59 protein-coding genes, 1 tRNA gene and 1 riboswitch (2 of these 61 running past the window's edge) are annotated in these 57,671 nt (G+C 41.7%); of the genes, 43 read left to right on the top strand and 17 right to left on the bottom strand.

The features are described from left to right. Together ANCC_RS14130 and thiC are read right to left on the bottom strand one after the other, a co-directional pair. Positions 1-832: the 5' portion of a sodium-dependent transporter gene (locus tag ANCC_RS14130; protein WP_006566164.1), read on the bottom strand. The gene continues 524 nt to the left of window position 1, outside the view; only the first 832 of its 1,356 coding nucleotides appear in the window; the start codon lies at positions 830-832; its stop codon lies beyond the left edge, outside the window. 24 nt (positions 833-856) lie between these two features. Continuing rightward, a complete protein-coding gene (gene thiC / locus ANCC_RS14125; RefSeq protein WP_006566163.1) occupies positions 857-2,158 on the bottom strand; it encodes a phosphomethylpyrimidine synthase ThiC in 1,302 nt (433 codons plus the stop codon). A gap of 92 nt (positions 2,159-2,250) precedes the next feature. Then, positions 2,251-2,354: riboswitch (TPP riboswitch) on the bottom strand. 202 nt (positions 2,355-2,556) lie between these two features. Here thiC and ANCC_RS14120 point away from each other — a divergent pair. From ANCC_RS14120 to ANCC_RS14100, 5 genes are read left to right on the top strand one after another with little or no spacing between them, the layout of a single operon-like run. Beyond that, positions 2,557-3,387 carry a patatin-like phospholipase family protein gene (locus ANCC_RS14120; protein WP_006566162.1) on the top strand — a complete coding sequence of 277 codons (831 nt, stop codon included), beginning with the start codon at positions 2,557-2,559 and terminating at the stop codon, positions 3,385-3,387. A gap of 30 nt (positions 3,388-3,417) precedes the next feature. Next, complete coding sequence (locus tag ANCC_RS14115) at positions 3,418-4,446, top strand: hypothetical protein (RefSeq protein ID WP_006566161.1); 1,029 nt, start codon at positions 3,418-3,420, stop codon at positions 4,444-4,446. 9 nt (positions 4,447-4,455) lie between these two features. Next, positions 4,456-5,157 (top strand): VanR-ABDEGLN family response regulator transcription factor, encoded by a 702-nt coding sequence (gene vanR, locus ANCC_RS14110; protein WP_006566160.1) that lies wholly within the window; start codon positions 4,456-4,458, stop codon positions 5,155-5,157. Beyond that, positions 5,147-6,292: a sensor histidine kinase gene (locus ANCC_RS14105; protein WP_009290981.1), complete on the top strand. Its 1,146-nt coding sequence runs from the start codon at positions 5,147-5,149 to the stop codon at positions 6,290-6,292. Before vanR ends, ANCC_RS14105 begins: the two co-directional genes overlap by 11 nt. Beyond that, positions 6,289-7,923: a putative manganese-dependent inorganic diphosphatase gene (locus ANCC_RS14100; RefSeq protein ID WP_006566158.1), complete on the top strand. Its 1,635-nt coding sequence runs from the start codon at positions 6,289-6,291 to the stop codon at positions 7,921-7,923. Before ANCC_RS14105 ends, ANCC_RS14100 begins: the two co-directional genes overlap by 4 nt. Here ANCC_RS14100 and ANCC_RS14095 read toward each other — a convergent pair. Genes ANCC_RS14095 through ANCC_RS14085 form a run of 3 tightly spaced genes read right to left on the bottom strand, consistent with a single transcriptional unit; the run spans position 7,888 to position 10,176 of the window. Further along, the gene (locus ANCC_RS14095; protein ID WP_006566157.1) at positions 7,888-8,484 is read right to left on the bottom strand and encodes an NUDIX hydrolase; all 597 of its coding nucleotides are present in this window, start codon (positions 8,482-8,484) and stop codon (positions 7,888-7,890) included. The genes ANCC_RS14100 and ANCC_RS14095 overlap by 36 nt on opposite strands. Before the next feature lie 9 nt (positions 8,485-8,493). After that, positions 8,494-9,912, bottom strand: a complete 1,419-nt coding sequence (gene hydG, locus ANCC_RS14090; RefSeq protein ID WP_006566156.1) for a [FeFe] hydrogenase H-cluster radical SAM maturase HydG — start codon at positions 9,910-9,912, stop codon at positions 8,494-8,496. Positions 9,913-9,924: 12 nt separating this feature from the next. Continuing rightward, a complete protein-coding gene (locus tag ANCC_RS14085) occupies positions 9,925-10,176 on the bottom strand; it encodes a TM1266 family iron-only hydrogenase system putative regulator (protein ID WP_009290985.1) in 252 nt (83 codons plus the stop codon). 331 nt (positions 10,177-10,507) lie between these two features. Between ANCC_RS14085 and ANCC_RS14080 the strand changes: the two genes are divergently transcribed. Beyond that, a complete protein-coding gene (locus tag ANCC_RS14080; protein WP_006566154.1) occupies positions 10,508-11,653 on the top strand; it encodes a hypothetical protein in 1,146 nt (381 codons plus the stop codon). 47 nt (positions 11,654-11,700) lie between these two features. Here ANCC_RS14080 and ANCC_RS14075 read toward each other — a convergent pair whose 3' ends face one another. Together ANCC_RS14075 and ANCC_RS14070 are read right to left on the bottom strand one after the other, a co-directional pair. Further along, positions 11,701-13,680, bottom strand: a complete 1,980-nt coding sequence (locus ANCC_RS14075; protein WP_006566153.1) for a sensor histidine kinase — start codon at positions 13,678-13,680, stop codon at positions 11,701-11,703. Between the two features lie 23 nt (positions 13,681-13,703). Continuing rightward, positions 13,704-14,369: a response regulator transcription factor gene (locus tag ANCC_RS14070; protein ID WP_039946315.1), complete on the bottom strand. Its 666-nt coding sequence runs from the start codon at positions 14,367-14,369 to the stop codon at positions 13,704-13,706. A 197-nt stretch (positions 14,370-14,566) separates the two neighbouring features. On the opposite strand from ANCC_RS14070, the gene ANCC_RS14065 reads away from it, so the two are divergent. From ANCC_RS14065 to ANCC_RS14010, 12 genes are all read left to right on the top strand, one after another. Then, complete coding sequence (locus ANCC_RS14065) at positions 14,567-16,399, top strand: hypothetical protein (RefSeq protein ID WP_006566151.1); 1,833 nt, start codon at positions 14,567-14,569, stop codon at positions 16,397-16,399. 106 nt (positions 16,400-16,505) lie between these two features. Continuing rightward, on the top strand, positions 16,506-17,003 hold the full coding sequence (queF, locus tag ANCC_RS14060; RefSeq protein ID WP_006566150.1) for a preQ(1) synthase: 498 nt from the start codon (positions 16,506-16,508) through the stop codon (positions 17,001-17,003). A gap of 109 nt (positions 17,004-17,112) precedes the next feature. Further along, positions 17,113-18,366: a hypothetical protein gene (locus ANCC_RS14055; protein WP_009290992.1), complete on the top strand. Its 1,254-nt coding sequence runs from the start codon at positions 17,113-17,115 to the stop codon at positions 18,364-18,366. A gap of 91 nt (positions 18,367-18,457) precedes the next feature. Continuing rightward, the gene (locus tag ANCC_RS14050; protein ID WP_006566147.1) at positions 18,458-19,132 is read left to right on the top strand and encodes a DUF5105 domain-containing protein; all 675 of its coding nucleotides are present in this window, start codon (positions 18,458-18,460) and stop codon (positions 19,130-19,132) included. A gap of 340 nt (positions 19,133-19,472) precedes the next feature. Further along, the gene (uvrC, locus tag ANCC_RS14045) at positions 19,473-21,356 is read left to right on the top strand and encodes an excinuclease ABC subunit UvrC (protein WP_006566145.1); all 1,884 of its coding nucleotides are present in this window, start codon (positions 19,473-19,475) and stop codon (positions 21,354-21,356) included. A 29-nt stretch (positions 21,357-21,385) separates the two neighbouring features. Then, positions 21,386-22,321, top strand: coding sequence for an HPr(Ser) kinase/phosphatase (gene hprK / locus ANCC_RS14040; RefSeq protein ID WP_006566144.1), 936 nt, complete (start codon positions 21,386-21,388; stop codon positions 22,319-22,321). A gap of 5 nt (positions 22,322-22,326) precedes the next feature. After that, positions 22,327-23,265, top strand: a complete 939-nt coding sequence (locus tag ANCC_RS14035; RefSeq protein WP_006566143.1) for an ROK family glucokinase — start codon at positions 22,327-22,329, stop codon at positions 23,263-23,265. Position 23,266: 1 nt separating this feature from the next. Beyond that, complete coding sequence (murB, locus tag ANCC_RS14030) at positions 23,267-24,175, top strand: UDP-N-acetylmuramate dehydrogenase (RefSeq protein ID WP_006566142.1); 909 nt, start codon at positions 23,267-23,269, stop codon at positions 24,173-24,175. 12 nt (positions 24,176-24,187) lie between these two features. Further along, the gene (rapZ, locus tag ANCC_RS14025; RefSeq protein WP_006566141.1) at positions 24,188-25,042 is read left to right on the top strand and encodes an RNase adapter RapZ; all 855 of its coding nucleotides are present in this window, start codon (positions 24,188-24,190) and stop codon (positions 25,040-25,042) included. A gap of 3 nt (positions 25,043-25,045) precedes the next feature. Beyond that, positions 25,046-25,972, top strand: a complete 927-nt coding sequence (whiA, locus tag ANCC_RS14020) for a DNA-binding protein WhiA (protein ID WP_006566140.1) — start codon at positions 25,046-25,048, stop codon at positions 25,970-25,972. Further along, complete coding sequence (locus tag ANCC_RS14015; protein WP_006566139.1) at positions 25,969-26,226, top strand: HPr family phosphocarrier protein; 258 nt, start codon at positions 25,969-25,971, stop codon at positions 26,224-26,226. The genes whiA and ANCC_RS14015 overlap by 4 nt, the downstream gene beginning before the upstream one ends. A gap of 14 nt (positions 26,227-26,240) precedes the next feature. Beyond that, a tRNA-Thr gene (locus ANCC_RS14010) sits at positions 26,241-26,313 on the top strand. Between the two features lie 362 nt (positions 26,314-26,675). On the opposite strand, the gene ANCC_RS14005 is transcribed toward ANCC_RS14010, so the two are convergent. The 4 genes from ANCC_RS14005 to ANCC_RS17720 form a co-directional block, all read right to left on the bottom strand. Continuing rightward, positions 26,676-27,251 carry a hypothetical protein gene (locus ANCC_RS14005; protein ID WP_006566136.1) on the bottom strand — a complete coding sequence of 192 codons (576 nt, stop codon included), beginning with the start codon at positions 27,249-27,251 and terminating at the stop codon, positions 26,676-26,678. 126 nt (positions 27,252-27,377) lie between these two features. Beyond that, on the bottom strand, positions 27,378-27,698 hold the full coding sequence (locus tag ANCC_RS14000; RefSeq protein WP_006566135.1) for a pirin family protein: 321 nt from the start codon (positions 27,696-27,698) through the stop codon (positions 27,378-27,380). After that, positions 27,676-27,894, bottom strand: coding sequence for a MarR family winged helix-turn-helix transcriptional regulator (locus ANCC_RS17725; protein ID WP_006566134.1), 219 nt, complete (start codon positions 27,892-27,894; stop codon positions 27,676-27,678). Before ANCC_RS17725 ends, ANCC_RS14000 begins: the two co-directional genes overlap by 23 nt. Further along, a complete protein-coding gene (locus ANCC_RS17720) occupies positions 27,891-28,115 on the bottom strand; it encodes a MarR family transcriptional regulator (protein WP_233458292.1) in 225 nt (74 codons plus the stop codon). The genes ANCC_RS17725 and ANCC_RS17720 overlap by 4 nt, the downstream gene beginning before the upstream one ends. A 1,236-nt stretch (positions 28,116-29,351) precedes the next feature. Between ANCC_RS17720 and ANCC_RS13990 the strand changes: the two genes are divergently transcribed. The 3 genes from ANCC_RS13990 (at position 29,352) to ANCC_RS13980 (ending at position 34,297) form a co-directional block, all read left to right on the top strand. Continuing rightward, positions 29,352-30,548, top strand: coding sequence for a YSIRK-targeted surface antigen transcriptional regulator (locus ANCC_RS13990; RefSeq protein WP_009291002.1), 1,197 nt, complete (start codon positions 29,352-29,354; stop codon positions 30,546-30,548). 107 nt (positions 30,549-30,655) lie between these two features. After that, positions 30,656-33,148 (top strand): SHIRT domain-containing protein, encoded by a 2,493-nt coding sequence (locus ANCC_RS13985; RefSeq protein ID WP_006566129.1) that lies wholly within the window; start codon positions 30,656-30,658, stop codon positions 33,146-33,148. 108 nt (positions 33,149-33,256) lie between these two features. Next, a complete protein-coding gene (locus ANCC_RS13980; RefSeq protein ID WP_006566128.1) occupies positions 33,257-34,297 on the top strand; it encodes an Ig-like domain-containing protein in 1,041 nt (346 codons plus the stop codon). A 97-nt stretch (positions 34,298-34,394) separates the two neighbouring features. Here the strand turns inward: ANCC_RS13980 and ANCC_RS13975 are convergent, their stop codons facing one another. Further along, entirely contained in the window at positions 34,395-35,114 is a 720-nt protein-coding gene (locus ANCC_RS13975; protein ID WP_006566127.1) for an ImmA/IrrE family metallo-endopeptidase, read from the bottom strand. Positions 35,115-35,121: 7 nt separating this feature from the next. After that, a complete protein-coding gene (locus ANCC_RS13970) occupies positions 35,122-35,445 on the bottom strand; it encodes a helix-turn-helix transcriptional regulator (RefSeq protein WP_006566126.1) in 324 nt (107 codons plus the stop codon). A gap of 157 nt (positions 35,446-35,602) precedes the next feature. On the opposite strand from ANCC_RS13970, the gene ANCC_RS13965 reads away from it, so the two are divergent. The 21 genes from ANCC_RS13965 (at position 35,603) to ANCC_RS13870 (ending at position 50,415) form a co-directional block, all read left to right on the top strand. Then, positions 35,603-35,815, top strand: a complete 213-nt coding sequence (locus ANCC_RS13965; protein ID WP_039946309.1) for a hypothetical protein — start codon at positions 35,603-35,605, stop codon at positions 35,813-35,815. 86 nt (positions 35,816-35,901) lie between these two features. Further along, the gene (locus ANCC_RS13960; RefSeq protein WP_022260713.1) at positions 35,902-36,174 is read left to right on the top strand and encodes a hypothetical protein; all 273 of its coding nucleotides are present in this window, start codon (positions 35,902-35,904) and stop codon (positions 36,172-36,174) included. Then, on the top strand, positions 36,156-36,587 hold the full coding sequence (locus tag ANCC_RS13955) for a DUF1492 domain-containing protein (protein WP_006566123.1): 432 nt from the start codon (positions 36,156-36,158) through the stop codon (positions 36,585-36,587). Before ANCC_RS13960 ends, ANCC_RS13955 begins: the two co-directional genes overlap by 19 nt. A gap of 27 nt (positions 36,588-36,614) precedes the next feature. Then, positions 36,615-36,737: a hypothetical protein gene (locus ANCC_RS17850; RefSeq protein WP_006566122.1), complete on the top strand. Its 123-nt coding sequence runs from the start codon at positions 36,615-36,617 to the stop codon at positions 36,735-36,737. A gap of 418 nt (positions 36,738-37,155) precedes the next feature. Beyond that, positions 37,156-37,833 (top strand): hypothetical protein, encoded by a 678-nt coding sequence (locus ANCC_RS13950; RefSeq protein WP_039946306.1) that lies wholly within the window; start codon positions 37,156-37,158, stop codon positions 37,831-37,833. Position 37,834: 1 nt separating this feature from the next. Beyond that, entirely contained in the window at positions 37,835-38,008 is a 174-nt protein-coding gene (locus ANCC_RS13945) for a YqzN/YkzM domain-containing protein (protein WP_006566120.1), read from the top strand. 3 nt (positions 38,009-38,011) lie between these two features. Then, complete coding sequence (locus ANCC_RS13940; RefSeq protein WP_006566119.1) at positions 38,012-39,427, top strand: phage tail sheath subtilisin-like domain-containing protein; 1,416 nt, start codon at positions 38,012-38,014, stop codon at positions 39,425-39,427. 12 nt (positions 39,428-39,439) lie between these two features. Next, entirely contained in the window at positions 39,440-39,907 is a 468-nt protein-coding gene (locus ANCC_RS13935; RefSeq protein ID WP_006566118.1) for a phage tail tube protein, read from the top strand. A 14-nt stretch (positions 39,908-39,921) separates the two neighbouring features. Beyond that, positions 39,922-40,428: a phage tail assembly chaperone gene (locus ANCC_RS13930; protein WP_006566117.1), complete on the top strand. Its 507-nt coding sequence runs from the start codon at positions 39,922-39,924 to the stop codon at positions 40,426-40,428. 355 nt (positions 40,429-40,783) lie between these two features. Further along, positions 40,784-42,898: a hypothetical protein gene (locus tag ANCC_RS17715; RefSeq protein ID WP_006566115.1), complete on the top strand. Its 2,115-nt coding sequence runs from the start codon at positions 40,784-40,786 to the stop codon at positions 42,896-42,898. 15 nt (positions 42,899-42,913) lie between these two features. Further along, entirely contained in the window at positions 42,914-43,882 is a 969-nt protein-coding gene (locus ANCC_RS13920; RefSeq protein ID WP_006566114.1) for a PGRP and LysM peptidoglycan-binding domain-containing protein, read from the top strand. Between the two features lie 10 nt (positions 43,883-43,892). After that, positions 43,893-44,897, top strand: a complete 1,005-nt coding sequence (locus tag ANCC_RS13915; RefSeq protein WP_006566113.1) for an XkdQ/YqbQ family protein — start codon at positions 43,893-43,895, stop codon at positions 44,895-44,897. Next, positions 44,897-45,184: a hypothetical protein gene (locus tag ANCC_RS13910; protein WP_006566112.1), complete on the top strand. Its 288-nt coding sequence runs from the start codon at positions 44,897-44,899 to the stop codon at positions 45,182-45,184. The genes ANCC_RS13915 and ANCC_RS13910 overlap by 1 nt, the downstream gene beginning before the upstream one ends. 17 nt (positions 45,185-45,201) lie before the next feature. Further along, complete coding sequence (locus ANCC_RS13905) at positions 45,202-45,672, top strand: DUF2634 domain-containing protein (RefSeq protein WP_006566111.1); 471 nt, start codon at positions 45,202-45,204, stop codon at positions 45,670-45,672. A gap of 14 nt (positions 45,673-45,686) precedes the next feature. After that, the gene (locus ANCC_RS13900) at positions 45,687-46,850 is read left to right on the top strand and encodes a baseplate J/gp47 family protein (RefSeq protein WP_006566110.1); all 1,164 of its coding nucleotides are present in this window, start codon (positions 45,687-45,689) and stop codon (positions 46,848-46,850) included. Between the two features lie 9 nt (positions 46,851-46,859). Continuing rightward, positions 46,860-47,426 (top strand): putative phage tail protein, encoded by a 567-nt coding sequence (locus ANCC_RS13895; protein WP_006566109.1) that lies wholly within the window; start codon positions 46,860-46,862, stop codon positions 47,424-47,426. 1 nt (position 47,427) lies between these two features. Continuing rightward, positions 47,428-48,558 carry a phage baseplate protein gene (locus ANCC_RS13890; protein ID WP_050754276.1) on the top strand — a complete coding sequence of 377 codons (1,131 nt, stop codon included), beginning with the start codon at positions 47,428-47,430 and terminating at the stop codon, positions 48,556-48,558. Beyond that, positions 48,555-48,851: a hypothetical protein gene (locus tag ANCC_RS13885; RefSeq protein ID WP_006566107.1), complete on the top strand. Its 297-nt coding sequence runs from the start codon at positions 48,555-48,557 to the stop codon at positions 48,849-48,851. The genes ANCC_RS13890 and ANCC_RS13885 overlap by 4 nt, the downstream gene beginning before the upstream one ends. A 16-nt stretch (positions 48,852-48,867) precedes the next feature. Continuing rightward, positions 48,868-49,125 carry a phage holin family protein gene (locus tag ANCC_RS13880; protein WP_039946399.1) on the top strand — a complete coding sequence of 86 codons (258 nt, stop codon included), beginning with the start codon at positions 48,868-48,870 and terminating at the stop codon, positions 49,123-49,125. A 1-nt stretch (position 49,126) separates the two neighbouring features. Then, complete coding sequence (locus ANCC_RS13875; protein ID WP_006566105.1) at positions 49,127-49,927, top strand: N-acetylmuramoyl-L-alanine amidase; 801 nt, start codon at positions 49,127-49,129, stop codon at positions 49,925-49,927. 53 nt (positions 49,928-49,980) lie between these two features. Beyond that, the gene (locus ANCC_RS13870) at positions 49,981-50,415 is read left to right on the top strand and encodes a zinc ribbon domain-containing protein (protein WP_006566104.1); all 435 of its coding nucleotides are present in this window, start codon (positions 49,981-49,983) and stop codon (positions 50,413-50,415) included. 54 nt (positions 50,416-50,469) lie between these two features. On the opposite strand, the gene ANCC_RS13865 is transcribed toward ANCC_RS13870, so the two are convergent. From ANCC_RS13865 to ANCC_RS13850, 4 genes are all read right to left on the bottom strand, one after another. Next, on the bottom strand, positions 50,470-50,643 hold the full coding sequence (locus tag ANCC_RS13865) for a YdeI/OmpD-associated family protein (RefSeq protein WP_022261054.1): 174 nt from the start codon (positions 50,641-50,643) through the stop codon (positions 50,470-50,472). Positions 50,644-50,714: 71 nt separating this feature from the next. Then, positions 50,715-51,389, bottom strand: a complete 675-nt coding sequence (locus tag ANCC_RS13860; protein ID WP_009290575.1) for an Ig-like domain-containing protein — start codon at positions 51,387-51,389, stop codon at positions 50,715-50,717. A gap of 19 nt (positions 51,390-51,408) precedes the next feature. After that, complete coding sequence (locus ANCC_RS13855; RefSeq protein WP_129699958.1) at positions 51,409-52,059, bottom strand: Ig-like domain-containing protein; 651 nt, start codon at positions 52,057-52,059, stop codon at positions 51,409-51,411. A 107-nt stretch (positions 52,060-52,166) separates the two neighbouring features. Next, entirely contained in the window at positions 52,167-52,643 is a 477-nt protein-coding gene (locus tag ANCC_RS13850; RefSeq protein ID WP_006566100.1) for a hypothetical protein, read from the bottom strand. Positions 52,644-52,898: 255 nt separating this feature from the next. On the opposite strand from ANCC_RS13850, the gene ANCC_RS13845 reads away from it, so the two are divergent. Further along, a protein-coding gene (locus ANCC_RS13845) for a GLUG motif-containing protein (protein WP_167319330.1) crosses the window boundary here: on the top strand, positions 52,899-57,671 show its 5' portion. Its footprint extends 603 nt past the window's final position; only the first 4,773 of its 5,376 coding nucleotides appear in the window; the start codon lies at positions 52,899-52,901; its stop codon lies off the right edge, out of view.

Raw genomic sequence — 57,671 nt, 5'->3', positions numbered from 1 at the left:
TATCCGCATTTCCTCCGGAAAATACAAAGACTGCAGGAACAATCATAAGCCCGGACAGGAATGCAACACCCGTATCAAATATCTCTACCTGTGAAACAGACTTCTCAAGGTTAGACTTCTTCGGCATATAGGAACCAAATGTGATCATGATTCCCATAGCAAGGGACATGGAGTAGAACAGCTGTCCCAGAGCAGCCAGGAATGTGGTAGGTGTCAGATCCTTGAGATTTGGCTTGATGTAATACAGTACACCTTCCATGGCTCCCTTTCTGGTAATGCAGTAAACGGAGATTCCGATCAGCAATACAATTAAGACTGGCATCAGGATCGTACTGACTTTCTCAATACCGCCTTCAACCCCGAGAGCTACGACGATCAGTACAAGTCCTGCAAAGATCAGAAGCCATATCATAGGGCTTACAGACTGGCTGATAAAGCCTTCGAAGAATGTATCTCCAGCCGCCTGGCTGATATTTCCGCTTATTGAGACAAACAGATATTTTGTAACCCAACCTCCGATGACGCAGTAATAAGGGAAAATAATAAACGGTATGATACTGGTCAGATAACCGATAAACTTATATTTTTTATTAAAATAGGAAAATGCATGTATGGCACTTTTTCCGGTTCTCCGGCCAATAGCAATCTCGGTGATCATCAGTGTAAACCCAAAGGTCACTGCAAGGATCAGATAAATCAAAAGGAAGCTGCCGCCTCCGTATTTAGCTGCCAAATATGGAAATCTCCATATGTTTCCTAATCCTACCGCTGATCCTGCAGTCGCAAGCACAAAGCCAATTCTGCTGGAAAAGCCGCCTCTTTCTTCATTCATAAATCTGTAAAATCCTCCTTTAGTTTATACTACGTCGACATCTTCACCTGCCAACACAGCATTCATATTTCGAACGGAACACATTTTTCCGCACATGGTACATGTATCTTCTCTTTCAGGTTTTGATTCAGCGCGGTACCTCCTGGCCTTTTCAGGATCCAGGGCAAGATTAAACTGTGCTTCCCAGTCAAGCTTCTGTCTTGCTGCGGCCATCTGATTGTCCCAGTCGGCAGCTCCTTTGATACCTTTGGCGATATCCGCTGCGTGGGCTGCGATCTTAGAAGCCATGATGCCTTCCTTTACGTCATCTACATTTGGAAGACGGAGATGTTCGGCCGGTGTGACATAGCACAGGAAGCTTGCACCGGATGCCGCTGCAATGGCACCTCCGATCGCTGAAGTGATATGGTCATATCCAGGGGCGATATCGGTAACCAGCGGTCCTAATACATAAAAAGGCGCGCCTTTGCATATCGTCTGCTGAATTTTCATATTTGCCTGTATCTGGTCCATTGGCATATGTCCGGGTCCTTCAATCATTACCTGAACATCCTTTTTCCAGGCCCGGGCCGTCAATTCTCCCAAAGTTACCAACTCCTCGATCTGAGAAATATCGCTGGCGTCTTTCAGGCACCCCGGACGGCAGGCATCCCCGAGGCTTAGAGTAACGTCATATTCATTACAAATGTCCAAAATCTCATCATAGTATTCAAAGAACGGATTTTCACAGCCGGTAGCTTCCATCCAGGCAAAGATCAATGATCCGCCGCGGGAAACAATGTTCATCTGTCTCTTCATAGCCTTAAAACGGTCTGCGGTACTGCGGTTAATCCCGCAGTGAATGGTCATGAAGTCGACTCCGTCCTCTGCATGCATTTTAAATATGTCGATCCATTCTCTGGATGTGATATCCTTGAGAGCCTTGTTGTAGTATACAATGGCATCGTAAATCGGAACAGTGCCCAGAATGGCCGGGCATTCAGCCACAAGCTTTCTTCTGAAGGTCTGTGTGTCCCCGAAAGAAGAAAGATCCATGATCGCTTCCGCACCCATGGAGACAGCCTGATTTACTTTCTTCATTTCTACATCCAAATTCAGACAGTCTCTGGATGTTCCAAGGTTGACGTTGATCTTTGTTTTCAGGGAATTGCCGATGCCGAACGGCTTTAAGCATTTATGATTTTTGTTGGCCGGTATGACGATTGTGCCGGCGGCGACTTCTCTCATAAGCTTCTGAAGATCCATGCCTTCATAGGCAGCGACAGTTTCCATTTCCTTGGTTGCGATGCCGGCTCTGGCGGCATTCATCTGTGTTGTGTAAGTCATCTTACAACCTCCTCGTTTCAATCAGTCGGGAGGGAATCTAAAATGCAGTATTTAGTTTTCGGAACATTACTATTTAATATACATGCTTCCGTTACAATAAGCATCTAAATCCCTACGTTGGCATTACCCAAATCAGGTATGATGGTCGAAGGTTTATCCTTCCTCTCAGCCCGTAAAAGCTCCCATTTTAGTTTCAAAAACGACCTTAAAGGTCATCTTTCGTATTGTATCATTGTTTATTAGAAAGTGCAATGGTTTGAAAACTGCAATACTGGTCAATATAGACCATCCGGTGATAAAAACTCATACAATAAGTTTCCAGTTTTTGTGCTATAATAAAGAAGAAGCATTTCCGCGGATTCCGGGGAGTGCCCAAATGCAGTTAGGAGTGAGAGAAAATGGCAAGTTTAATATTAGAGGGCGGGACATTCCGGCCTATTTTCAGTGCAGGGGTGATGGATGCCCTGTTGGATAACGACATTATGTTTCCATATGTGATTGGAGTGTCAGCCGGCATTTGTGACGGTTTTTCTTACGTATCCAGGCAGAGGGAGAGAAATCTTCAGATCCTTATGAATCATAGAAATGACCCCAGATATATAGGAAGGCAGAATCTGATTAAAGAAAAAAGTCTGTTCGGGCTGAATTTTGTTTACAATGTGATTCCAAACAAATTATATCCTTTTGACTGGGACACCTTTTACAAATACGACGGAAAAATTCTGGTGGGAGTTACCAATGCCCTGACCGGAGAAATCGAGTATAAAGATGGAAAAGACTTGGATGAGGAGTGCATGATGCTGCGGGCAACCTGCGCACTGCCGCTTGTTTTCCCGGCGATCAATCTGGACGGTATTCCCTATTTTGATGGAGGAATTGCAGATCCGATTCCGGTCCGCAAGGCAATACGGGACGGCAATGACAAGCATTTGATCGTACTCACAAGACCAAAGGGATATCAAAAGGAACTCAGCAAAAGCCATAAGGTTACATCCAGGCTGCTGAAAAGGAAGTATCCGAAACTTCCGGATCTTCTTCTGAACCGTCATGTTGAGTACAACCGCACCGTGAGGTACTGCGAGAGACTGGAGAGAGAAGGAAAGGCTGTGATTCTCAGGCCGGATCATCCCATTGACAGTTTTGAAAAGGATATCGATGTGCTCAGGGAGACGTATCAGATGGGATACGATATGGCAATAGAAAGAATAGAAGAAATCAAAAAACTGTGATACAATAAATTAGAAAAAGAGGTGGTCAGGATGGCAAGAATATTGTATTCAGAGCGGCCGTATGTAGAAGAACTATCTACCAATAAAACAAGAAATTTAATCGTAATCTGTGAACGCCTCTTTCTGCCGGTGCAGGCAGATGCAGCCAAGCTTGAACTGGCCGGGGAGATCGCCGGCAGACTTATCGATGAGCCCCAGGTTCTTCTCTGGATGCTTCAGTCGGAGGCGATTGACCTTTTGTTTGAACTTTGGGAACAGAAGGATGGGCAGTTTGCACTGGAGCCCAATTTTAACGATCTTCAGCAGCTCAGGTATCTGGGATTCATTCATGTAGAAGAGGACCAGGTGGCTGTTAATATAGAAGCAAAGGATCTGTTTTATTTTACTTTAAAGAGCCACAAGTCCGGAAGGATCATGGAACGGCATACAAGATGGGAGCAGGTTATTTTCGGGATGCTGTTTACTTACGGAATTCTGGATGTATATTACTGCTATGATATTTTTGTGCAGGTGACAGGAGAGAAGATTTCTTATGACGAGATGGAAAGGTTTCTGCTGATCCGGATCGTCTTTTGGCGGAGCGGCATCCTGCTGCGCAATGAGAAAACTAAGCGCCTGTTTATGGTGAGCCGTGAGGTCCTTGACCGGAATGAAGTGTTTGACGAGTGGAATGAGCATCAGGATCTTAATTTCAGGGAATACACGGAAGATGAGTATGTGGCGCTTGCTATGGGCAACGGTGTGACCGGATGGCCGGGGGTTTCCGAGATGTTTACCTATATTCTGGAGGAGATTGAGGACGACCGATACAAGGCTATGGTTATTATGAAGTCCATCATTCTGATGATCCAGAACGGTGCCAGTTATCTGGACACGGTTGTAAAAGTATCCAGACTCCTGGATGCCGAAGAAGAGGACGAAAAGATTTTTTACGATTGTTTGAAAACTGTTTTTTATCACACACCCATTTATGGGAAGAAAGGGCATACGCTCTCGGATATGGCGAAGAAACAGGAAGACGTGCCGTTTCAGGTGATCAACGGCGGCAAGAAGATTTAGGAGGTATCAATGAAGCAGTCAAACGTGCTTGTAGTAGATGATGAAAAAGAAATTGCCGATTTTATAGAACTCTATCTGAAAAATGAAAATTATGAGGTGTTCAAGTACTACAGCGGTGCCGGGGCACTGGAATGTGTGAAACAAGAGCAGATTGATCTGGCAATTCTGGATGTGATGCTCCCGGACATCGATGGTTTTGAAATATTAAAAGAAATACGGAAAGACCATAACTTTCCGGTTATTATGCTGACCGCAAAGACAGCATCTATGGATAAGATCAACGGACTGACCCTGGGAGCGGATGACTATATTGAAAAACCGTTTGAACCGCTGGAGCTGATGGCCAGAGTAAAAGCTCAGCTGCGCCGGTTTATCCGCTATAATGACGGCAGCGGACAGAGCAGCGAAGATACTCTGGAGATTGCCGGACTGGTGCTGAACAGGAATACACACCAATGTCTGTACGGGGAAGAGGAAGTGACACTGACGCCTCTGGAGTTTTCGATTCTCTGGATACTCACTAAGAATAAGGGCAAGGTGATCAGTTCAGAAAATCTCTTTGAGCAGGTATGGAAAGAAAAGTATTTCAAGAACAACAACAATACAGTTATGGTCCACATCCGCCATCTGAGAGAAAAGCTCGGAGAGGTGATGGGACATAAGGAGCTGATCAAGACTGTCTGGGGAGTGGGATATAAAGTTGAGGAGTAAATGGAACAAATACCGGAGCTTAAAGATCAGGATCATGCTCCAGACTCTGGGCATCAGCCTTCTGGTAGGCATCTTTGGCTATCTGTTTATTTTTGTCTTTGTGGACGGAGTGCTCCAGGCACCGTTTGCAGACAGTATGGTGCACTTTTTTGAGAAGTTCGGATTCGACAATGAGAGTGCTATTCATCTGTACCGTGCGATCTTCTGGGACAATAAGACCATGATTATTTCTACGGGGTTTATCTTTCTGTTTCTCTGCAGTTTTTATCTGGGTATGTCCAGGTTTACAACCTATTTAAGGCAGATTGAATCCGGAATCGATATGATTCTGACAGACTCCAGCGATCTGATCGAGCTGGAGCCGGAACTGCAGCCTATGGAAAACCGTCTCAATGAGATCAAGGCCAATCTGAAGGAACAGCGCAGGCAGACCCAGGAGAGCGAGCAGCGCAAAAACGATCTGGTGGTCTATCTGGCCCATGATCTGAAGACACCTCTGACATCGGTGATTGCATATCTGAGTCTTTTAAGCGAGGCACCGGATATGCCTCTGGAACAGAGGGCAAAATATACACATATTTCTCTGGAGAAAGCCAAACGTCTGGGGGATCTGATCAACGAATTTTTTGAGATTACAAGATATAATCTTCAGAATATTACTCTGGAAAAGAAGACATTCTATCTGTATGTTTTGTTAGAACAGGTACTGGATTCTTTTGAACCGGTCTTTCAAGAACGCGGCCTGATCTGCCGCACGGAGATCGAAGACTCAATCCTGATCCACGGGGACCCGGACAAACTGGCCCGTGTCTTTGAAAACCTTTTAAGAAACGGAGTTTCCTACTGTTACCCGAATTCAGCCATCGAGGTCAGCGCGTCGGGAGAAGATAAAGAGGCTGTGATCAGGATCAGGAACCAGGGAAAAGAGATACCGAAGCATAAACTTGAGAATTTATTTGAGAAGTTTTACCGTCTGGATGAAGCGCGGTCTACGGAGACCGGCGGAGCGGGCCTTGGTCTTGCGATTGCCAGAGATATCGTAGAGCTTCATCAGGGAACGATCACTGCGAACAGTAATAAGGATTTCACGGAGTTTATTGTCAGACTTCCAATGGAACAGAAGGAGGAGCCATGAAAAGTACTTATGTAATCGGGCACAGGAATCCGGATACGGACTCCATCTGCTCTGCGATCGCCTACGCGAATCTGAAAAATCAGGTGAACGGAGGGGGATTTGAAGCCCGCAGGGCCGGCAACGTCAATGGAGAGACGAGTTTTGTATTAAAGCAGTTTCAAGTGAAGGCCCCGGAGTTTTTGAGCGATATCAGGCCCCGGATGAGCGATATCACGCTGCATGAGGTGGAAGGTGTCAGGCAGGACATCTCGATCAAAGAGGCAGGGGATCGGATGAAGAAGCTGAAACTGGTGGCTCTTCCGGTCCTGGAAAATAACCGTCTGAAAGGCATGGCAACGATCAGTGATATCGCCCATGCGGACATGGATGTTTATGACAGTGAAATACTGGCAAAGGCAAAGACACCATATCAAAATCTGGTCAAAACTCTGGATGGTGTGATGAGGGCAGGCAATATTTCAGATGTTATCGATCACGGAAAGGTGACAGTATCTGCTGCCAGCATCGACAAGATGGAACAGTTTGTGACAGAGGGGGACTTGGTGATCCTTGCGGACAGAGATGATGCCCAAAAGCGTGCTATTGAGATCGGCGCCCAGTGTATTATCGTATGTATGGGCAGCAAAGTGAGCAGGGAAATTCAGGAGATGGCAGAGTCAAAAGGATGCCGGATCCTAGTGACACCCTACGACACTTTTACAGCCGGCAGGCTGGTCTGCCAGTCCATGCCGATTTCCTATGTGATGACCAGAGAAAATATCATCACCTTTTCTTCCAATGACTATGTGGATGATGTGAAAGCACTGATGGCCAAAAAGAGATTCCGTTATTTTCCGGTCCTTGACCCAAAGGGAGAGTTTATTGGTCTGGCATCGAGACGGCGTATGCTGGGATTTGAAAAGAGAAAAATGATCCTTGTAGACCACAATGAACTGTCACAGGCCGTGGAGGGACTGGAAGAGTGTGAGATTCTGGAAATTATTGACCATCACCGTCTGGGCTCTATGGAGACGATGTCGCCTGTCTATTTCAGGAACCAGCCGGTAGGATGTACGGCAACGATCGTGACACAGATGTATGAAGAACATGGTGTGGAGATCACGAAGCCGATGGCAGGTCTGCTCTGTTCCGCGATCCTTTCCGATACGCTCATGTTCCGGTCACCGACCTGTACCCCGGCGGATGAGGCTGCTGCCGGAAAGCTGGCAGAGATTGCAGGGATAGAGATAGAAGAATATGCCAAGCAGATGTTCCGTGCAGGAAGTGACTTGAAAGGCAAAGCTGCCGATGAGATCTTTTATCAGGATTATAAGAAGTTTTCCTCAGGAGATGTCTCCTTCGGAGTGGGACAAATCACGTCTTTGGATCAGGGTGAGTTAGAGGAGATCAAAGACAAGATCATACCGTATGCCGAGACGGTCAGAAATGAACAGGGATTGGATATGATCTATTTTATGCTGACCAATATTCTGGAAGAGACGACTTATCTTATTATGATCGGAGATAAGAGCAGCGGCATCATTTCACAGGGCTTTGGAGCCGAGACAGACGGATGTGTCGCAAAGCTTCCGGGCGTGATGTCCAGAAAGAAACAGTTAATCCCGAATATACTGAATATTATACAGCAGTAGTCTGGCGGTCATGCCCCAGATTACATGCTTTTTATAGCGGTATAGACAAACTTCATTTTTCCCTTTTGCCCACGGGTAGTTCTCCCCGTTTGGAATGTCGGCAAAAGGGAAATTTTTTTGCGGTTTTGTCATAAGAACATTGCTGTAATACTCCGGTTCATTTTCAAGGAAGAAATCAAGTGGGACGGTAAAGACGGAATCCACCTCATCCCGGGAAAACTGGCCGTGGTAATCACGGAGTTCCGCAAGGAACGGTTCTATGCGTGTCTGATACGGAGTCAGAAGATAATCCAAAGCCCCATAAACCTGAATGGTCTCTTTTTCTACAAACAATTCTTCCATAGTCTCCCGGACAGCCGCTTCATAGGTCGATTCTCCAGGCTCCACTTTGCCTCCGGGAAAGCAGACTTCTCCCGGCTGTTTGTTCAGGTGTTTTGCGCGCACCTCAAATAAAACGTGGTACTCATCCCCCTTTTTGATCAGGGGGATGAGTACCGCAAATGACATTTCCTTTTCTTCTCCGATTCGTTTTGGGATATGATGTTTTAAAGATTCAAACATGGGATTCTCCTAAAATCTAAAATCTCGTTTTCCTTCATGGATATTCTCAATATATTCTTTTGCTTTTTGTTTTACCACCGGATTCGTGATCGTTTCCAAAGCTTCTTTGATCACTTTTTCTCCCTTTTGTTTCGTATCCTCAGAAGCATAATCTTCCAGATACTCTTTGAGGGTCATCATGGCGTTTGGACCGCAGCAGTTGGCAATCTGGCCGGATTTTACAAGAGACATGAAGCGGTCTCCGGTCCTTCCTTCACGGTAGCAGGCAGTACAGAAGCTCGGGATATGACCCAGGTCGAGGAGCCAGTTCACAACTTCATCCAATGTACGGTCGTCACTCCGCTCAAACTGTGCAGAATTGTCTTCCGGCTTTTCGGGCTCCGCATAACCTCCCACGCTGGTAGAAGATGCACCGCTGATCTGGGAGACACCCACTCGTAGCACCCGCTCTCTGGATTCTTTTGTTTCTCTGGTGGAAATAATAATGCCAGTGTACGGTACTGCCACGCGGAGAATCGCCACGATCTTTTCAAAAATGTCATCATTGATTCCGTTTTCAAATTCATCAGGATCTACATCGTCTGCCGGACGGATTCTTGGAACACTGATCGTATGGGGGCCTACGCCGAACCTGGCCTCCAAATGTTCTGCGTGCATTAAAAGTCCCGCAAAATCATAGCGGTACATGTTCAGGCCGAATAAGACGCCGATGCCTACATCGTCAATGCCTGCTTCCATGGCCCGGTCCATAGCTTCCGTGTGGTATGCGTAATTGTGCTTCGGCCCAGTCGGATGCAGAACTTCATAATTATCTTTATGATATGTTTCCTGGAATAAAATATACGTACCAATCCCTGCATCCCGCAGCCTTTTATAATTTTCTACCGTCGTGGCGGCAATATTTACATTGACGCGGCGGATCGCTCCGTTTTTATGTTTGATTCCATATATGGTTTTGATACTTTCTAATACATACTCGATCGGAATATTGACCGGATCTTCCCCGGTTTCCAGTGCAAGGCGCTTGTGTCCCATGTCCTGAAGTGCGATGACTTCCTTTTTGATTTCCTCCTGGGACAGCTTTTTCCTCCGGATATGTTTGTTTTTATAATGATATGGACAGTACACACAGCCGTTGACACAGTAGTTGGCAAGGTAGAGTGGGGCAAACATAACGATACGGTTTCCGTAAAATTCCTCCTTGATCTTAATGGCCAGGTCAAAGACCTTCTGTATCAGCTCTTTATCCTCACATGCCAGCAGGACCGAGGCCTCCCTGTGGCTTAACCCTTTCAGTTTTTTTGCCTTTTCGATGATGGATATGATCAGCTCTCTGTTATCCTTATTGGCGTCGGCATAGGCAAGGGTATCCTTGATTTCCTGGTCACTGATAAACTCTTCTGCAATTTTTGAATCTGGTTGGTACATGATTTCTCTCCTTTATTTGGTCTTGGCAAACATTGATTTTACGCTGATTCCTTCAATCATTCCGAGCTTGCCGGATAAAGTGCTGATGGTGTTTTCGGGTGCGTCTAAAACAATGGAGATGATATTGATCTCCTTTTCGCGGTAGGGAATGCCCATTCTGCCGACGATATAATCCCGGTATTCATGCAGCAGCTGATTGGTTGGAGTTATGCCTTTTTCTTCCTCAATGATGATACCGATCAGTGCAATCCGTGTTTCCTTCATAATAAAATGAACCTCCTTATACAATAGAAAAGGCATATCCCATCCGGAATATGCCTGATTATCACAGTATAAAATAGAGTTTTGTATACAAAACTCTGCGCAGTTTATAAAGGATCAATCTTGGCATCGGGCAGTACCCTGGCTTCAGAATGATATTTTTCACTGCATTTATAGTAGCTCAAAACAGGGGAAAAGTCAATCAACAACAAATAACAACAAGTGTTCAATACCGTCTGTATGGATAGCTTCTTATGCTAGAATAAAAAGGAACTTTCACAGGATGGCCTGTGAGCGCAGCAGCTGTTGGTCTTAGAGAATAGGAGGAGAGTTTATGATGAAAAAATGGGGGAAGATCGTGACCGGTATTTTTTTGACAGCGGCAATGCTGGCCGGAACTTTGGGGGCAGGAACTGCCCAAGAAGTTGTGAAGGCAGCAGGAAGCACGATCAAGGCTTCCGGCGGTCAGATTAAGCTGAAGGACGTAACGGATGATGGAGTCTTTAATCAATACTCTGTAACCAAAACAAAAAAAATGAACATTAAAATCGTAGTTCCGAAAGAATCTACAGTGTTTTTAGATTTTTACGGAGTAAGAGGAGATGAAAATGACAATGCCTACCTGAAGAAAAATTGGACCATAAGTTTTCAGGGACAGAAGTGGACGGGGAGAGCTGTCCGGATTGTAAAGCATCTTAAAAAAGGAACTTATACATTAACTGGAAGTATCAGTGAGCCTCAGTTCAGTGTAATCGACGCAGGGTATGTGGATTCCGGCAGCAGCAGGTTCACATCTGCCAAAAATAAGATTAAAGAAGGAACGGGAAAATGGAATTACCAGACGTTTAAAGTAAAGAAGAAAAGCCATATCCAGACCGTTGGCCGGACTTTTAAGTATAAGTCAGGGAATAACAGCCATTTGTCTGAGGCCTATAAAAAATCAGTTCCCTTCTATATTCAGAAGAAAGGCAAAAAAGGAAAATATACAGCGGTAACAAACAAAATGAGTTATACATCAAAAAAAATAAACAAACACTTTGCATTGAGTCCGGGAACTTACCGTCTGAAGACAAAGATTCCGAAAGGATATGTGTCACAGTTTATGTACGTGGATACGGTATATAAAAATAGTTATGCGGTAACAAAAGCAAAGGCAAAGCTTCTGACTCAGGGCAAAAAAAAGAGCAATTTGTTTACCGATGCGGATAAAGCGAAAAAAACTCATTATTATAAGTTTAAGGTTTCAAAAAACGGAAAGATCTCCATGAAACTTACAACGAAAAACAATTCCGGAAGGATCAAAGCCGCAGTTTACGGAAAAGGCATGAAGACGAAGAAAAAAACAATGGAATATTCAGGAACACATTATTTTAACTGCAAATTAAAGAAAGGTACCTATTACATAAAGGTGACAAAAGATACGAAAAAGTCCACAGGTCTTTACAGTCTGACTTATTCGGATAAGACCGAATCCAGATAAAATAAAAGATACCGCTTTTATAAAGAGTTTGTAAAAGCGGTATCTTTTTATTCCATTTTTTCTTCAGCCAGAGGAAGGGTAACGGTAAAGACCGTATATCGGTTCTTCTTGGATGCTGCCTTTATGGTTCCGCCGTATTCCTCAAGAGAGATCCGTACAAAATATAAACCAAGGCCACTTGTACCGGGGCTGTTTTTCGTGCTGAATTTGTAGTCAAAAATGTGCGGGAGGTCATCCGAAGATATTCCTTCGCCGGTATCGGTAAAGGTGATCACAGCCTGCTGCCCGTTATATTCAGCGTCGATTGTCAGGGAGCCTTCCGGCGGAGTATGTTCGGTGGCGTTCAGGATAATATTTTCAAATGCCCGGAAAAGACGGGCTTTTTGATGCCAAATAAAACAATGATTTTCCGGAAGATTTAAATTGAAATAGATGCCGTTGGCATCCGTATACGGTTTTGTCTCCATATAAACATAGGTTAAAAAATCATTGCAGTCTATAAGGCAGGGCGGTTCATGAATCTTATCTTCTGCGTTAAAAATCTGCAGGCTGCTGATATCGCTCTGTATTTGAGAAGATTTTTTGTCAATGATCTCCAAATACTGCTCCAGCTCTTCATCAATATTGATTCCGCCCTCGCGTATAAAATCAATATAAGTTTTGATCGCCGATGCAGGGGCCTTCAGATCGTGTGCGGCAATCGAGAGAAATTCCTTTCGTTCTTCCAGCATCTTCGACAGACGGGCAGTCTTCTTGTCCACTTCCGCCTGAAGATGCATGGTCAGACGTTGGTTTTTCAAAATCAGGTCTTGATTATACCGGATGATCAAAATCATAAAAAGCAGAACCATCAGAAAACCGCTGTACTCATCCTGCCATCCAAACCGGAGGGGTTCATAGTCTCCTCCGGTCCACAGATCGGTGAAAAGTCCGAATCCAAACACTGCATTTCCTGCCAGCAGCCATACAGAAGACCGGTCATTCAGGATTCCAAGGAAGGACAGGAGGATCAAATAAAAGCTGATCAGCAGCTTAGAGGTATAGATGATGGTTCCGTAAATGCTGACGATATTATGAAATGCCGGAAAAAGTACATAAGTAAAAATGACGGGAGATACGGACATCAGGACCGTAAACACGTAAACAGAAATGTGCAGTCTGGCCGGAAGAATTCCTCTGCACAGCCGGCTGGTGAGCAAAACCATGCAGGCAAGCATTGCAAAATAGGACACATCTTCAATTAGATAGGATGTTCCCCAAAGATCCCATCCAAGCCAGTGAAAAAACGGATAGCTGACATGAATTGAGAAAAACAGGCAGACCAGTCCGTATGCGGCAAAGACCGGGTCCGAATGTTTCCGGACCCAGACACCCAGTGATGTGACGGCCGCTCCCAGAGGGAAAAAGCACAGCAGGGCATAGAAGATCATTTTTTGTGTCAGGGCATTTGTAACGGCACTGCTCGTTCCGAGGACCGGAGGATAGGTAAGTCCGCTGTAATAATGGGTGTCATTTGCGGCCTGAATGACCAATTCGGCGGTTCCGGACGGAAGAGGAATCAATGTATTCTGTATATGCCGGGAAACGGGAACTGCATCGGGGCTGCCCATTTGCCGGACCAGCGTTTGGTTGACATAGATACGGCAGGAAGAGAAAATTTCCGGCACTTCGAGCATCCAAGCGTCTTTAGAAGAAGGAAGATTTAAAACTTTACGGTAAGTAGCGGCGCCAAAAGGTGATTGACTTGGCTGATGGGATGAAAAATTTCCAAATTGGCCAATAGTGATGATTTCAGGAGACTCTGCGGATCCTGCAGAAAAATCCTTTGGTGTGTACAGACGGCCGGAATAAAATTCCCACTGTCCGGTCAGAGGAACCAGATCTTTAGAGGGATCAGTATTTGATGAGGTATACTTATTGTCCATGGAATAGCAAAAGGTAAAGAGCAAAGCAGCAAACAGCAGAGCGGCGGCGAGGATAAAGACGGATAACAGTTTCTTTTTGGATCTTTCTGTTTTTAAGTGCATGGCAGACTCCCTATAGTTTTTGTTTACTCTGTGAAGAGATACCCTTTTCCCCACTGTGTTTTAATATATTCTTTTTCGGGAGACAGTACCTGGATTTTCTTCCGGATCCGCATAATCAGGATCTGAATACTGTGTGTATTATAACAGGACTCACCCCATACCGCGCGGTAAATTTCTTCCTGCCGGTAGGGAATGCCTTTATGATCCATTAAAAAACTCAGAATTTCGAATTCATTGACCGTCAGATTCAGCGGAAGATTTCCAATGTATGCCTGCTTTTCGTTATTATCCACGGACAGTCCGGGCGTCCGGCAGGAAGGAACGGTGCAGCGGGAGTTTCGTATTCTGGCCCTGATCCTCATTTCCAGTTCTTTTAAGAGATAAGGCTTTGTAATATAATCATCCCCGCCGCAGTCAAAACTTTCTATCATGATCTCTTCATCGGTCAGATTAGTCAGAAAGATCACGGGTATGCTGTAATTTGCACGAATCGTCCGGCAGAGACAGAATCCATCCGTTTTTTCCATATGAATGTCCAGGATAATACACTGATACGTGTGTTCTGACAAACAGGAAAGAGCAGCCAGGGCATCGGTAGCAGTGTCTGCGTGATACCCGCATGTTTCAAAATACTTACGGTTAATTTCAAGGATTTCCAAGTCATCATCCACAAACAGCAAACGTTCCATAGTCGGGGCTCCTTTCATGATTTTCTATACTCAGAGTATAGATGTGTTATTTTTATTGTAAACATATTTCAGAGCCTTTGCAATTTTAACAGACAACGTTGTTATTTATTGTGAAACAGAATTCAATCGGGTGGACGTACTTCGTACGATAAGGTAATATTTTGTTTAGGATCTATGGGACGAAGAGAGGACTGCAAATGAAAAAGAATTATAAGAAAATGATCTGTTTATTTTTGGGAGTTATCATATTGACCATGGCTCAGCCAGTTTTCTGCTCTGCATGGGGTCCTCCCAAAACAGAGGATGAAGAGAAATTTTTAGAATGGTATGAGAAGCATAAGAATGACCAGAATGCCGTCTATACTCTGACAGGGGATCTGAAGCTGACAAAGGGGACTAAGGAAGATCCCATCCGATTTGACGGCAGAGGCAAAGTGAGGATTGACTGCGGGAATCATGGAATTATTGTAAACAGCAGAGTGATCATTGATAATCCTGAACTTACGATAAGCGGAAACTATATGTTTGTACTAATGGAAAACAGTATAGACTCTCATCTTATTTTAAAAAGAGGGACGGTTCTTGACGAGTCCGACGATGCATGTGCGGTTCAGGTTATCCGCGGAACCCTTCAGACTTCATCTGATCCGTCGGACAGGTTTACGATTCAGATGAAAGGAAAGGATATCACCGGAATTTATCATGGCACAGATGAGCCGCTGGTGCTTAGACAGATCAATGTTACAGCAAAAGGCAAAGGGCGGGTTGAGGGAGTTAAAAATAATAGAAACCAAACGTTGTCTTTGACAGATTGTAATATAAAAGTGTCCGGAGACCAGGAAGCGTGTGGTGTTTCGAATCTGGGCAGGACAGAAGTGAACCGCTGCCGCATTACTGCTTCTGTCAGTGATGCCTCAGGTACTGCAGTCAGTGTTGCCGGTTCCGAAATATCCAGCAGGGATTCTAAAATAGTTCCGGAAATCACGGGCATGAAAAATACAGTCTACAGCATTTATGATGTTGACAGCTTTACTCCTGTCATCGGCAGAACTGGCACAGACCTTAAATCCCTTCTGCCGCAAAATGCCAGTGTTTACGTGGAAAATGCAGAGACAGAAGAGAAAAGTATTATTTCAATGCCTGTTATATGGGATGCTTCAGGAGCAGATACTTCAAAAGAAGGGATTACGCTTGTGAAAGGGAGACTTCTCACAAAAGATCTGTTTGGGATTTACATCAATTCGTCAGGAATCAGCCCGGAGACAGCCGTCATTGCGGTACCGCCGGAGGGAATGTTTTTAAACAGTTACAGGATTCTGTCGAAGGAAGAGGGACGGATCAGGGGAATGCTGGAACTGCCTTATCCTGCCGGCGCAGACTCCATGATTCTTCAATACAGTGCGGATCAGAAAAACTGGAGGACTTATGAAGAAAAAAACGGCAGTACGAATATCATTCGCGGCCAGGACTTTCCAAAACCGTTCGGAGTCTTCAGCTTTGTCTTTGACATACCTGTAAATACAAAAACGTTTTATATGCGTACAAAGGTTCATGGCAGTAGTATTTTTTCAGGAACCAGCGCCGTGTGGAAAATAGACGTAGACCATGGGGCTCCGGAATCTTCTGTCAGCGGGGAATCCGGTGGAGACAGAGGCGGACAGACTGTAGAACAGGAGGAAAGTACGCAGAAGGATCAGAGGAGTGAAGGCAAACCCGGGTATTCGGAAAAATCCGTTAGGTATAAGGATAAAAATTCTTTCTCAGATCAAAAGTCTGAGAAGAGCCAAAATGTGAAAAAAAATGGGTCTTCTCAGAGACAGGAGAAAAAGAAAGAAAAAGTCCAGGGAAAAAAGACAGCCCCGGAGGTACAGGATAATGAAAAACAAACTCCAAAAACGTCTGGATGGGGGAGAAATGCAAAAAGCTATGATAAGGGAGACCTTGTTTTTGCAGCTATAGGGATTCTTCTGATTTTTGGAGCAGCACTGCTCCTCGGCAGGAAATTTTTCCGTAAGAAAAATCTGTCATAGTTCATGTCAATATTTATGACAGCATGTAAAAAATATGGTATACTGATAGGACAATCAATGGAGTAGAAAAGTATCCTTGATTTGAACAAAAACAGGAGGAACTAAGATGAGTGGTAGAACCAATGTGGAATTGGGAGGTATTACACTGCTGGGAAATCAGCAGACAAAATATCCGGATGATTATGCACCGGAAGTGTTGGAGACTTTTCCGAATAAGCATCCCGAAAATGATTATTTTGTAAAGTTTAACGCACCGGAATTTACCAGTCTGTGTCCGATGACCGGACAGCCGGATTTTGCGACTATTTATATTTCCTATGTTCCGGGAGAGAGGATGGTGGAAAGCAAATCCCTTAAATTGTATCTGTACAGTTTCCGCAATCATGGAGATTTCCACGAGGACTGTATGAATATTATTATGAAGGATCTGATCAAACTGATGGACCCGAAATATATTGAAGTTTGGGGCAAGTTTACGCCGCGCGGCGGGATCTCCATTGATCCATACTGCAACTATGGCAGAAAGGGAACGCCGTGGGAGCAGATTGCCTTTGACCGGCTGGCACATCACGATATGTACCCGGAGAAGGTAGATAACCGCTAATTTTGAGAAAATAAATTAATATGGGAGCAGGCAGCTGCTGTGCTTTTGGATGTTGGGGGACTCAGTCAGAAGTATAGCAGAAAAGACATAATAAAAAAGGAGAATGTTTATGAGGAAAGTTTTAAAAGCCGCTGTGTGTTTGGGGCTGTCCCTTACATTGGGATTCAGCACTGTGGCATTTGGCGCGGAGAAGAAGGAAGATATCACAAGTAAAGTAGGTGACAAGAAAGGTCAAGTGTCATCAGAAATAAAAGGAATGGAAGGCATCCAGGATGTTAAGTCAGGCCAGGTTATTAAGGCTGCAAAAAAATCAAAAGGTGCTCGGGCTGTACAAAACACTACTGCTTATAGAATAAACACTCAGGCTAATGTAAACGCAATCAATCAGAGAATTCAAAAAGGTCAGTTCAATGTTGTAGGTCCGATTACAACCAGTAAACAAGTAGTAGCTAATATTTATATGCCTACAAATGGTAAACTCTGTGTGGCTTTTGGAAACTCTTATGTTGATCAGTCAACCGGATTGATTACCTCAACACCTGCAAACTGTTCTGTTACAATAACCGACAGCAGGGGAAATTCTATTGCATCTAGTTATTCCGACGATGATACGGTGATCGCCAATTATGTAAATAAAGGAACGTACAGATTAACAGTGTCTGCACCTTATAATTCAGCTGTTGCTACAGGCTACCTTCCATATTATTACTCAAGTGATAACGGAAATTTATCTGGAACTGCAAAATATATAGCAGGTAATGGGGGAAATAACTATCAGTATTTTTCAGTTTCAAAGAGGAGTCAGGTTTGGACAGATCTGGTTTCAGCCAAAGGATATTCTTTAAAGAGTCATATTGAAAAGAAGAGCGGGAAAAAATGGGTAAGAATTACAGATCAAAAATATAGTTATAATTCAAATATCAGGAGATATCATGCATTAAGCAAGGGTAGTTACCGTCTTGTTATATCTGGTACTTCTAAATATGATTTTTACACTGCAAGATATGGAAAAAAATCTTATACCGGAAAATATGGTACTAAAAAGTCAAAATCAAAAACAATCAAACGCAAGAAATCAAAAACAAATGTTTTAACTGCCTCTGATGCAAAGAAAAAGTCACATTGGTATAAATTCAAAGTGACAAAGAGACGTTCCACACAGTTCAAGATTACTACATATAACAGCTCTGGAAGTGTGACTGCAACCTTATACAAAGGGAAAAAGAAGATGAGCTCACGTACCGCTTATAATCCAAGTTACATTACTTTCTCAGGAAAGTTATCAAAAGGTACATATTATGTTAAGGTTACGAAAAACACGAAAAATACAAGCGGAAAATACATTGTAAAATATGTAAAATAAGTAAACAGTAATCTTTGCAGCAGAGCCGGCTGGCTCTGCTGCAGTTGAATGAATGCTCAAAATACACAGAAGTTTAAAAGGAGAATAGGTTATGAAAAGACAAATGAAGAAAAAACTGGCGGTTTTATTAAGCCTTGTATTGATCGTTTCTCTCGCATTAGCCGGATGTAAAAAGAAAGAGGAAATACCGGAGCCGGACAAGCTTGCAGAGGCTTATTATCTTCTGTTTACCAGAGGAAATACAAAAGAGATAGTCAAATACGGACACACAGAAGCAGAAGCAAAAAAGGCATTAAACACATACAAAACAAGTATGAAATCTTCCTTCATGACATCTGCAAATACTGCCGGAAATATCTTTAAATCCGAAGATGCAGATAAAGTGATTGACGCACTTCTGCATTCCTTATCTAAGCTTAAATATGAAGTGAAGACAGACGAAAAAGATGAGAAAGAAGGAACTGCTACGGTGATTCTGAAATCTCAAAGTGTGAACCTGAGTGAAATACAGTCCAAGCTTATGGCGAATGTCAGAAAAGCCGCAGCATCAGGGAAAATAACAGACCAAAGCCAGATTGGAACGTATGTCCTTACCGAGATGGCAAAATTGATCAAGGAAACAAAGCCTACGAAAGAGATGAAAGAAACTACGTTAAAAATGAAGCTGAAAAAGGTAAAAATCAATAAAAAAGAAGTAGAGCGATGGATGCCTGAAAACAACTATACTTTTGAGATGCAGATTGGAAGACTTCTCATAAGCCAGTAATTTTTGGAGGGAGATAAACTGAATTTCAGATAGTCCTAGTAATCCTAAGAATTCCTTCAGGCTATTTTATTTTTTCTTTAGAATTGTTTATTTTCTATCCATTGTTTACGGGGAGGATTCTGATATACTTAAAACATACCTGCAGGGCACACCATATTTTAGCCCTATGGTTGGACGTGCTTTGCAAGGCAAAGTTTAGTTTTTCATATATATTAATCCTCTCTTTTCATTAAACAGACGGCCCCGCAGCTTTTGCTGCGGGGTTGTTTTGATGTGACATTTTCCGCCGCGGTATGGTATTATAGGAACACACATGTTGGAATGATGGAGGAATACCAGGATGTTTAACATTGAAGAAGAATTAAAAAAGCTTCCGGCCAAGCCCGGAGTTTATATAATGCATAATGACAAGGACGAGATCATATATGTAGGTAAGGCGATCAAACTCTGCAACCGGGTCAGACAGTACTTTCAGGGAAGCAGAAATTTGACGACAAAGATTCAGCATATGGTATCGCACATCGCATATTTTGAGTACATCATTACAGATTCAGAACTGGAGGCCTTGGTGCTTGAGTGCAATCTGATCAAGGAACATCGTCCAAAGTATAATACCATGCTGAAGGATGATAAGAATTATCCATACATTAAGGTCACCACAAATGAGGAATATCCGCGTATTATGCTGGCCAGAAGGATGAAACAGGACAAGTGCAAATATTTTGGGCCATATACGAGCGCCGGAGCGGTAAAAGATATCATTGAGCTGCTCAGGAAGCTGTTTAAGATCCGGACATGCAGCCGGAAGCTGCCGAAAGATATCGGGAAAGACAGGCCGTGTCTGTATTATCAGATCAAACAGTGCGAGGGGCCCTGCCAGGATTATATTTCCGGGGAAGATTATAGAAAATCCATTGATCAGGTACTGAGTTTTCTGAACGGAAATTATAAGGATGTGTCGGACATGCTGGAGGAAAAGATGAAGCAGGCAGCGGCAGACCTTGAGTTTGAACAGGCAGCAGAATACAGAAATCTGTTAAAGAGCATCGGCAAGATTGCAGACCGGCAGAAGATCAACAGCTATGGATTTGAAAACAGGGATATTATCGCATTTGCCAAAGAAAAGCAGGACGCAGTGGTCGCCGTATTTTTTATCAGAGACGGCAAACTCCTGGGCAGAGAGCATTTTCATATGACCCAGGATGAGGAGACAACAGATGAAGAACTCATGAGTGCCTTTGTAAAACAGTTTTACGCAGGAACTCCGTATCTGCCGGGAGAGATCTTCCTGGAGTGCGGCATGGACGATATGGAGATTGTGGAAGAGTGGCTTTCCAAGAAGAGGGGCGGACGGGTGCATATCCGGATTCCGCTCCGGGGAGAAAAGCATCGTCTCGTTGAACTGGCAAAAGAGAATGCGTCCAATGTTTTGAGACAGGATAAAGAAAAACTCAAGAGAGAAGAAAAAAGGACCATCGGAGCAGTGAAAGAGATCGAGCAGCTCCTTGGAATCAAGGGGCTTCACAGGATGGAGGCCTTCGATATATCTAATATCAGCGGGTTTCAGACCGTTGCCTCTATGGTCGTCTTCGAAGACGGAAAGGCCAGAAAGCGTGATTATCGGAAATTCCGCCTAAAGACAGTGGACGGCCCGGATGATTACAGAAGTATGGAGGAAGTCCTCACGAGGAGACTCCTGCACGGACAAAAAGAGATCGAAGAATTAAAGGCTAAAAATGAGGATCTGGAATTTGGAAGTTTTACCAAGTTTCCGGATCTGCTCCTGATGGATGGAGGAAAAGGCCAGGTAAATGTTGCTCAGAGAGTTTTAAAAGACCTGAAAATGGATATTCCGGTGTGCGGTATGGTAAAAGATGACAATCATAGAACCAGGGCATTGTACTATAATAATGACGAAATCTATTTTCCGAAAAGGAGCGAAGCATTCCAGCTGGTCACAAGGATTCAGGATGAGGCCCACCGGTTTGCCATCGAATACCACCGGTCGCTGAGGGCAAAAGGCCAGGTCAGCTCTGTACTGGATGAGATCAAAGGTGTAGGGCCGAAGCGCAGAAAAGCACTCATGAAACATTTTAAGCAGATACAGAACATCAAAGAGGCTACGGAAGATGAGATCATGCAGGTTCCGGGAATGACAAGGAAAGCAGCAAAAGAGATCTATTCGTTTTTCCATTTGTCTAAGGAAGAAAATGTGATAAACTAAGAATAACAATCGGACAAGGAGGATTCATTATGAGCGAGGAATACAAAGTATCGGTGGCAGAACTGGCAAAGAAGCTGGAACTGATCCCGGTGATCCCGGAAATTAACACCAATGACATTTATATCACCCAGGCAGAAGTAAACCGGCCGGCGCTTCAGCTGGCAGGCTTTTTTGACCATTTTTCATCGTCCAGGGTGCAGATTATTGGAAATGTAGAATATATATATATCAATAATATTTTGGAAAAGGATGAAAACTGTAACCAGATTCTGGACCGTCTTTTCAGTGCCCAGATTCCATGTCTGGTATTCTGCCGTGGAAAACAGCCGTGTGATAAGATCGTTGACTTTGGAAGGAAATACGGAGTTCCGGTTTTTATCAGTAAAGATTCAACTTCAGAGTTTACCGCAGAAGTCATCCGCTGGCTGAGTGTGGAACTGGCGCCCCGGATTTCAATTCATGGAGTGTTAGTGGATGTATTCGGCGAAGGAATCCTGATCACAGGGGAAAGCGGCATCGGCAAAAGCGAAGCTGCTTTGGAACTTCTGAAGAGAGGCCATCGGCTTGTTTCAGATGATGTGGTGGAGATTAAGCGTGTGAGCAAAGATACCCTGATCGGTTCCTCACCGGCAGTGACCCGGTTTTTCATTGAACTCAGGGGCATCGGCATCATTGATGTAAAGAACCTGTTCGGTGTGGAGAGCGTCAAGATGACCCAGAGCATTGATCTTGTCATTCAGCTGGAAGACTGGAACAAAGAAACAGATTATGACAGGCTCGGACTGGATGAAAATTATATAGAATATCTCGGGAATAAGGTTGTGGCACACGCGCTGCCGATCCGTCCGGGAAGAAATCTGGCGATTATCGTTGAGGCCGCTGCCATCAATCACCGCCAGAAGAAGATGGGATATAATGCCGCGGAAGAATTATACAAACGAGTGACCGGGAAATTGGAGGAATAAGCAGAATGAATTACATTTATGGAGTCGATGTAGGAGGCACCACCGTAAAACTGGGACTGTTTCAGGAGGACGGAAGCCTGAAAGAAAAGTGGGAGATTCCCACCAGAAAAGAGAACGGCGGGGCCTATATTATAGAGGATATCGGAGCGGCGCTGAAAGAAAATATCGCATCCCATGGGATGGAAACCGGACAGCTGATTGGAGCAGGAGTCGGGGTTCCCGGGGCAGTACTTTCTTTTGAAAAGGTCAATGAATGTGTCAATCTGGGCTGGGGGCAGGTCAACGTGGCTCAGGAACTGGGAAAACTGCTGGACTGTCCTGTCAAAGTGACCAACGATGCAAATGTGGCTGCGCTGGGAGAACTTTGGGCTGGTGCTGCGAAAGATTACCGCAGTGCTGTCATGGTTACTCTGGGAACAGGTGTGGGCGGCGGCATGATCGTCGACGGACAGATCATCAACGGAAGCCATGGATATGGCGGTGAGATCGGACACATGACGGTAAATCCGGCGGAGACACGCAAGTGTAACTGCGGAAAGACCGGCTGTCTGGAACTGTACGCTTCAGCGACAGGAATTGTATATGAGACAAAAAAAGCGCTGGGGGAATCTGACATAGAAACGCCGCTGCGCCGAATGGACGGCTTTTCGGCAAAAGATATTTTTGATCTGGCAAAAGAAGGAGACGCCTTTGCCATAGAACAGGTCGACCGGCTGGGAGAGAAGCTGGCAATGGCCTTCGGGAATATCACACTGACAGTAGACCCCGAAGTATTTGTCATCGGGGGAGGTGTGTCGAAAGCAGGAGATATCCTTCTTGACGCCATTAAAAAGCATTATGGGACATACACCTTCGGCGCTGTAAAAGAAGGGAAATTTATTCTTGCAAGTCTCGGAAATGACGCAGGAATTTACGGGGCTGCAAGGCTGATTAAAGGAGAATAGCATGAACACGATTCTTGAAGAATTGAGACAGAAGATCGCACCCGAACGGGTACTTACAAAAGAACCGATGAAAAAACATACGACCTTCCGGATAGGCGGAGAGGCAGAATTGTACATTATTCCTGAAACCATTGAGGAAGTGCAGTGGACCGTGAAGACTGCCAGGAAACACGAAATTCCCATGTTTATTCTGGGAAACGGAAGCAATCTGCTGGTAGGGGACCGTGGAATCGACGGCATTGTCCTCCAGATTTATAAGAACATGAATGAAATCACAGTCAACGGAACTGAGATTACGGCTCAGGCTGGGGCTTTGCTGAGCTCTATTGCCCGGGAAGCACAGAACCGGAGTCTGACCGGGTTTGAGTTTGCAGGAGGCATACCTGGAACATTCGGAGGCGCAATCACTATGAATGCGGGAGCCTACGGCGGAGAGATGATCCAGGTTTTAAAAGAGGCCACAGTCCTCACGAAAGAAGGAGAGATTCTTACCCTTTCCGCAGAGGAACTGGAGCTTGGATACCGTACCAGCAATGTCATTACATGCGGATATACAGTCCTAAGCGGAACACTCTCTTTGAAAGAGGGAGATCCTTCTGAGATAAAAAAACAGATGGATGAATATTCAATGGCCCGAAAGACCAAGCAGCCTCTGGAACTGCCGAGCGCAGGCAGTACGTTTAAGCGCCCGGAGGGCTACTTTGCCGGAAAACTGATTGATGACGCAGGACTCAGAGGATATCAGGTCGGAGGGGCACGTGTGTCGGATAAACACTGCGGATTTGTAGTAAATCAGGAGAACGCAACGGCGAAAGATGTTCTTCAGCTGATCGAAGACGTTCAGAAAACAGTGAAGGAAAAGTTTGGAGTGGACCTGGAACCGGAAGTGAAGCGGGTCGGAAAGTTTTAGAGGAATTTACGTATGAGGTTTGTAATCGTAACCGGGATGTCTGGGGCAGGAAAGAGCAGTGCTCTTAAAATGCTGGAAGATGTCGGGTATTTTTGTGTGGATAATCTCCCCACCAGACTGCTGTGCAGATTTGCGGAGCTTACCCTTGACAAGACTGCAAATATTTCAAATGTGGCTTTAGGCATTGATATCCGGAGCGGCGCATCGATTGATGAGTTTTTAGAAGAATTAAAAAAAGTCAATGAAATGGGTGTCAAGTTTGAAATTTTGTTTCTCAATGCCAGCAACCGGATTTTGATCAAGCGTTACAAGGAGACCAGAAGGAATCATCCTCTGGCCAGGAACGGCCGGATAGAGGATGGTATTGAAAAGGAGCGGGAAGCAGTCGATGTTTTGAAAAAACATGCGGATTATGTCATAGATACCAGCCAGCTTCTCACAAGGGAACTGAAGGCTGAAATTGACAGGATATTTGTCCGGGAAGAAGAATATGCTAACTTCAATGTGGCAGTGGTGTCTTTTGGGTTCAAATTCGGTATACCGGCAGACGTAGACCTGGTGTTTGACGTAAGATTCCTTCCCAATCCTTATTATGACCTTTCTCTGCGCCCTCTGACCGGCAATGACAGGCCTATTCAGGAGTTTGTCATGAAACATGAAGAGTCCAGAGTATTTTTAGAGAAATTAGAAGATATGCTCAAATTTCTGATTCCCAACTACATCAAAGAAGGAAAGTATAATCTGGTCATAGGGATCGGCTGCACTGGAGGAAAGCACCGTTCTGTCACCATCACGAATGCACTGGCAGAAAAATTAAAACAGCTGCCATATCCGGTGAAGGTTGAGCATAGAGATATAACGAGGTAGGAAATGTCATTTTCAAGTGAAGTCAAAGAAGAACTTGCAAGGCTTACGAGCGGAGCAAGACACTGTAAAATTGCAGAACTTGCCGGTATTCTCAACTTTTGCGGGGAAGTCCGCGAAGAGAAGGGAATCTATCTGGTCAAGGTTCATACGGAGAATGTATCGGTGGCGAAACGGTTTTTTACGCTGCTGAAAGACACATTCCATATACATGGAGAACTTCAGGTAAAACGCAACGAATATCTAAAAAGAAGTCGAAATTATTCGGTTTTTGTTGACAAACATGAGGATTGTGTTTTATTATTGAAAGCAGTGAAATATTTCGAACCGAAAAACTTTGGATTAGTCCTGCAGAACACGTGCTGTAAAAGGGCCTATATCCGGGGAGCATTTCTGGCAGCCGGTTCCATGAGTGATCCGGAGAAGAATTATCACTTTGAAATTGTAACTCTTCATGAACAATTTGCGGTACAATTGCAAGATGTGCTTGATTTTTTTGAATTAGATGCTAAAATAGTTATTCGTAAGAAGTACTATGTAGTGTATATCAAAGAAGGTGCCAAGATCGTTGATGTACTGAACATTATGGAAGCACACATAGCTTTGATGAACCTCGAAAATGTCCGTATCTTGAAAGATATGAGGAACACGGTGAACCGCCGTGTAAACTGTGAGACTGCCAACATTAACAAGACAGTGTCAGCAGCCGTGAAGCAAGCCGAGGATATTCGATTTTTACAAGAGCATAGAGGGCTTAGTGAACTGAACCAGGGACTGCAAGACATCGCCTATCTGCGATTGGAACATCCGGAGGCTACTCTGAAAGAGCTAGGAGAGATGCTGAATCCCCCCGTAGGCAAATCAGGGGTCAATCATCGTCTTAAGAAGCTGAGTAAGATTGCTGAAGATATGAGAATGGGAGGATCATTATGATTTCTAAGAGTATCAATATTCATGTGACCGAGAACAAGGAAGAACGTCCGGTTGCCTTTCTGGTCCAGATGGCCAGCCAGTTTGAGAGCAAGATCCTGATCGAGGCAGGCAACAAAAGGATCAACGGAAAAAGTATCATGGGTATGATGAGTCTTGGGTTGGATGATTTAGATAATATAACTGTTGTTGCTGACGGAGCAGACGAAGAAACTGCCATCACAACAATTGAAAAATATTTGACAAAAGGAGCATAAAAGGCTCCTCATATGCTGAAATAGCTCAGTTGGTAGAGCACTTCACTCGTAATGAAGGGGTCGCCGGTTCAAATCCGGTTTTCAGCTTTGGCGCAAACGCTGTAGATATCAGTGTTTGCGCTGTTTTTTTATATCTTTTTAGAAACATCAAAAACAGTTTTTTCAATGTTTTTTCGATGTTTCAGTTTTCGGAAGTATTTTAGAAGTATAGTTTCTTATGGCTTCTTTGTGCATCGTAGGTGATAAGTGGGCATAATGCCGGAGCATTACTTCAATGCTGTTTCCCATGATTTCTGAAACAACTTTAATATTACCGCCATCCTCTCCACGTTCTTCAAGAGTGTTAGAAGCAAACGAATGTCGTCCACCATATAAAGTCATTTCTGGAAGTATGCCAAATGGATGTGATCTATGCTTCTTTATGTAGGAGTCTACCTCCATATTATAATTTAAAAGTAGTTTCTTAAAATTTCTTGATATACATTGGGATTAATTCTTCTTCCATCTTTGTATGTAAACAATAAATCATTTTCTAAAAAATCTGGTTGTAAACGCCAGGTGTTTTTTAGAGCAAGACGCTTTTGTAATAATACTGCCAACTCATCGGGTATAATAAGCTTTCTGTGCCTTCCAGGGCGTTTCATATCTGATATGCAGTCGTATTTGTCTAATGCCTGGTGCAAAGAAAGAAAAGAGCTTTTAAGATCTGATTCTTGAAATCCGCAAACTTCCTCAGGAGCCATCGCTGTAGAAAAGCTTAAGCATAACATATCATAATAGAAAGATGCCTTAACACTTTGTAAAGACAAGAAATAGTTAATCTGATCTTGAGTCCAAACTAATTGCTGCTTAGGTGGAAGGGTGTACTGTTCTACATCGTGACATGGGTTCTGGGTTATTATATGTAATGGACGTATAGTATATTGCATCATTGAACTAAAAACACTCTTTGCTTTATTAATAGTGCTTGGCTTTAGTTTTTCATTGGGTTTGTTTTTAGGAGACTGTTTAGAAAGTTCTGCCATCCAATTTTCAATATGAATTGGAAGAATTGAACTCACTTCAACATCAAAAAAAGCATCTTTAATATAAGAATTAACACGGGAGTGTAAGATAAAGTGTGTAAATTAGTAACCAACTAATTACACACTTTATCTTACACTCCCTATAAAATTAAAATTTACATAGTTTGCTTGACAAACCCTCTCCGTCTGAAATTCCGTCTTCATTACCCAAACTATCTTATGAACCATTTTGCCTCTTGACACATAACTGATTGTTTCGATTCCTCTATGCGGATGCATTGGAAATCCTGCTGTATAATCATCAGGATTAACGCTGTCAAAAGAGTCAAGCATTAAAATAGGATAAAACTCCTTTGTTGTCTGATTTTCTAAGACTCTTACTAAGTTTACAACTGCTCCATCTGTTGTTCTAAAACCTTTTACTTTAGTCTTCACTGTTCTTTCCATTAAATTTTCCTCCTATTTTCTTCAAAAGATATACCAGTTTTTCTTTTTCTTCTTGATCCAATACTTCCATGCTTTCTGTTATCATCGCTTCATTTTTAGGTGCAATTTTGCTAATAACATCATAGCCTTCTTTCGTCAGATGCAGTATACATACACGCCTGTCTTTCTCGTCAGATAATCTTTCGATATAGTTCATTTTTTCAAGTTGTTCACTATTAGAGGTATGGTTCCCACGCTACTGAGTATTCTTTCCCTTACCTCTCCGACGCTCATATCGCCTTTACTGTAAAGAGCTTCTAAAACCATAAATTGACTAAAGGTTAAATTGTATTCTGCTGCTATTTTGGATGTTTTTTTATGTAAAGCATTTACATTTCTGTGAAGTCCGATCAAAATTTTCATTTCTGTTCTGCCCAAAAGTAATTCACCTCCTTTAATTGCATTGTATCTAACTAGATATTATCTATGTAGATATAATTTTGCACCAGATTTTTTTGTAAATATACATTGTTACTATAAATGAGTAAATTAAAAAATGCACAAAACTACATTGCTACTTTCGTAAATAAATCAAAATCGCTACTTGCCTTTGCGCATTGAAACAGATACTTCTCTTGCTGGATCATGTCACAAATCAGGCGGTATCCAGTTTCAAAAGAACTGTATTTCTCCGTTCCTACGAGACAAATATAATGTGATAGTGACATCAGCAGCCAGTATCTCTGGATTCCCTTTGAGGAACTTATCTGGTATGCAGCCAGTGCCAGTCTGTTTTCACATCACCTGAAACATACCTCGATTGCCCATCCGCATACATAACACGAAAGAATTTCCAGTGTCAATGATTCTGTATTTGTGCTGATAAAGGCACGTAATGCCCTGGGATTTGCAAATGCCTTTTCAGGATAACTCAAAAGGACAACCGCGTTTTCTTTACCGTTGAGATTACCTTCATACCGTACGTTCGGTTTTTGACTGTCACAAGGTCAAAGTTCGAATGTATTGCCAGTAAATCGGCGGCAAATTCACGGATACTTTGATATTTTTTATAGATCAAAATAAAGAATCTTTCTTTTCTAATATTTCACCAATCTTTTCATAAATGACTACTGCGTCTAAAAAACGATATCTTTTTCATAAGGATTTCCCTTTATATATTTTTCCCATAATTTTTTTTGTTGCCATACTTACTTTTAATAAATCTGCTATCTCTTTATACTGATTTACCAAGTTGAGAGTTCCTTTATACTCACTTGTTCTTTCTATCGCTTCTCTTAATGTAAATCACTAAAATCAAGCGTAATTTACACGTTTTGCGCAATTTATACAATTAACTTTTTTTGGTGGTTATTGTATAGTAGAAAATAGTTAAGATTGTTTTTAGATATAGAAAGGGAAAAAATGTGTATTTTCATTCCATTTGTTGTGCAGAGATATTTTATTCCACAAATAAAGAACTCTTTTATCCGTCTTAATTAAATAGCAGGAAAAGGGGTCAATGCTCTTTTTATTTACAACTTTCCATAAAATTAAGGTTATTTAATATATTTTGTAACAAAAAACAGGTAGTTTTTGACACTACCAAGCACTATGAGAAGGGCAAAGAATGGAAGCCAGAAAGTGAGTGCTTACATAAGAAAGGGGACTTTTTATATGAATTTAAATGAGCAGGATTTGAAAAAAGTCAAATCCTTACATGTCATGTTGAAAATGCCGGTATGGATATTAGAAAAAGAAACAAATAAAGTTTTAAAAAGCTATAAATCAGTTTATAAGCATCCTATTTCTTATGAATTTAAAGAAAGGAATATCTCAGAAGAAGTTGTACAATTTTATAGCGGAATGTTAAATGAAATTTTTTTATGTCTGTGGTATAAGGATGTAAAAATAGTGATTGGAGCTTTTAGGGTTAACAATGTTACAAGGGCAGATTTTTCTCATGTTTATAATAATCTAATGAAAGAAAGCAAAAAAATTTTAAAAGAAAACGAGTGTTGGGAATATTATGTATCGCTTCCCGTATATCCTCTGGGAGATATCAGAGATTGTTTGATTCTTCTGGGATTTTTGTTTGATATGGATTTGGAGGATGTTTATTCGAAAGGACTGCATGAGCAAGTGGCGCAAAACCAGTTGGAGTTGGTGAGAAAACCATCTGAAGACACGGTGTATGATACCTTCCGTGTGGAGCGATACACATTTGATTATGAAAATAAAATCATGAATCTTGTAAGTCAGGGCGATATTGAATTATTAAAAAGTGGCCTTGTAGAATTGGGAACAAGTGTTTTGCCAATTTTGACTAGCAGTTCTTTGAAAACAGAAAAGAATTATACGATTATTATTCTGGAAAAACTGGCATCACTGGCAATTCAGGTCGGGAAGGATATTCTTTCAGTAATCAAACTGAGAAATTATTATATTAGAAAGCTAGAGGAACAAACAGAGTTTATAGGGGTTCTGGCAACGCGAGACAGTGCGATCATCCATTTTACAAAAGAACTTCATGGGGTATCGAATCAGGCCAGAACATCCCTGATTCGATGTATCTTACAATATATTAATTTGAAAATTTATGACAATATCAAAGTTGCAGAACTTGCAAAACAGTTCTATTTATCAGAAAGTGCACTTCGTAGCAGATTTAAAGAAGAAATAGGCGTATCCATCAATGAGTATGTCAACCAGAGAAAGATTGAGGAATCAAAGATGATGATTCAGTCAGGGGTTCCGATAGGAGAAATTGCAAGGCGTTTGAGCTTCTATGATCTGTCTCATTATTACCGCACTTTTAAAAAATATACAGGTGTGACACCACAGCAATTCAGGGATACAAATATTGTGGTATAGAAAATCAGACCTGTTTTGATTGGAAAGGGAGTGATTCTTATAGAAGAATCTGAATTAAATGATTAGATAAAAGATAATCAAACACAAGAAAGGAGTAAAAAGAAATTATGATACAAAGAAAGTTAAAAAAGAAATTCTCAATGCTTTTAGCACTGATTTTAACTTTTGGAACAATGTTCTCAGGTACAATGTCTGTACATGCTGAAGAAGCTCCACAGGAAATTTTAAGTTTATCGTTTGATATGGACGAGGTAAAAGAGCCGGTTCTTGGAGATACAGTACCAGATAGTTTTAATGTTCAGCCAAATGATGGGAACAGCCTTACAGATGGTGGTGAAGTATTTGCAAGCTGGAGGGTAAAACAGGCTGACGGAAATTGGGGTTACGCAAAACCCACATCGGAAACAGTGCAGTTTGAGGCTGGAAAAGAGTATCGCTTAAGATTTGATATCCAGAACCTTAAGGCAGCAGATGGAAAAATATTTCATGATAATGTCCCTGCTGTTAAAGTGAATGATATGGATGTATCTGTCGTGACGGACGATAATGTTACAGATTCTTACTATACCAAGACAGATGATACAACAGTATCATTTGCGATGTATTCAAAATCCTTTAAAATAGAAAATATACTATCGGAAGTTCCGCCAGCAGAAACACCAGAAAAAACATTTATCGTTACCAAAGACACGGATGGCTCTGAAATTGGCCGATATGACACGCTTCAGGATACACTGGGAGCTATTAACAGTGATAATAAAGATAAGTGGAATGCATATACCGTTATGGTAACCCGTGATTATACAGAAGATGACAAGGCACCAGGCATTCCTATGAATGCGACGGTCACTGTTACCTCATCTCCAGGAAATCAATTTGTGATTACGCGTGTAAACCCGGGTAAGGCGTGGTCATCAAGGCATTTTAATGTTGGCGGTGATTCGTCCCTGACGCTGAAAAATATCATCCTTGATGGAAACAATGCCATGGGAGGTATTTATTCGGATGGAGGTGTTGGAACACATACAAGGGCTACCACGATCATCTTGGATGAGGGAGCAGTTATAAGAAACTGCCTTGGGCGAGGATCTGATCCGTATACTCCGTGGTCAGGCGGAGCAATCGTTACCTTAGGTAACGGCAAAGGCGTAGTAACGACTATTAAGAAAGGTGCCGTAATCGAAAACTGTAAAAGCTCAGAAGGCTATGATGGCGGAGCAGTCTATGTAGATGAAGGTACACAGCTTAACTTAGAAGGTGGTGTTATTGAAGGCTGTGAAGCGATAGGCACTGAAGTTACAGTTGGGGGGAGTATCCGTCACAGTAATGGTGGCGCAATTATGTTACATGGTACAATGAACATGACTGGTGGCATAATTTCTAATAACAAGACAACTGCCAGTGGAGGTGGTATCGCTGTATCTGATACTGGCAGACTTTCTATAACAGGTGGAACGATTAAGGGAAATAATGGAGCGCATGGCGGTGGTATTTTCATTCAAGAAAGTACATCAGAAACTAAGATTGAAAATGTCACATTTATGAGAAATCAAGCTAAATATGGTGGAGGAGTATACCTACACAAGAATGCCGGAATAAATGTAAGTAACAGTACATTTTCCAATAATTTTGCAATACAAGGCGGTGCAATTTATACTGGAAATTCTGATTATGACAATCCGGCGGATACAGGTAAATATCAGACTGTTAAACTTGCAGGTGATGTGAGCTTCGAAAACAACTCTGCTTCATATGGACTTTACACTCCGCCTGAAAATGCAGATGAATTTACGAATCTTAAATTTTCGAAATCATCTGTGACAGGTAAAAATATCTTTCCTGTGGATTCACTTTTGACAAACTATGATATTAACTATATCAATGGGGATAAGATTGATCCAACTGAAAAGTATCAAATTCGTTTTGAGTTTAAAAGCACAACCTCAGAAAGAGATTTACCAAGCGATATATTGGATTTGCTTCCAGACCCAATAATTGGCATTAAAAAAGGCGATAAAGTAACTTTACCTATTTTTGCTGATTCTGAAATCAAGGTAGAAGATGGAAAGTGGGTATTCACAGGCTGGAAAGACGGAACAGAAATAGTAGTTAATGACAATATATTGGTGGTTGGTGAATGGAAGTTTTGCCCAAATATGAGTGTTATCAATAATGTGCCTACGATTTCAGCAAATGATGTTACATTGAATGTAGACGATAATTTCGACCCATTGTTAGACGTTAGTGCAACGGACAAAGAAGATGGCGATATTACGCTGACAAAGGATAATATTATTGCGAATGATGTAGATACTTCTAAAGCTGGTATTTATCATGTGACATATAAAGTAACTGACAAAAACGGAGCTTCTGCTGAAAAAACAATTACTGTTACAGTGGAACAAAAAACTACTAACAAACCACAACAGCCACAGAAGCCAAATAAGCCAAACAATACAACAAAGCCTGATAAACAGTCCAAAAGTCCAAAAACAGGTGATATGTCAAATATAAGTTTATTTGCTTTTATGTTTGCTGGCTCAAGTGGTGCATTAGCTGTTTTATTTGGTAAAAAGCGTAAAAGAAATAAAAATGCTTAAAAAATGTATAGCAAGAAAACAAGTAGTTAATTCATGTTAAAGGACACCCAATGAGGTGTCCTTTTCAAATTTATATTATCATATCAAGGCTCATTCAATCGTGGTAAAATGAATATTTTTTATGTTTCAAAATTTCAGCCGGCGATTCCGGCTCAGGCAGCAAAGAAAAAATTATCTGTAAACAAGGTATATGATTCGGCCTCAGTGGTAAAAGGAAAGACGAAGAAGAAGTATCAGGTTCGGATTCAGATTGGAAAGATGACTTATAAGGCAACCGCAAATAAAAAGGGAAACTACAGTGTAAAGATTCCGAAACAGGCGGCGGGCAAAACCTTAACGGTGAAGGCTTATTTTAAGAAAGGGAAGAAGTGGAAAGCCTATACAAAGAAAAAAGTTGATGTTTTGGCAAAAACCATTTCGATTAAAAGGTTTTATAAGTCTTCAAAGTATATAAAAGGATATGTAAGACCAAAGTATAAAGTAAAAGTCGTTATGAACGGAAAGACTTACAGCAAAAGGGCCAGCAGCAAAAAGGGATATTTTTCAGTGAAGATGAAAAAAGCTGCTGGAAAAGCGGCGGCGACAATTAAGGTTTACAATGCGAAAGGAAAGTTCATCAAATCCTATAAGAGAAAAGCCTATGATGCTTCACCAAGGCCCAAGTATTATCAGGACGGAAAGCCTTATACAGGGAAGATGCCCGGCCGGTCTGATCCCATTGATTTAGACGCTTTCAACAAAAAAGTAAACAGCGCCAGAAAATTTGAAGACCATTCTATTTACTCCAGATTCGACATAACAGACAGTTATTCTATTGTGTATTACGGGAATGGGGTAGGTGAAATCGGCTATACTAATTATTACTTAGATAAAAGCAACAATGAAGAGAAGATGTGGTTCTGTGCTAAGCATGGAGTGACGCTCTATTATAGGGTCTATAAGTCTGAAAACTTGAAGAATACTCCGACTCCCGGACCGTCCTATAATACTGGGATAATAACAGAAAAGGGAGAACCAGCAACCTTAATCCCTGAACGGAAAGATCCAAAAAAGAATACCGCTTCTTTACCGATCAAAATTGTCGGTTATAAAAATGGGAAGCCAGTCATGGCATCCTACTATTGTATGAAGTTAAATGCGGGACGTTAAAAAGAATAATTAAGATAATAAAAACTCATATCATACGCCCAACAGCCGTATGATATGAGTTTTTTATTGTAAGGTTTTTGCCAAGTCAAATATGTTCTTATAGATTGTTGAGCTGCTGCTGTTCAATCTGCAGAAGCATTCTGTCATTTCTGGATGTGTATAGCGGGGTGTGCTGCCTTCTGATATGCTCCATCCTGCAGTGGAGGCATAAATCTTCTGATGAATTATAAATTGTCTCTCCGCATATCATACAGGGCTTTATACTGTAAATAAATTCTTCCCTCTCATCATGATAAAAATGACGGTACATGGCCTCGTCGACATCACTTACTTCTCTTGCTGCGGATTCTTTCCAAAGTCTGTAATTCTGAAATGCGTAGGACCCGGCCTCTCTGCTGATCTGGAAAACCGAGGAGACATCATCCTCATTCCGGCACTGTGCAAAATGAATGGCCATTCTGGGAGCCAGAATATTGCTTGCAAAAAAATTGGCCTGCTGTTCATTATAGGCACATTCTCTCGAATGGCCCAGCATAATATGTCCCAGTTCGTGCATGATGGAGAACCGAATCCTGAAAGGGGATTTGTTCTCATCATAGGCTATGATCCGTTTGGCTCCGTAACGGAAAGCGTCTTCCGAATAATTCCTGCAGTATTGGTAAAGACGTTCATTGATATCCCGTATATTTTGATAAGTGAAAATACGGTATCCATAGTGCCTTAAAATGCTGTAACAATCAATCGGAAATGACTGGACTTCACAGTCTCTGTAAACATCGAGTATCTTAACAAGTATATCGTGATAATTCAAATCCACCAGTCCTTTATAATTCAGATAACATCTTTATAAGTTCTAATTTTTCCTCAATAGACATTTCTTTTCCGTTTCTTGCGATCAGTGTTTTCAAATCTTCATATGATGGTTCTTTTCTGCTGTCAGAGGTCAGGAATTCATCGTCGCAGAAATACTCAGTGGTGACACCGAGTTCCTTCGAAATCTTTAATAAAACTTCTATGTCTGCCTTTCTGCTGTCTCTCTTAATCATCGAATAAATAGTCGTAGGTGCCACATTGATTTTCTTGGCCAGTTCATTGGCATTCATGTGATGTTCCTGCAGTAACAGCTCCAACTTTGCTCCAATTCCCATAAAATATACCGCCTTTCTAATAGAAAGAATAGCATAATAAAAACCAGAAGTAAATAAAAAAATATGCAAATGCGTATAATCATCTTGACATATAACTCATATGCGTATATTATATCAATATAAGATACGCAAACGAGTAATATCAGGAGGTGAGCTGTTGCCATATTTAAATTTAAAAACTGAATTAAAAAAAACAAATATTACAAACGAAGAAATTGCACATGTATTGAGGCTGCGGACAGAAGACGTGCTGGACAAACTGGAAGGCTCAGGGAGATTCACCATCGGAGAAGCAATGCTTCTGAAAAAAAGGTATTTCTCCCGGATGCCGCTGGAATATCTGTTTGTACATACAGCATCTAAGCCGTAACAATTTTACTTTTTATATTAATGAGTATAGAACATTTGTTTGGAAAAGGCAATAGGCATAATAGACAAAATTTAGAGAGGAGTACTATGTTTGACTTTCAGACCGAAAAGGGAAAAACTGACGCAGTTATCAGCATTTTGCTGCATCACTATACAAAGGAGCAGTTATCAGAATTTTATGGAATTTCCATAAGAATAATCAATGAGTGGATCGGGGCATACCGGAGCAGAGCGGCGGCTGAGATCAGAGACAGGCAGATCCGCTTTAACGGAAGAGCCGTAAATAAGATGAGGCCTCTTGTGACCGTTTACAGACCGACATCCGGAGCAATGTATATAGGATGGAAACACATCAGATAAAGAAAAGAGGGATTGATTTGACAGAAAAGGAATTGGGTCAGATGCATTATCTGAACAGGGAAATTGAGAAACTGAATGAAGAACTCAGCTGGATGGAATGTAAGAGTATGATAAAGTCACCGCTGCTGACGGGGATGCCGTTTGGGACCGGGGTCAGCGACAAGACAGCAGACTATGCGGTGCGAATGGAGGAGATCAGAGAGCTGATCGACCTGTCCATTAAAAAACTCCTGCACACGAGGGCAGAGATCGAACGGTTCCTACAGGAGATCGAAGATCCGGAACTCAGGCTTATTATACGGCTTCGTTCCATCAATAATCTCGGATGGCAGGAGATCGGGGAAGAACTTGGGATGGACAGAAGAACTGCGTCAAGGAAGTATCAGAGATTTTGTGAGGAGAAACTTGCTTAAAATGCTGAAAACAGGAAGGAGGAAATTATGAAAAAAATCATAGGCCGTGCCTTAATTTTTACCGCAGTGTTCAGTATTGCTGAAAATGCTATGCCGACGTGGTTTGCTGTTGCGATGGTTATAGGCGGATTTATATGTATGGATTTGTAAAAAGACATTTGCCCACAATGTCCGTGATTAAGCTGATATAGTTATCATGGAGAATAAAGGGTAGAGATGTCAAGTAAGGTAGCAAGGTCTCAGTACCCTTTATTCTTTTTTATCTATATTGTTTGAGAGGATCAGCTCTGGGTAAGTTGCCCACAATGTCCGTATACGAGATGATATAGTTATCATAGAGATCATGATCTCACAAAAAGCTATAGCAAAAACTATTTTCAGGAGGTGAAAAGTAATCGAAGATTTAATCTGTAAAAGACTGTCAGAATTTGCTGGCTTATCGGAAGTACTAGCGGTTTACGACGGTAAGCCTGCGGTATTTACCCGAACAGCTCCAAATGATACAGATGAAAAGTGGCAGGGAGATCCGTATCCTAGAATTCTGGTGGACTTATCTCAGGATGAAGCCATGGAACGCCAGTTTGAACAAGGTTTAAAACTGCAGGCTGTTACTTCAACTGAACAGGCAGTACAACCAGCAGATTTGGAAGCAGTGATTCTTGAGGCGATAGATCTTTGCTTTTTCAGCAGACAGAATATATCTCTTTGCTCCAGATGGAACAGGTCAGAGTTCTCAGAATCACAGGATATAAAAACCGGCAGTTATATTTTTGACATTATGAGATTTGAAAAACAGCAGATTCAGCAGCCGGACCCGGTATTCACTTTAAATGAATGGCTGAAAACGAGCTATCCAGAAGCAAAAATCATTGGATATGATGAGATGCAGGAAGTTTGGAAGGCTTCGAACGAAGCCCCCGCAATTTATGGAAGACTGGAGAGTATCACTCCGGGAAACTATGGGGACACATGGGAAGTGACATGGATGAACGCAGGAATCCGGCTACATTTGATCTCCGGCAGCAAATCCAAAGCCTTCCTGATCAGAAATATCAGCGAGAAACTTCTGATGAAAGAAAAGCTAACGATGAATGACGGCGGACCTATGTTCATTTCAAAGGTAAATTATAATGACACGATGAATCCTTTAAAGAACCGGCAGTTTTTCATTGAATGTCAGTATGGAGTTCTCCGGGAAAAAGAAGAAAAAGATCCGATTCGAAAAATTAATATTCAGGAGGAATGAAATGCGGAGAGAACAAACGATGTATAGTGTGGAAGAATTTGCATGCAGCCCGGAAGTGCTGGAAGCATCTGAAGATTTAATCAGAGCAGCTTTTTCTTATGCAGGATTAGAGGAAGCAACCGAGAAAAAAGCAAAAAAAATAATCAGAGAATTTAAAAATAAGGAGGTACATTAAATTATGGCAGGTACATATCAGACAGGGGAAGAAAAAATCAGACCTGGTGTTTACCGTAAATATGAAACACCAGTGAAAGAAACAGTGGCAGGTGCAATGACTGGAGTCTTTGCAATTCCTGTAAAAGCCGACTTTGGACCGCTTGACACAGTTACGGTTCATACAAAGGCGGATACAGTCAGTGCAATGTATGGAAACGGTGGTACTGTGAAAGGCGCCCTCAATTTATTTGAAGGAGGCGCACAGAAGGTATATGTTTACCGTCTGGGTACAGGGGGAAGCACAGGCAAACTCGAGCTGAAGGACGGAGAGGATGCAGCAGTTGTTTCATTGGAGACAAAATATCCATCACCGACAGCATTTTCTGTTACTTTAAAAAGGAAACTTGGATTTAGCATGAGGAAAGAATTTTCCGTTTATGAAGGTGCAGTATTAAAAGAAAAAATGGAATACGATGTTCCTGAAAGTGGAAATGAAGTTGCGATTTTTGTTGACACAGTGAATAAGAAGTCATCTATTTTTAATGCTGCAAAAAAGACAGAAGAATCAAAACAGCTTGCAGAAATCGTGCAGGAGCCAATCACTGCAGGAACTGAGTCTACAGTGACCAATGAGGATTACAGCACTGCTTTTGATGCATTTGAAGCATACAAGTGGAATATTCTTGTGGCAGATACCGTGGATACCGGAGTTCATACGCTGATGAAAGCATACATGGACCGAATCAAGAAAAATGGTTCCGTTGGTGCGTGCGTTATCGGAGAAGGTACAAATGTGTCCTTTGAAGACAGATTGTCACATGCAAAAGAGTGTAACTGTGAATACGTTATTTATGTGGGAAGCGGATTTGTGGATATGCAGGGAAATAATGTTGACGGATATGAAGCAGTGACGCTTCAGGCTGGAGTTATCGGAAGTACTCCGACAAATCAGTCCATTGTGCATAAAGCGATTCCTAATGCAGTGGATGTGATCGAAGTACTGAAAGATGAGGAGTATATTGATGCGATTAACCATGGTCTGCTTTTACTGTCTCCAAGCGAAGACGGACAGGTATGGTTTGACAGCGGCGTCAATACTCTGACAGTACCGGCGGAAAATCAGGATGCCGGATGGAAGAAAGTTAGAAGAACCATGACCAGATATGAGATCTTTGACCGAATTGACCGCACGATTACTCCGTTAATCGGACGTGTGAACTGTGATTCCGATGGGATTGCGGCAGTCATTAAAGCGGCAAAAGACGTATTAGATGAAATGATCAATGAGAAGAAACTGATGGTTGGAGCGGATTTCTTTGAAGACAAAGAAAATCCTCATGGAACCGATGATGTCCGTTTTGTCATTAAAGTGACAGACCTTGACAGTCTTGAGAAGGTATATCTGAATTACCAGTTTAGTTTTGGAGCAGCAGAATAGGAGGAATGGAAGATGAAAGAGAGAATCGATGTCAGAACAATCATGACAGGAAATGATGGAAAGTTATTTCTGCATGTGAACAATGAGCCGGTATTACTGGCCGAAGTAAAAGAGTATGAAATCAAGGCAAATTTTGCAAATATCGAATATAAACCAGTAGGGGATGTGCAGCAGTATGCAATTCCGGATAAAGTAAAATTCACCCTGAATTTCACAGGGGCAGTTATCCGTGACGACCTTACAATCGCACCGCTCTTAAAAAGTATCAAAGAAACCGGAGCAATTCCGACCTATGATTTCCAGGCATCTGCGGCCCGCAATACAGACGGCAAGGAGCAGAGACTGGTGTTAAAGAACTGTCTGCCTGACGGAGACTTCGACCTGATGACTTTGAAAGCAGGCGAAGTAGTTACAAGACAGCAGAGTTTCGTAGTCAATGAAGTACCGTACTTTATCGACTGGATTGACGGAAGTAAATAAGGAGGAAGAATAAAATGGGAAATGCAGCAAAAGCAGAAGAAATGGTAAAAGTAACAAAAGAAAATGAATTGGATCTGGTACAGGGGCTTTTAGAAGCAGCGGATTTCAGAAACGATGACGATCTCCAGACAGAAATTCAGATCAAAAGAAATGATAAGGTATTTTTTAAGTTCAAAGTGAGACCTTTAAGTGAGGAAGAATTGGTGAAGGCAAGAAGAAACGCGGTTGTTAAAATGCCGAATCCTTCAAATCCAAAATTACCTCCGATTGAAAAAGATCTCAGAGTGGAGGAGTTTACCGCATGGAAAATCTATTATGCAACCGTTGACAAAGAGGAAGTATGGGACAATCCTTCTGTCATGAAAGGACTGGAAGCCAAAGGTTTTCCGGTATTAAGAGGAATTGACGTCATCAATACGGTCCTAAGAGCGGGAGAAAAGGATGCGATCGATGACCAGATCGATAAGATCAGCGGTTTTTATGACTCCGAAATTTCCGAAGAGGAATATGCAAAAAACTAATTAATGCCAGTCCATTGGCTGCGAAGCTGCATTTCATCTGGCAGAAACAGGGAAGACTGCCCTCGGAAATCCTCGGTCTGAATCGGGGAGAGAGGGCATTCGTCCTGGCTTCGACAATGCTGGCAATAGAAGAAGCAAATCAGGCTGAGGAAGATGCACGATAAATCCTCCGGATTTGACTTTAAGCTATATCATTGAGGGGTTAAAGACTAAATATAGAATAATAATACAGAAGAAAAGATATCAGAGGCAATACAGAATGTTCCTGATGTCTTTTCTTTTTTTATACCCGCAGGGTCTCAAATACGGTGTGCCCTGTAAGAGGGTATACATTTAAGAGAAGGGAGGAAAATGGATGGCAGAAACATTGGTCTTAAATATGAAAGGAAATTTTACGGACAGAATCTCTCCGGGTGCGGGAAAAGCTTATCGAAGCCTTGAGAAGCTGGACAAAAAAATGGAAAAAATCATCAGACAGAGCAACCGGTTAAACGGTTTAAAAATAAATATGGAAATTTCAGCCGCAGACATGGCGACGAAGAAAATCCAGAGTATTCTTTCTTTGGGAAGACAGCTGGAAAGAAAGGCGTTTACTGTCAGAGTTAATGTAGACACAAATGTACAGAAAGCAATCAGTACGATTGGAAGTGTTTCGGGAAATATATCACAAAGAGCAGTCTCATCAGTAGCGCCAGCTATACAATATGGAGCTGGACAGGCAATTGGAGGACGAAGTATTTCATCTAGTAGTGCAAAACCAAAAGAAAGTAGTAAACAGAAACCTTTTATAGAAAAAGTCTGGGATAAAGGAAAAGCATTAGCCAATGAATACAAAGATAATGTGGTATCGAATATTCAGCAAAGTGCTCTTGAAAGGACTATAAAGGAATACAAAGACTTGAGTATGGATGTGGCAAAAGAAGCAGGTTTACCAGAGAAAGTCAAAGCAGGAGTTACCAAAATAAAGGGTGGGGCATCGAAAGTAACATCCAAAGTAAAATCATGGCCGATATCTAAAACGATTGGAAGAGGAGTCGAAAAGGTGGCACAGGTAGCGCCTAAAATAAAGGAATTGCCAATTACTAAAACACTTGGAAAAGGAATGAACTTTCTTAAACAAGGAGCCCCAGGAATTTTAGATTATGGAATGTCTGCTTACAATATTGCAACAGCAAAGCCAAAGGATAGGGCAAAAACCGCTGTAAAAGAAGGTGGAAGTTTATTTGGTGGAGCAGTAGGAACAGCAGCGGGAACAGCAGGAGCAGCATGGGTTGGAGGCAAAATAGGAGGAACGATAGGTACAGTTCTTGGAGGACCTGTAGGTACAGTAATTGGTACAGGAGCAGGACTATTGTTAGGTACAGCAGGTTCTATGATTGGGAAATATGCAGGCGGGAAGTTATATGATGGTTACCAGAATCTTAAGAAATCTGTCAAGAATATTAAACTTCCAAAACCACTTGCAAAAGCTGGAAATTTCTTAAAAAAAAGTGCAAAGGGTATTAAAAACTTTTTAACACCCAAAACACCGAAAACGCCGACAAAGCCTTCGGACAAAATAGATCCTTACGGTGTCGGCAATGGCACATATTCCGATTATATGTATAATCCTGGTTTTAAATACGGATATGACACCTTGACAAAAGGACAAAAAGGCGGAGCTAAGAAGAAAAAGGCAGGAAAACCCATAGGCAAAGACATGGGTCAGCAACATGGCAAAGGTTTTGGGAATATGCTCAATTCTACAGTGAAGCAAACAAAGAAAGGTCTTAACTCTGTGGATAAAGGAGCCAAAGGTGCTAAAAAAGGCATGAGCGGTGTAGGAAAGAGTTCTAAAAAAGCGCAGGGTAACATTAAGGGCTTAGGCTCCAGTTCAAACGGTTCCCAGAAGCAGGTTCAGGGACTGGGCGACGGTTCTCAAAATGCGGCAGGCATGATTGAAGGAATGGGAGGATCAGCGATTGGCGTTGTAGATTCACTTGTCATGCTGTCCGGAGCGGCACAGATGGCCGCCGCGAGCCTTGCAAGCATTTCTTTCTTTGGCCTCATGGGAGGCGGAGGAATCCAGAAAAATGCAAACGGAAGTTTTGTAGGAGGCAAGACATTAAGCTGGGTTGGTGAAGACGGACCTGAAGTGATCATCCCTCTGGGCGGAAAGAGAAGAAAAAGAGGCCTCGACCTCTGGCATCAGGCAGGAGCAATGCTCGGCGTATCTCAGCACGCAGACGGCGGTTTTGCAGGCGGAGGAACTCTGGCTGGAAGCAACAGGTCAGGAAAGAAAAAAGCACCGGTCAGCGTGTCTGTGGGAAATATTACGATTCAGCTGAAAGGCGGACAGGACGGAGACGGAAAGAATATCGATCTTCTGAAAGTCTTGAAAGAACAAAAGAATCAGGTGTCTGATGAAATCTGCAGAATTTTGGCTGATGCACTGGAATCAGCTTATCAAAACATTCCGGCCGTACAATAAGAAGAGGAGGGCAAAATGGAAATTAAAATATCAGAGGCAGGCAATTCCAAGAAATATATAAAAGTACCCTTACTTCCGGAAGAACTGTCTTATTCAAGTACAACGAGGTTTCAGGAGTATGAAATATTAGACCTGGGGGAAGTAAAACTGCCCAGGGGAAGAAACTTAAGTACGGTAAGCTGGGAAGGAATCTTCCCGGCTGTTTCAAGGGATACGTTGTCCTTTGTAAAGAAACAGAATACAGCACTTAACAGCCCAAGCTATTATATCAATTATATTCAGGACTGGAAGAAAAATCACAAGAAGCTGAATTTGGAAATTCCCGGTACGACGTTAAAGAAACTGCCGGTATATATCGAAGAGTTTAGTTATCATATCGCTTCTCTGGGCGATTACAATTATTCTATTTCTTTAGTGGAGGCGGCAGACCTTTCCTTAAATAAGACAGTGAAAAAAAGGGCATCGGGTAAAAGTACGAAAAAATATAAGGTCAGAACGAATAAAGAGACTCTGAGGGACATTGCGAAAAAGTTTTATGGAGACGGCCAAAAATATAAGACAATATATAAGGCCAATAAATCACTGATTGATAAGAAAAATGCCAGCCAAAGAAAAAAGGGAATCAAAACAAAACCATATCAGATTTATCAAGGACAGGTCCTTACAATCCCGAGTGTTTCTGGTTCATCCAAGAAAAAAACTTCGGTAGTTGCACTCCAAAAAGCAATTAACAAAGATAAATATGCAAAATTATCTGTGAATGGAAAACTGGATGCAAAAACAAAAAATGCAATGAAAAAGATTGTGATCAGAAGCGGAAAAAGAGGAGAAGTCGTAAAATTTGTTCAGGGAAAAGTGGGAACCACAAAAGATGGTATATGTGGTTCAAAAACCGTAAAAGCCATTAAAGCCTACCAGAGAAAGCATAACCTTAAGGTGGACGGCATGGCAGGATATAACACTTTGATAAAAATGGTGAGTTAGGAGGTGGACTATGGCAGGATCATTAGAGCATCCGTTATACAGGTGTCTGATAAAAACAAAAAAAGCGAATTATAACGTTTCAAATCTGCTGACGAGCCTTACAACGTCACAAAACAATGAGGAACTGGCTCAAAGCGTTTCCATTACGATTCCAAATATAAAAGATAAGAACAAATATCTATATAATAACATTACAGTCCGGGATTCGTTATACCTGTATTGTGATACCGGAAGCGGTTACAAGGAAATATTCAGAGGAATCATATGGGAGAAAGATTATACGAGTGATGTGACAAAGGATCTGAATTTAATGGCATATGACCGGCTGATCTATCTGCAGAATTCACAGGATAATTTTTTCTTTTCAAAAGGAAAAAATACGAAGACCATTCTTCAGACAATTTGTAAGCGATGGGGAATCAAATTAAACTTTCAGTATAAAAGTATCAAACATAAGAGGAAGATCATCAGGGAAGAGACTATTTCTGATGCCATACTTTCGATTTTGGATGAAGTGAAGAAAAAGACAGGAACGAAATATGTGATCTACTGTGAAAAAGGAGTTTTGACCATACGGAAGAGGGCATACAACAAGAAGATTTATACATTAAATCAAAAGGACTCCGCGTTGTCACAGAATACAAGAGTTACCATGGATGGAATGGTGACAAAGGTGGCGATTTACCGGGAACAGGAGTCAGAGAAAAAGGAGCTTCCGCCAAAAAAGGTGACAGTAGTCAAAGGAAATACATCCCGTTATGGTACACTTCAGCAAATTATTGTGAGAGACTCAGATGATAAGAAGTCTGCCCATGCAAAGAAAGAAGCAAAAGAAATTTTGAAAGAACAAGGGAAACCAATATATGAACGTACTCTTGAAGCAGTAGATAATCCATATATTAAAAAGGGCCACAGGATTAAAAGCAGTGCAGGAGCTCTGGAAGGTTATTATACCGTTATCGGAATCGAACATGACTGCTTCAATGGAACAATGAGCTTGGAGGTGGAGACCTGATGGCAGTAAAAGGGAATATAAGACTGGCGGCTATTTTACAGAAGAGAATGGGAAAAATCAAGGAGGCAGGATTTATCCCCAATGCGGAGATAGGAACGTATAAAAATAAGGGATTGGTGCTGGATAGCTTTCCTGATAATGTCATCGGAAATGATGAACTTGTTCTGTGCAGTACCTTGAAAGGAAAACTTGCACAGTCAGCAGGCAAAAGCATCAGAGTATTGGTCGTATGGGCAGATGAAACGCCTGTGGTAGTAGATCAGGTAGAAATGGTGGATGAATCATAATTTAGGGAGGTGATGATATGGCCAATCTTTTTCCTGAGGATATGGAAGATGAGGATTTAGAATTAGAACAGTTGGAAGAACAAATAGATGAGGAACCGGTGGGTTACAAACCAAGCGTCTGTTTTGATGACGGATTAGAAGACTTTAAAAGGGACGGATCTATGAAACTGGTAGAATGCAGCGGTCTGGAGGCATGGATACAGTGGTGCAAAAAAGTTATTCAGACAAAAAGATATGTATGTCAGGCATACAGCGATGATATCGGAATTGATATTGAACAGGCTTTTCAGGCAGGGTCCAGAGAAGAAGCAGAAAGTATATTGGAAAATGAAATCGTGGAGGCCTTGGAAGCAGATCCGTATGGAAGGACTGAGTTTGTACAGTCTGTCACATTTCAGTGGAAAAATCCTGATTCAGTAGAAGTACTTTGTAAAGTCATTGGTATTGATTCAAATGAAGCAGAACTGCAGGCGGTAATTGAGAGATAGTAAGGAGGAAGTATATGGATGAAGAAATTTTAGAGAATTTAGAGGAAGAATTAGAAGATGATGATTTTCAGATCCCTAAGTTTCTTGAGGAATCCAGTGAGGAAGAGGTCCATAAAAGAATGCTGGATAACCTGCAGAAGGATCTGGATACATCAGAAGGCGGGTATGTTTATGATTTAACCAAACCGACAGCCATCGAAGTTTCCCGAATGAAAGAATTTGAACTGGTAGAGGCCCTCAAATTGATCTGGCCGAGATTTGCTGAGGGAATTTATTTGGATTATCATGCGGAAACAAGAGGATTAGAAAGAAAAGAAGCAATCAATGCAAAAGGAATTCTTCGTATCGAAGGACAGGCCGGCACGCTCATACCTGAGGGTGCTGTTTTTACGACAGAAAGTATAAATGATGAACCTGAGAAAGAGTATGAGACTTTAATGGAAGTCCAGATTGCAGAAGAAGGTTTTGTGGATGTAGAGATTCAGAGTGTGGAGGCCGGATTATCTGGAAACAGTGGTGAGAATACAGTCATTCTGCAGGGAGACATCATCGAAGGAATCAACACGGTTACAAATCCTGCTCCGATTGCAGGCGGTTTGGAAGCAGAGGAAGATGAGAGCCTGAGAGAAAGGATCATGGAATATGACCAGACACAAGGGGATTCGTTCGTGGGAAATATGAACGACTATAAACGCTGGGCTTTATCTGTGGAAGGGACCGGGAATGCCAGGATTGTCAGCCCGGAAGACGGAAGCGGAATCGTAACCATCTATTTGACAAGTTCAGATGGAAAACCTGCGACAAAGGACTTATGTCTGGAAGTTCAGAATTATATCATGAGGCCGGATAATCCGGATGAACGGCTGGCGCCTGTCAACTCCATAGTAAATGTAGAACCAGCGGCAGAACTTTCTATTGCGGTGAAAGCGGTTGTCCAGCTAAAAGATAATACAATGGAAAACGTCAGAGAAACATTTATAAAAAGCATGCAGGAATACTTAACAACAGCGGAGACTGACGGGGAAATCAGATATACGAAGATAGCTAATATTTTGGGAAGTACAGCCGGGGTTTATGATTTCAGCAATCTTACTGTAAATTCCGGGCAGGTGAATATTCCGATTGAAGGCGGAAAGATCCCGGTATTAGATCTTCAAAATCTGGAGCTGACAGAATAGGAGGTAGTTATGGCAGTACATACAAAATTGATGGAAGAAGTTCTGACCAGTGAAGAAGCTCAGAAAATCATTGATTTTGTCAGCCCCGTTTACGGGAATTCCTATGTCGCTCTTAAACTTTTTCAGAGCATCGGGCTGGCATTAGATGAGATCAACAGTTTTCCGGATGATTTTATAGATCAGATCATGATACAGACTGCAACATGGTCTCTGGATTACTGGGAAGAACAGTACAGACTTTATCCGGAACCCGGATGGAGCATAGAACAGCGCAGAAAAAATCTGCTGGAAAATTTGGGACACCGGTTTAACAATCCCAAAAAAATTGAAAATGTACTTGAAGTATTGACAGGACATAATGTTCAGATTGAAGAGAATATCGAGAAAAACAAATTTCAGGTGTTTGTCATGGGATATGTCAGAGATCTGAAGCCTGTCACGGACTTTGTGGATAAAGTAAAACCGGCGCATCTTAGCTATAAAATCAAGATGTCAGAATTAATTGAGGCAGATGTGTGGATTTATACTGGAATCTGCCTTTCTGAACATGAATTTTACAGAATCGAGGTGGAATAAAGTGAATATATGGAAGTCAGCAGTTATTACAAAAAAAGGGCAGGCTCTGCAGGATAAGCTGATTGCAGGGCAGACATTACAATTTACAAAAGTACAGACCGGGACTGGAGAAGCAGTCATTACTCAGCTTGAAGACCAGACTGATCTGATCGGTCCCAATCAGCTTATTACATTTCAGCAGATAGAAGAAATAGACGGACATATCGACATTTCTGTGCTGTTGGAAAATACCAAGCTAGTGAAAGGATATGAACTCTGGCAGGTCGGAATTTTTGCTCAGGATCCGGATGAAGGAGAAATTTTATATTGTCTGGCACAGGCATCAGAGGCAAAGAAGATTCCTGCGGCATCGGAGAATCCAGGGTTTTCGGTTACATGGAAATTTCATTTAAAGAATTCCGGTAAAGCAGAAACGGATATTTCGATAACTCCTGCCGGATTGGTCGATTTCCGGCATTTTGATGAGAGAAAGAACGAAGTAAATCAAAGATTTCAGGATGTAGAGACAAAAATGGGAAGTCTGGACAACTTAAAGACCAGTGAAAAACAGAGTCTTGTCTTAGCAGTCAATGAACTGAAAACAGGAGTGGACCGCTTAAACCAAACATTTCTCGAAAAAACATATCCTATCGGAAGTGTTTATACATCTGTTAGATATCAAAATCCTTCCCAGCTTTTTGGAGGTGTCTGGCAGGAATTTGCCAAAGGGCAGGTATTAGTAGGAGTAAACACCACAGATCCGTTATTTAATACCGTAGAAAAATCGGGCGGAAGCAAAAACTCTGTAGTAGTTGCACATAACCACAGTGTAAATGGATTGTCAGTCAGTCCTGTAGGAGACCATACACATACAATTAATAGTGCAGGAAACCACAGACACGGAGTATATGCTGATGTTGACTGTATCACTTCAGCCACAGGGGCCAGGGATCTGGCCTGCCCCGAAAAAAATAAGGATACCCTATGGGAATCCGCAACACCGTATGCAGGAAATCATTCACATTCTATGTCTGGTAAAGGAGGACATAATCATACGGTACCAGCCCATTCCACAAACAGCAGCGGTGGAGACGGCACAAACAAAAATCTGCAGCCATATTTAACAGTATATTATTGGAAAAGAACAGGGTGAGACGAGAAGTGATCGAACAAATTTTAGCAGTATGCGGCGGCATCAGCATCATTGGAGGTGCCGGTGCCGTCATTTATAAAATCATTTATCCCGCTCTGCAGTTCAGCCAAAGGGTGGAACAGCTGGAGGAGCACTCGGAAAATGACTATCAGCGGCTGAAAGGACTGGAGGAGATGCAGAAACAACAGTCCAAATGCTTAGCCGCAATGCTGAACCATCAGATAACAGGAAATGGGATAGAAAATATGAAGAAAATAAGAGATGAGCTTTTGGAGAGCATTATTGAAAAATAAAAGGGGGGTCAAACAGATGGATTTGAGCTTTATTACGGAATATTATATGCCGATGGTCCTGACAGCATCTTTGATCATTGGTTATGTGGTGAAAAAATCGCTGGATTTTATTCCTAACAAGTACATACCATTGATTCTTGCCGTCAGCGGTGCGGTGCTTGGCTGTATCGTAAACAAGACGGTTGCACTGGAGCCTGTGGTTTATGGAGCATTTTCCGGACTTGCCAGTACAGGGCTTCACCAGGCATTTACGAGATTAGTGGAGGGGGAATAAGATGGCAGTTTACAATATCAGTGCCGGGCATAATCCGTCCGGGAAGGTGGCCTGCGGTGCAGTCGGACTTTTAGATGAGTCAAGAGAAAACAGGCTGGTTGTTAAAGAAATCATCAGTCTGTTGAGATCTGCCGGGCATAAAGTATACGATTGTACTTGCAGCAACGGAAAGAGCCAGGGAGATGTTCTGAAAAAGATTGTTGCCAAATGTAATAAAAGAGAAGTTTCACTGGATGTCTCTATTCACTTTAATTCAGGGAGAAACGACTGTTCCGGCGACGGGAAAATCGCCGGTGCAGAGGTCTGGTGTACGGCATCCTCCGGAATCAAAAAGCGTGCAGCAGAAAAAATTTTAAAAAATATGAAAAAACTTGGTTTTACAAACAGAGGAATCAAGACAACAGGCGGACTTTATTACCTAAATCATACAATTAATAAAGCAATTTTGGTGGAAGTTTGTTTTGTGGACGACAAAGACGATTGCGAACTGTACAAAAAAGCTGGGTACAAAGAAGTGGCCAGGGCGATCGCTGAAGGAATTGCAGGGGAAGAAATAAAGCAGGGGAAAACTAGTAAATATACTGCCGTGAAAAAAACTTCGTCAAAAGAGGCGGTCCGCTGGCTTCAGGGAAAGCTGAATCAATGCTATACAGGGACACTCCCAAAACTCGCAGAGGACGGTATTTGGGGTCCGAAAACTCAGGAAATGCTGGAAGCATACTGGGAACAGCTGAATTGGAGAAAAGGAAGTTATGCAGGCGGAAAAACCTGTAAAGCACTGTATAAAAACAGGAAAAAATGACATATCTGTGCTATAATTTAGTTACAACAATACGATGATTCGGAGGGAGAGAGATGATTTGTCAGAATTGTGGTAAAGAGAACAGGGAGGATGCTCTGTACTGTGAATGGTGCGGCGTAAAGCTGGAGGTTCCAAATGAAAAGGATCAGCAGTTTCGTTTGTTTCTGAGCAGGAAAGAGCGGAATTCCGGTATCTTCTGGAGTGTTGTAACACTTTTCTATGCATGGTTAGCATTAAGTTATTGGTTTGTCTGGTTTGGAGCCATTTATAATGTAGTCGTTATTATTTTAAGGTTTGTGCAGGCGGAAAAAGTAAAAAATCCATCTGTAGATCTGGTGCAGTCTTATCAGAATAAGAAGAAACTTCTTATCGTAACGCTCATTGTAAATGTATTAATTGGTTGGTTTCCGGTGGCTCTCGCAGGTTATTGGAACGATAAGACCAAGATAAACTATGTGATGAAAAATCCTGAGTTTGTAAAACAGTGACAGGAAAACAAAAAGAACAGGAAACAAAATCAAATTTTTGCTTCCTGTTCTTTTTTATTTGAATTGGTTTTCAACATAATTCCGCATTTCCTGCCGGGTCTTCATCTGTTTGGCACCGTCGATGACCTGACGCTGTTGGTCAGAAGTCAGCGAAGAAAATGCAGACAGGGCATTTTCGTGCTGTGCCAGTTCCATGGTAAATCCGATTGGAATATCTTCATTTCTCATAGTCATCACCTCAGAAATAGTATGACCGGAATCAGACAAAAAATACGGAAATAACATTCTATGCATTGCAGTCAGTCGTAATCGTCATAATCATCATCGTCGTCCCATTCCACATAAACGTGGACGTAGGCTTTTACCTTCGGATTATCTTTGCAAGTCAGCGTGATGGTTGCTCTGCCAGGTTTTTTGCCATAGATATAACCTTTGGAATTGACAGTCGCAACTTTTTTGTTGCTGGAAGAAAACGTTACCTTCTTGTTTGTGGCAGTCCGGGGATAAACCTTGTATTCGATGTCTTCCCAATCATGAACATCTACATCGGTGTAGCGGTCTTCCACCCAGATTCTGGTTGGCTTTGTATACTTCTTTTTTGCTTTTTTCTTTACCGTGATCGTACATGTCTTTTTCTTCTTTGTACCACGGATACGGCAGGTGATTTTAACTTTTCCAGTTTTCACTGCTTTTACAGTGATGTCATCATCTCTGCGGTCTCTGCTTACGATCTTCACAATTTTTTTGTTGCTGGTAGACCAGATCAGCTGGTCATCGTCGTAGTCAGAAGGGCGCGCGTAGGCTTCCAGCTCAAATTTTTGTCCTACCCGCAGGGTCTTCTTAGAGTAATTCAGCCTTCTTATAGAGGTCGGTTTTGGATCATCTTCGTCGGCATGGATGCTGAGCGGTGATATAATGACCGTCAGACTTAACAATGCTGCCAGTACAGCAGGCAGTAATTTTTTAATTTTCATATTTTCCTCCCATGAATCTTTAATCGTCATATTCTACAATTACATATACGTAAGCTTTTACCTTTGGATTAGCTTTACATGTCAGTGTAATCTTTGTTCTGCCCGGACGGACTCCTCTCACATCACCGCGGGAGTTTACGGTTGCTATTCTTTTATTGCCGGAACGGAAGGTTACTTTTTTGTTTGTAGCTTTTTTTGGATATACCTTATAATCAATATCCTCTGTATCATTTACGTCTACATCCATCCGTTTATCTTCCAGTTTGATCTTTGTTGGTTTTATGTATTTCTTTTTCGCTTTTTTCTTTACCGTTATGGTGCAGGTTTTCTTTTTCTTTGTTCCCCGGATGCGGCAGGTAATCTTTACTTTTCCGGTTTTCATGGCTTTTAATGTAATATCATCGTCTCTGCGGTCTTTGCTGATGATTTTTACGATTTTTTTGTTGCCGGTAGACCAGATGAGCTGGTCGTCATCGTAATCATATGGCCTTGCATAAGCCTTCAATTCAAACTTCTGCCCGACTCTGACAGTCCTCTTTTTATAGTTGAGTTTTCGGATAGAAGTGGGTTTCGGGTCGTCGCTGTCTGCATGAATTACTGCAGGGGACAGGGAAAGGGAAAGTCCCATCATGAATCCCATGAACATTAACAAGATTTTTTTGACTTTCATGGCTTACCTCCTTCGTCATAAAATACGTTTGCAGTGACAATATCTTCCGGCCTGCCCCGCATTCTGACAGGAAACAGGCCTGAGATATTGAAAATAAAATTCAGCGGTTAATCATCGATGCCAAATTTGTTTTCTAAAGTATCTTCTGCAAAATCAAGTTTGTCTTCCAGAGCGTCAATCCTGCGTTCGATTTCTTTATATTTTGCAGCTGAGAGTTTTCCGGTATCATACTGATGCTCATAATCGTCATCCAGAGTATCCAGTTCATGGTCGATGGCATCCAGTTCCTTTTTCAAACTATAAAATTTATCCTGATTTTTGGAAACATCGGAGACGGGTTTTGCTGCCTGGATTTTTTTTGTAATCTGTGAGATTTTTGTCTCATATTTGCTGAAGTCAGGTGTGTCGGAAGCGGTCGCCTGAGTCTCTGTTGACTTTTCTGTGGCATTTTCGGTTCCCTCTGCTGTCGTGGCAATGTCCTGTGTGGTAGTTGCTTCGGCCTGGTCTTTCGGTGTGCTTTGGCATCCTGCAAGTAAGAATACAAATGCTCCGCAGGCTAATATGGCTGTTATTTTATTTTTCATAATGAAATTCTCCTTTCGTATCTTTGATAACTTTATTATAGTTCCCTTTTATTAAAATAAAATTAAAGACTTCATTAATTTTAAAATGTTCTATGTATCTTTTTTACATTGAGAAAAATAGAAATATATGTTATTATTATTTATATAAAAGCTGGTTATATGACAGCAAATAGCATTCAGATAAATTTGACGGCATAGTAGAGAGAACTAATGCCGTTTTTGTTTTTTGAGATTATGAGAGAGGGAATGAGGATTATGAAAGAAAAAAAGTCAGGAGAAGTGTGTGGATTTACAAGCCGTATAAGAATTGCTGTACAAGTTTTTACGTTGTTTATGGCAGTGATATTAGCCTGTACATACATAGAGATTTATGGTGCAGGATTGGTGCCTGCCTACGCGTCACCGGCAGTTGTTAAACCTGAAGAGGGAGATGGTACTGCCGATCATCCCTATAAGATTGGTACAGCCCAAGAACTCTATTGGTTTGCAGAACTGGTAAACAGTGAAAAGGATAAGGCTGCTTGTGCTGTATTAACAAAAGACATCGAAGTAAATACGGGGGATGTCAGCGGATGTGATGGAAAGAAAGAAGAAGGATGGCAGGAATGGACTCCTATAGGAGACTTTTCGTCTGGAGGATATGAAGGCACATTTGATGGACAGGGACACACGATAAGCGGGCTCTATTTCAATGACAATGAAAAAAGGGCAGGATTATTTGCACGATTAATCGGAGCAGAAAAAGATGCTCCTGCCCGTGTAAGAAATGTTGGTATTGTAAATTCCTATATAAACGGGGAAGATGTAGGTGGAATTGCAGGACAAGCCCAGTATGCAGAGATAGACCAGTGCTTTAATACTTCCATGATTACGAGTGATAATAAAGTCACCTGTTGTCTGGGCGGCATTGTAGGAGAAAGTTTTGACACATATATTCATAATTGTTTTAATACTGGGACTGTAATAGGAAAGAATGCTATGTTTAGTTCGGTGGCAGGCATTTGCGGGTATAGTATGTCTTCGTCAGGCAAACTAAATAACTGCTATTATCAGGCAGAGAAGATTGACAGGGCTTACAATACAGGCAATCAACCCATTGTGACAAAGACTGAAGGAGTATCAGCCGAGGCATTCGCAGCAGGAAAAGTTACCTACCTTTTGAATGCCAACGATGAGGCAGCTTCAGATGTATGGGTCCAGAATGTTGACAATGGAAACACTCCTTATGGGAAAATACCGGAATTTAAAAATGCCAGCAAGGCTGCTGCTGTTTATCAGGTAACCGCATATAATTGTGACAAGACGGCGCCTTTGAAAGGAGTCGATGCTTACAGCAATAATGCGGCGGAACATGTGGCTACTCATATTTATAACAGCAGCACGGGAATATGCAGCGGATGCGGAAAAAATCATAAAGAGATTGCGGGATCCCATTCATATGATATCAATCATAAGTGTACGGTATGTGGATATGTTTGTCCTCACACTTATGACGCAGAAGCTCAAGATGGTATTTGCATAGAGTGCGGGTATGGACATGAACATGAAGTGACCGATTTTAATGAGGAACATGTCTGCGGAGTCTGTGGATATTTTTGCAAAGATCATAAGTATAATAAAGGCACCTGTTCTACGTGTGGATATGAACATCCGGAACATACCTACGAAAAAGGAGCCTGTATGGTCTGTGGGTTTGAACATCAGGAGCATCAGTTTGAGGAGGGTGTCTGTATAATCTGCGGATACAATTGTCCGCACAAATATGCTGATGGATTTTGTACAATTTGTGGTGTGGCATGTACAGACCATCATTATGTGAATGGTTTCTGTAATGTCTGTAAAGGATGTGAGTCAGCAACAGACACTGATAATGACGGAATACTTGAGATTGATAACTCGGGAAAACTGTATTGGTTTGCGGAGCAGGTGAATGCAGGAAGTTCAGGTATGAAGGCTGAGTTGACGAGAGATATTGTTGTCAACCCAAATATCCTAAAGGAAGATGGTTCTCTGGTTGATGGCGCAAATGATCTGCGGAAATGGACTCCAATCGGTACGAAGGAGAAAAACTATACAGGAGAATTCGACGGAAACGGGCATACAATTTCCGGATTATATTGTACCTTCAGATCGGACTATTCCGGATTATTTGGATATATTTCAAACGCGACAATAAAAAATATAGGAGTAAAAGATTCTTGGTTTTATGGAAAATATTACACAGGAAGTATTTGTGCATATAGTACTAATAATTCTTTGATTGGAAAGTGTTTTAACGATGGAAGCACTGTAATCGGCACATATGGGTATATTGGAGGAATCAGCGGCTATTCAAGTCAGACGGATATACGGAATTGTTATAATACAGGAGACATCTCAGCTACAGAGTCTCTTGGATGTAATGTGGGAGGTATCTGCGGAGGGTTCAGCCATTACGATAGCGGTTCTGTTGAGAATTGTTCCAATACCGGAAAAGTTTCATTTGCTAAAATAACTGGAGTACCGAAATATTATATTGGGGGTATTTGCGGATTTACTTATAATCAAGATTTCAAAAATTGTTATTATCTCGATGATGAAGAATCGGATGAACTTGAGGGAACAACACATAAGACCAGAGAACAGTTTTCATCAGGAGAAGTCACATGGCTTCTAGACACATCGGATGGAACTGTAAATCATACAAATGGCTGGAAACAAAACTTAGAGACGAAAGAACCAGGGTTTGATAAACAAGGCTTGTTAATATACCGTTTATCTTATCAGAAAGAGGATGATCCCAAGAGATACATAGAATATTTTGATGACTCATATGATCTGAAACCATTAAATTTATCAGGTGATTGGGTATATGAAGGTGATACTCTAGATCAGAAAAACAAAGACGGAGATTCATACATTGATCTAACGGCAACAATCTATTCTGACCTCACAATAAAGCAGCTGGTTCCTATTCGTATTAAGTCTGATCTGCCGACAGATATTGCAGGAACTTATCCCAGAGAGTTTTCAACAATTTATCTGTGTGATTATGTAGAAAATCTTGAAAATGTAGGGGGTATTAAATCCTGTGAGGTTACAGAGGGGACGGTTCCTCCTGGTTTAAAATTGTCAGAAAGCAGGGAAGACGTAGGGAAGATCATGGGCTTTTGTGATGAGGCCGGTACGTATCCTGTTACCTTTACACTGACAGGAAAATATGATCAAAAAAAAGAACTAAAGCTGGTTTTTAAAATTGCAAAGGCAGAAGGCGAGCTTAAGTTTAAAAATTATTATCAAAATCATACTTATGATGGGGGGCCTCTTGAAGAACCAACAAACGATAATGCGGAAACTTTCACGAACAGGGAAGGGGAGTTTTCGCGTAGATGGTTTTCAGGTTATAATGACGGGAAGATCGAAGGACTGGAAGAATTACAAAGTGCGCCTAAAGATGTAGGAATTTATACAGTGCAGATAACAAAAGGAGAGACAAAAAATCGCAAAGCAGTTTCTGCAACGATGAAAATAGAAATTAAGCAGGCATATATCCATCATTTTCTGGAAGAACTTGAAATAACGCCATATAAAGGGGTATACGATGGAAAATCGCATGATGCAGTAAAAATAGCCGGCGTGTCTGACGATATGAAAGTCCAATATAGCTTAAATGATTCAGCGTTTAGTGAAGAAATGCCTCAACTTACTGATAAAGGTTCTTATAAAATCGCAATACAAATTTCAGGAGATAATTTTTATAACAAATATATTTATTATGATAAAGATAGAAATCCATGGATTTCTGCAGGGATCACGGAAAAAGAATTGACTTCTGAAATGGTACAGGAGATTCCTGGCCAGATTTATACGGGAAATCCAATTACACTGGAAGATGATTTATCTATAATAGATGAAGACCATAAACTCATTTTAGGGAAGGATTATGAGATAACAGGATATTCTGAGAATACATTTGCTGGCTCTGCTGCCTGGGTAGAGATTCAGGGAAAGAATAATTATACTGGCATTGTAACCCAGCCTTTCACGATAGTAAAGGCAGACAGAGCACCAAATATCCCGGATGAAGAGATAACAGTGGATTATGAAGTTGAATCTGTGTCTGAGGTTGACCTGCCGGAAGATTGGGAATGGACGGAAGAATCTTTTGATAAAGAACTTCATGTCGGTGAAACGACTGCGACAGCAGAATACATGGGAGAAGATAAAGGAAACTATAAAGTTGAATCTGTCGAGATTCAGATTACAAGGCAGGAATGTCCTCACGAGCATACAGAGTTGGTGCATAAGAGTAAACCTACTTATACAGAAGACGGGTATACAGGAGATATTCAGTGTATCATTTGTAACGAGATCATTGAGTATGGGGAAGTGATTCCAAGACTGGACCCGACGGATATTAGCGGTGCTAATGTATATGGTATACACGATTTAGTTTATACAGGGAAAGCACAGACCCTTCATCTGGAAGTAGTTATAAAGGGGGAAACCTTAAAGAGAGAACAGGACTATACCATTGATTATGAGGACAATACAAAAGTAGGAAAAGCAACTGTGAGAATCACAGGAACCAATGGATACACGGGAACAATTATAAAAAGTTTTTTGATTACAAAAGCGGAGAAAGCACCCAATATGCCTGCCGGGTTCCTGAATGTGAGTTACAGCAATGAAACGGTGTCTGATATTTTGCTGCCGGAAGATTGGGAATGGAAGGAGTCGGATAAGAGAAAAGAACTCATAGCCGGGGAGACAGTTACCGCTGCAGCAGAATATGTGGGAACTGATAAAGACTGTTATGAATCCACCAATGTAATGATGCGTATTACGAGGCTTGCATGTGCCCATAAAAATACGGAAGTAACAGGCAAAACAGAAGCAAGCTATGCGGCAGAAGGATATAGCGGAGATGTTTATTGTAAGATATGCGGAAGAATTGTGGAAAAGGGGAGGAGCATTGAAAGACTGAAACCAAGAAGTATTGCCGGAGCATCTGTATATGGTATCAGGACATTAAACTATACAGGGAAA

The organism is Anaerostipes caccae L1-92 (assembly GCF_014467075.1).
GTDB lineage: Bacteria > Bacillota > Clostridia > Lachnospirales > Lachnospiraceae > Anaerostipes > Anaerostipes caccae.
Note: the sequence above shows the minus strand (reverse complement) of the source record. Positions and strands in the feature narration are given on the sequence as shown.

Excerpts from the sequence above, each read along its gene's own strand:
- hydG (WP_006566156.1), bottom strand. The coding sequence starts at position 9,912 with ATGTACCAACCAGATTCAAAAATTGCAGAAGAGTTTATCAGTGACCAG.
- ANCC_RS13980 (WP_006566128.1), top strand. The coding sequence starts at position 33,257 with ATGAATATTTTTTATGTTTCAAAATTTCAGCCGGCGATTCCGGCTCAG.
- ANCC_RS13940 (WP_006566119.1), top strand. The coding sequence starts at position 38,012 with ATGGCAGGTACATATCAGACAGGGGAAGAAAAAATCAGACCTGGTGTT.
- ANCC_RS13855 (WP_129699958.1), bottom strand. The coding sequence starts at position 52,059 with ATGAAAGTCAAAAAAATCTTGTTAATGTTCATGGGATTCATGATGGGA.
- ANCC_RS13955 (WP_006566123.1), top strand. The coding sequence starts at position 36,156 with ATGGAAACACATCAGATAAAGAAAAGAGGGATTGATTTGACAGAAAAG.
- uvrC (WP_006566145.1), top strand. The coding sequence starts at position 19,473 with ATGTTTAACATTGAAGAAGAATTAAAAAAGCTTCCGGCCAAGCCCGGA.
- ANCC_RS13880 (WP_039946399.1), top strand. The coding sequence starts at position 48,868 with ATGGATTTGAGCTTTATTACGGAATATTATATGCCGATGGTCCTGACA.
- ANCC_RS13850 (WP_006566100.1), bottom strand. The coding sequence starts at position 52,643 with ATGAAAAATAAAATAACAGCCATATTAGCCTGCGGAGCATTTGTATTC.
- ANCC_RS13915 (WP_006566113.1), top strand. The coding sequence starts at position 43,893 with ATGGCAGGATCATTAGAGCATCCGTTATACAGGTGTCTGATAAAAACA.
- ANCC_RS13930 (WP_006566117.1), top strand. The coding sequence starts at position 39,922 with ATGGGAAATGCAGCAAAAGCAGAAGAAATGGTAAAAGTAACAAAAGAA.
- ANCC_RS14120 (WP_006566162.1), top strand. The coding sequence starts at position 2,557 with ATGGCAAGTTTAATATTAGAGGGCGGGACATTCCGGCCTATTTTCAGT.
- ANCC_RS13990 (WP_009291002.1), top strand. The coding sequence starts at position 29,352 with ATGAATTTAAATGAGCAGGATTTGAAAAAAGTCAAATCCTTACATGTC.
- vanR (WP_006566160.1), top strand. The coding sequence starts at position 4,456 with ATGAAGCAGTCAAACGTGCTTGTAGTAGATGATGAAAAAGAAATTGCC.
- queF (WP_006566150.1), top strand. The coding sequence starts at position 16,506 with ATGAGTGGTAGAACCAATGTGGAATTGGGAGGTATTACACTGCTGGGA.
- ANCC_RS13875 (WP_006566105.1), top strand. The coding sequence starts at position 49,127 with ATGGCAGTTTACAATATCAGTGCCGGGCATAATCCGTCCGGGAAGGTG.
- ANCC_RS14035 (WP_006566143.1), top strand. The coding sequence starts at position 22,327 with ATGAATTACATTTATGGAGTCGATGTAGGAGGCACCACCGTAAAACTG.
- ANCC_RS13935 (WP_006566118.1), top strand. The coding sequence starts at position 39,440 with ATGAAAGAGAGAATCGATGTCAGAACAATCATGACAGGAAATGATGGA.
- whiA (WP_006566140.1), top strand. The coding sequence starts at position 25,046 with ATGTCATTTTCAAGTGAAGTCAAAGAAGAACTTGCAAGGCTTACGAGC.
- ANCC_RS13920 (WP_006566114.1), top strand. The coding sequence starts at position 42,914 with ATGGAAATTAAAATATCAGAGGCAGGCAATTCCAAGAAATATATAAAA.
- ANCC_RS13945 (WP_006566120.1), top strand. The coding sequence starts at position 37,835 with ATGCGGAGAGAACAAACGATGTATAGTGTGGAAGAATTTGCATGCAGC.
- ANCC_RS13950 (WP_039946306.1), top strand. The coding sequence starts at position 37,156 with ATGGAACGCCAGTTTGAACAAGGTTTAAAACTGCAGGCTGTTACTTCA.
- ANCC_RS17725 (WP_006566134.1), bottom strand. The coding sequence starts at position 27,894 with ATGAACTATATCGAAAGATTATCTGACGAGAAAGACAGGCGTGTATGT.
- ANCC_RS13865 (WP_022261054.1), bottom strand. The coding sequence starts at position 50,643 with ATGAGAAATGAAGATATTCCAATCGGATTTACCATGGAACTGGCACAG.
- ANCC_RS13895 (WP_006566109.1), top strand. The coding sequence starts at position 46,860 with ATGGCAGTACATACAAAATTGATGGAAGAAGTTCTGACCAGTGAAGAA.
- rapZ (WP_006566141.1), top strand. The coding sequence starts at position 24,188 with ATGAGGTTTGTAATCGTAACCGGGATGTCTGGGGCAGGAAAGAGCAGT.
- ANCC_RS14015 (WP_006566139.1), top strand. The coding sequence starts at position 25,969 with ATGATTTCTAAGAGTATCAATATTCATGTGACCGAGAACAAGGAAGAA.
- ANCC_RS13985 (WP_006566129.1), top strand. The coding sequence starts at position 30,656 with ATGATACAAAGAAAGTTAAAAAAGAAATTCTCAATGCTTTTAGCACTG.
- ANCC_RS13960 (WP_022260713.1), top strand. The coding sequence starts at position 35,902 with ATGTTTGACTTTCAGACCGAAAAGGGAAAAACTGACGCAGTTATCAGC.
- thiC (WP_006566163.1), bottom strand. The coding sequence starts at position 2,158 with ATGACTTACACAACACAGATGAATGCCGCCAGAGCCGGCATCGCAACC.
- ANCC_RS13860 (WP_009290575.1), bottom strand. The coding sequence starts at position 51,389 with ATGAAAATTAAAAAATTACTGCCTGCTGTACTGGCAGCATTGTTAAGT.
- ANCC_RS14070 (WP_039946315.1), bottom strand. The coding sequence starts at position 14,369 with ATGGAACGTTTGCTGTTTGTGGATGATGACTTGGAAATCCTTGAAATT.
- ANCC_RS13910 (WP_006566112.1), top strand. The coding sequence starts at position 44,897 with ATGGCAGTAAAAGGGAATATAAGACTGGCGGCTATTTTACAGAAGAGA.
- ANCC_RS14065 (WP_006566151.1), top strand. The coding sequence starts at position 14,567 with ATGAAAAAGAATTATAAGAAAATGATCTGTTTATTTTTGGGAGTTATC.
- ANCC_RS14000 (WP_006566135.1), bottom strand. The coding sequence starts at position 27,698 with ATGGAAAGAACAGTGAAGACTAAAGTAAAAGGTTTTAGAACAACAGAT.
- ANCC_RS14080 (WP_006566154.1), top strand. The coding sequence starts at position 10,508 with ATGATGAAAAAATGGGGGAAGATCGTGACCGGTATTTTTTTGACAGCG.
- ANCC_RS13870 (WP_006566104.1), top strand. The coding sequence starts at position 49,981 with ATGATTTGTCAGAATTGTGGTAAAGAGAACAGGGAGGATGCTCTGTAC.
- ANCC_RS14100 (WP_006566158.1), top strand. The coding sequence starts at position 6,289 with ATGAAAAGTACTTATGTAATCGGGCACAGGAATCCGGATACGGACTCC.
- ANCC_RS14075 (WP_006566153.1), bottom strand. The coding sequence starts at position 13,680 with ATGCACTTAAAAACAGAAAGATCCAAAAAGAAACTGTTATCCGTCTTT.
- ANCC_RS13970 (WP_006566126.1), bottom strand. The coding sequence starts at position 35,445 with ATGGGAATTGGAGCAAAGTTGGAGCTGTTACTGCAGGAACATCACATG.
- ANCC_RS14055 (WP_009290992.1), top strand. The coding sequence starts at position 17,113 with ATGAGGAAAGTTTTAAAAGCCGCTGTGTGTTTGGGGCTGTCCCTTACA.
- ANCC_RS14005 (WP_006566136.1), bottom strand. The coding sequence starts at position 27,251 with ATGGCAGAACTTTCTAAACAGTCTCCTAAAAACAAACCCAATGAAAAA.
- hprK (WP_006566144.1), top strand. The coding sequence starts at position 21,386 with ATGAGCGAGGAATACAAAGTATCGGTGGCAGAACTGGCAAAGAAGCTG.
- ANCC_RS14095 (WP_006566157.1), bottom strand. The coding sequence starts at position 8,484 with ATGTTTGAATCTTTAAAACATCATATCCCAAAACGAATCGGAGAAGAA.
- ANCC_RS13905 (WP_006566111.1), top strand. The coding sequence starts at position 45,202 with ATGGCCAATCTTTTTCCTGAGGATATGGAAGATGAGGATTTAGAATTA.
- ANCC_RS17715 (WP_006566115.1), top strand. The coding sequence starts at position 40,784 with ATGGCAGAAACATTGGTCTTAAATATGAAAGGAAATTTTACGGACAGA.
- ANCC_RS14050 (WP_006566147.1), top strand. The coding sequence starts at position 18,458 with ATGAAAAGACAAATGAAGAAAAAACTGGCGGTTTTATTAAGCCTTGTA.
- ANCC_RS13900 (WP_006566110.1), top strand. The coding sequence starts at position 45,687 with ATGGATGAAGAAATTTTAGAGAATTTAGAGGAAGAATTAGAAGATGAT.
- ANCC_RS14085 (WP_009290985.1), bottom strand. The coding sequence starts at position 10,176 with ATGAAGGAAACACGGATTGCACTGATCGGTATCATCATTGAGGAAGAA.
- ANCC_RS17850 (WP_006566122.1), top strand. The coding sequence starts at position 36,615 with ATGAAAAAAATCATAGGCCGTGCCTTAATTTTTACCGCAGTGTTCAGT.
- murB (WP_006566142.1), top strand. The coding sequence starts at position 23,267 with ATGAACACGATTCTTGAAGAATTGAGACAGAAGATCGCACCCGAACGG.
- ANCC_RS14115 (WP_006566161.1), top strand. The coding sequence starts at position 3,418 with ATGGCAAGAATATTGTATTCAGAGCGGCCGTATGTAGAAGAACTATCT.